This is a genomic window from Chryseobacterium rhizoplanae (assembly GCF_900182655.1).
Lineage (GTDB): Bacteria > Bacteroidota > Bacteroidia > Flavobacteriales > Weeksellaceae > Chryseobacterium > Chryseobacterium rhizoplanae.
On record NZ_FXTC01000007.1, the window covers coordinates 115,344 to 173,014 of the forward strand.

Below are 57,671 nucleotides of genomic sequence, written 5' to 3' on the forward strand. Positions count from 1 at the left end.
AACCCGCCTGAATTGAAAAATTTTTTATTCAATCCTTCAGGATTTTCTTCTATTGTATCAAATTTTATTCCATGCAACGGCGAAAAGAATGTTTTGTTTATAAAACAGAAACACGCTCTGATACTCAGAACGTGTTTTCTTATTGAGAAGTTAATATGTTACAAATTGTTTTATTCTTCAATGGCGATGTCAATGACTTCCTCCATTCTGCTGACGTAATGTACTTTCAGATCTTTTAAATAGTCTTTTTTGATCTCTTCAACATCTTTTCTGTTAGCTTCACAAAGGATAACATCTTTAATTCCTGCTCTTGTAGCAGCAAGAAGTTTTTCTTTGATTCCTCCTACAGGAAGTACTTTTCCTCTTAAAGTAATTTCTCCGGTCATTGCAAGATGAGGTTTTATCTTCTTGTTTTTAAAGGAAGAAACCATAGATGTAAGCATTGCAATACCTGCAGACGGCCCATCTTTAGGCGTTGCTCCTTCAGGAACGTGTACGTGGATATTTTTCTTGTCCAGTTCCTCCTGAGGAATTCCCAGTTCGTCATGCTTAGCTTTAATATATTCCAGGGCAATAGTTGCGGATTCTTTCATTACTGTACCAAGGTTTCCGGTCATTGTTAATGCCCCTTTACCATTGCTTAAAATACTTTCAATATAAAGAATATCTCCGCCTACGCTTGTCCAGGCAAGACCTGTTACAACTCCTGGAACTCCGGTAATTTCTGATAAGCTTTTCGGCCTTGGAACCCCAAGGATTTCATCTACTTTAGCAACAGAAATTTTTGGATCATATTCTTTTACCAAAGCAGTCTGAAGGGCCACCCATCTTCCAATGGCAGCAATTCTTTTCTCCAGACTTCTTACACCGCTTTCCGAAGTGTGGGCTTCTATAATATGCTTGAGCTCTGCATTTCCAAGTTTGAATGACTTTGCATCCAGACCATTTTCCTCCTGCTGTTTCTTGATTAAGTGTCTTTTCGCAATCTCAATCTTTTCCTCCAAAGTATAACCGGCAATCTGAATGATCTCCGTTCTGTCTAAAAGAGGAGTCTGTATCGTTGAAAGAGAATTCGCTGTAGCAATAAACATTACTTTTGACAGGTCATAACCCATCTCAAGGAAATTGTCATAGAAAGACTTATTTTGTTCAGGATCAAGAACCTCTAATAGTGCTGAGCTTGGATCCCCATGAAGTCCCTGTCCGATTTTATCAATCTCATCAAGGACAATTACCGGGTTTGAAGTACCGGATTTCTTGATCGACTGTAAAATTCTTCCCGCCATAGCACCGATATAGGTTTTTCTATGTCCGCGGATTTCACTTTCGTCATGAAGACCACCTAAAGATAATCTCACATATTTTCTTCCTAAAGCATCTGCAATAGATTTTCCTAAAGAGGTTTTACCAACTCCCGGAGGTCCTACCAGTAATAAAATAGGAGACTTCATGTTGTTTTTTAATTTTAAAACAGCCATGTGTTCCAAAATTCTTTTCTTGATGTCTTCCAGCCCAAAGTGAGCCTTGTCAAGCACTTTTTCTGCTTTTGCAATATCAAAAATATCTTTTGTATACGTTTCCCAGGGAAGGTCTGTAAAGAAATCCAGATAGTTTCTCTGTACATTATAGTCGGGAGAATTAGGATTCTGGCGTTGTAATCTGCCGATTTCCTTTTGAAAATGTTCCTCTACTTCTTTACTCCATTTTTTGGTTTTAGCCTTCGCAATCAGATCTTCCACATCACTTTCAGGTCCTCCGCCCAATTCTTCCTGGATGGTTCTGATCTGTTGATTCAGAAAATATTCTCTCTGCTGCTTGTCAAGATCCTTTGAAGTTTTCTGATGGATCTGGCTTCTCAGTTCCAGTTTTCTGAAATCTTCATGCATCATTTCATAGCATTGATTAGCTCTTATCATCAGGTTTTTCTCTTCAAGAAGCTTTTGTTTTGCTATTGAAGAAAAATTGGCATTGGTGCAGATGAAATTAAGAAGGTCATCATTATTATTGATGTTTTTGATTGCAAAATTGGCTGCATTAGGAATATTCGGGTCCAGTTCAATGATCTTTAAAGCAAGATCCTTGATATTCTCAAGCAAAGCTTCATATTCCTCCTGATTTTTAGGACGTGTATCTTTTAATTTTGATATTTCTGCCCTGAAATAAGGCTGATTTTCAACAATCTTTTTAATCTTGAATCGATGGAAGCCTTTCGTGATCGCCGTAATATTTCCTTCCGGAAGCTTAATGATCTTAATGATCTTTGCTAAGGTACCGGTTGTATAAATATCTTTTTCGGCAGGCTGTTCCATATCCGAATTTTTCTGGCTTACAATTCCAATGAAATCTCCGTTCTTCTGTGCTTCCTCAAGAAGCTGTATAGAGGTTTTTCTCCCTGCAGTAATAGGAATTACCACATTGGGGAACATCACCATATTTCTTACGGGAAGTATAGGGAATATTTTCTGTTCGGAATTTTTATCAGTCTCAGCGAAGTCGGAAAGATTGATTTCTTCAGTTACGATATCAAATCCGTCACTGATCATTTCTTCTAAACTAATATCTTCAAATTCTATCATAGTCAATCGAATGACAAATTGTCATTTTCGTTTTTTATCGTTAAAGGGATTTTTTATAATATGCTCTGAAAACGTGCGGCATATTATAATATTCTAAAAATGCACAATACTTATGCCATTTGTTTTTTACTTAAAAATACGGTCAAAATTTCCTTTTTTAGATAATCTTTGCATTAAAAATCAAAATAAAGCAGTTCTGTTTCTGTAATTTCTTAAAAATGTGTATTTTCGCAAACTGATAAAAAACTATAATTTATAAAATGGCAATTTTAGGACAGATTAGGAGTAAGCCTTGGCTTTTAATGGGAGTAATAGCCTTAGCGCTTTTGGCGTTCTTGGTGAACCCGGATAGTATCGATAAGGTTTTTGGTAAAAATCCTGACGTTTTAGGAAAAGTAAATGGTGAGAAAATCACCCGCGAAGAGTTCAATGATCAGCTTTTCGTGTTGCAGCAGCAGGCTGAGCAGCAAGGTCGCCCGAAAAGTGGTCTTGAAGAGCAGGCTTGGCAGTTACTTGTACAATCTAAACTTATCAAACAACAATTTGAGAAACTAGGCTTTGAAATGACTGATGATTATTTCTGGAACCAAATCCAGTACGATCAGATGTTTGCCCAGAATCAACAGTTCTTTGATGAGAAAGGTAATTTTAAAACTCAAGAGCTTAAAAAAGAAATTGAAACATTAAAAAACACCAATCCTGAAGGATATAATCAATGGTTGAAAACTAGAAAGACGATTGAGTACAGACTAATGGCAAGACAGGTGTTTACCAATATTTCAGCAGGTATCACTACCGGTAAGAAAGAAGCAGAAGAATTGATGAAGCAGAGAGATCAGCTTGCAGATATCGACTTTGTGAAAGTGGATTATGCAGCATATCTTCAGAAAACAAAAATCAATGTTACAACACAGGATCTGGCAGATTACATCCAGAAGCACCCTGTAATGTTCAAAGCTGAACCAAGCAGAAATATCGGTGTTGTATACTTCCCATCAAAACCTAGTGCAGCAGATGATGCAGCAACCCTGAAAGAAATTACAAAATTATATTCAGGAGGTACAGATGCAAGCGGAGGTACAGAAAACTTCCAGAATACGAAAAACGATTCTATGTTTGTAATGGCAAATTCTGATGCGCCATTCAATCCTCAGTATACAAGTCCTGCCCAATTGCCTCCAACGATCAAAGATCAGATCACTACAGCAGCAATAGGTCAGACTTTTGGTCCTTATAAAGAACAAGACGTTTATGTAGTTTCTAAACTTATAGGTAAAAGAGCTTCAGATTCTACTTTATCTAGACATATCCTTATTGCATTCAAAGGAAGTCCTGCGGGTGAAGGAGTAACAAGAACCAAAGAGCAGGCTAAGAAATTAGCAGACTCTATCGGTGCTATTGTAAAAGCAACTCCTGCTAAATTTACAGAATTCCTTAAGCTTTCCAGCGATCCGAATTCTGCAGCACAGGGAGGTAGCTTAGGATGGACAACTCCGGAAACACCTTTCGTACCGGAATTCCTTGCGTATCTTGCAAGCAATCCTAAAGGAGCTACAGGTGTAGTAGAAACACAGTTCGGTTACCATATCATCAATATTGAAGATAAAAAATCAGGATCAATGGGGTATAAAGTTGCCAACCTTGTGAAAGCAATTAAACCTTCAGATGCTACTGAGGCTGAATCAGACAAAAAATCAAGAAAATTCATTCAGCAGGTTCAAGGGAAATCTTTCAACGATTTCGTGAATATTGCTAAAAAAGGAAATTACCAGTTCTCTAATCCAAAAGCAGCAAAAAGGTTTGAAGGTCAGATTCAGGGCTTAGGTACTGAAAAAGATGCTGATATCCTTACTTGGGCTTTCGACAAGAAAAGAACTAAAGGAGATACTGAACTATTTACTGTAGATGGAACAGGTGATAAAATTGTAGTTTATCTGAACGGAAAACAGGATGCAGGTCTTGCTGATCCGGAATCTGTAAGAGATCAGATTGAAACTATCGTTAAAAATAAACTGGCTGCAAAACAAATTTCTGATAAAATTACAGCAGCAAAAGCTTCCAGCTTAGATCAGGTAGCTAAATTATTTGCAGCTCCAAAACAGTCTGCTCAGGTAAATCTATTGAACCCTTCAGTAGCGGGTGCTATGGAGCCTAAAGTTGCCGGTGCAGCATTCGGTGTTGCAAAAGGTAAGCTTTCTAACCCGGTTGAAGGTGGAACAGGAGTTTATGTTTTGATCAAAAAATCAGAAACGATCAACAAACAACCTGGAGATCTTAAGCAGTTCACGGAGTCTCTTACTCAGAGAAGTTCTGGAATGTTCGGACAGGCTTGGATGAAGAGTCTTCAGGACAATGCAGATATTGAAGATTTTAGAATCGAGATCTGGGGTAAGCTGGGAAATCAGCAACAATAAGAAATTTATTTCAATGATATAAAAGGCGGCAAATTTTTTTGTCGCCTTTTTTTGTATTTAACGCAGAACAATATTGGAAAAGATTTATTTAAAATGTGTTATATTTGCTTATTAGAAAAAAATTAGCAAGTGAAGTTCAGTAAAGAATTAAAAGCTGGTGTGATCACACTTCTGGCTATTGTAGGCTTTGTCGTGTTGTTTCAGTTTATGAAAGGGAAAAGCCTTTTTACTACCGACAATATATTTTACGCAAAATATGATAATGTAGAAGGTCTGGCGCAGTCTTCGGCTGTTTCTATCAACGGGTTGAAAGTAGGGCAGGTGGATAAAATTATTCCTCTGACCTCAAAAGACGGTAAAATTAATTTTGTTGTAAAAATTACAGTAGATAACAAATTTGAATTTTCAAAAAATTCATCATTAGAAATCTTTGAACCAGGATTAATGTCCGGCAAAGAGATGAGAGTAAACCTTGCATACGGAGGTCCGACTGCAAAAGACGGTGATACCCTGAAAGGTGCTTTCAAACTGGGAACATTGGGAAGTCTTTCTTCTCAGGTAGGTCCCGTAAAAGATCAGCTGCAGGTGGTTCTACACAGAGTAGACTCTCTGATGGCTAATGCCAATCTGCTTGTGGATGCTCAAAACAGAGCTGAAATAAAAGCTTTATTATCCAATCTTAATAAAACAGTAGGTGCACTACAGACTACAGCAGGAAGTGTAAACAGCCTTGTAGGACACAATGACCCTAAGCTGCAGAAAGTATTGGATGATGCCAGTCTTACGATGCAGAGTGGAAAAGTGACGCTGGATAAATACGGAAATCTGGCTCAGAGCATTGATACTAAACAATTGAATGCAACGATCGCCAACTTGGATGCTACTGTAGGAAAACTGAATCAGGTGATTGGTGGAATAGACAAAGGAGAAGGAAGTTTAGGAAAACTGATGAAAGATGATCAGCTTTACAATAATCTGAACTCAGCATCTTCCAACTTGAATACATTAATTGAAGATATGAAAGCGAACCCGAAAAGATATATCAACTTCTCGGTTTTCGGTAAAAATAATAAAGACTAATACACCGTATGCAGTACATCGATAACATTATTTTCCTGATTTTATTAGTGGCCGGATTTGGTTTGTTTGCCAAAAGCCTTCTAAAAATCTATAGAAATATCAGGTTGGGTCATGAAATCAACAGAAACGACAGAAAAGGAGAACGTTGGGGAACGATGGCTCGTGTAGCAATGGGTCAGAGTAAAATGACGGCTCGTCCTGTTGCGGGAGTTTTGCACCTTTTTGTATATGTCGGTTTTGTGATTATTAATATCGAATTAATAGAAATCGTTGTTGATGGAATATTTGGGACACATCGTTTCTTATCAGGCATTTTAGGACATACATTTTATAATTTCTTTACTGCAACACTAGAAGTTTTAGCACTATTGGTGGTGATTGGGGTTGTTATTTTCTTTATCCGTAGAAATTTTTACGGAGTGAAAAGGTTAACCATGAAAGAACTTTTCGGTTGGCCGAAAAATGATGCAAACTGGATTTTGATCATTGAATTTGCCTTGATGATGGCTTTCTTTATGATGAATGCTTCAGATTTTATTTTACAAGCGAGAGGTGTTTTTCCTGAACATGGAAGCTTCCCGATTAGTGAAATGACATTCGTTCCGTTTTTGGAAATCTTCAATTTTGATAGCGGATTTTTGATGTTCACAGAAAAAGGAGCCTGGTGGTTCCATTTTGTGGGGATTCTTTTCTTCATGAACTATCTTTATTACTCAAAACACCTGCATATTATCCTTGCATTTCCAAGTACATGGTATGCAAATCTTGATAAAAAAGGAAAATTCAATAATCTTGACTCTGTAACCAAGGAGATCAAATTAATGATGGATCCTAACGCAGATCCTTATGCTGCACCAGCTGAAGGAACTGAAGCTGATGTACCGTCTAAATTCGGTGCTGAAGATATCTTTGACCTGAACCAGGTACAGCTGCTTAATGCCTATTCATGTACAGAATGCGGACGTTGTACTTCCGTTTGTCCTGCTAATATTACCGGTAAAAAACTTTCTCCGAGACTGATCCTGATGAAAACCAGAGACAGATTGGAGGAAGTAGGAAGAAATATTGATGCAAACGGAAAATTTGTTGATGACGGTAAAAAACTGCTGAACGATTATATTACAAAAGAAGAACTTTGGGCTTGTACAACATGTAATGCGTGTACAGAAGCTTGTCCGGTATTGCTTGATCCGCTTTCCATTATTTTTGAAATGAGAAGATTTCTGGTGATGGAACAGTCTGCTGCTCCACAGGAACTGAATCTGATGATGACCAATGTGGAAAATAATGCAGCTCCTTGGCAGTACAATCAGGCTGACCGTCTTAACTGGGCATCGGAAAACTAGATAATTAATCGATTTGGAAATTTGAAATTGATCCCATTCTAATCATTTCAAATTTCCAGATTCTCACATTTTCAAATTGAAAAAAGAAATGGATTTCAATATAAAAACAATGGCAGAATATGCTGCCGAAGGAAAAGCCCCGGAAGTTTTATTTTGGGTTGGATGTGCGGGAAGCTTTGATGACCGTGCTAAAAAAATTACAAAAGCATTTTGCAAGATATTAAATAAGATTGGGGTTGAATTTGCAGTTTTAGGACAGGAAGAGAGCTGTACCGGAGATCCTGCAAAAAGAGCAGGAAACGAATTCGTTTTCCAGATGATGGCCCTTACGAATATTGAAGTGCTGAACGCTTACGAAGTAAAGAAAATCGTAACGGCTTGTCCACACTGTTTCAATACCCTGAAAAATGAATATCCAAGCTTAGGCGGGCACTTTGACGTAGTGCACCATACACAGTTCCTTAAAACCTTGATGGAAGAAGGAAGACTGAAAATAGAAGGAGGAGCATTTAAAGGCAAAAAAATCACTTTCCATGATCCTTGTTACCTGGGGCGTGCCAATGATGAATATGAAGCTCCAAGAATGCTGCTTGAGAAACTGGATGCAGAGCTTGTAGAAATGAAACGTTGCAAGACCAATGGACTTTGCTGTGGAGCAGGAGGAGCACAGATGTTTAAAGAGCCTGAAAAAGGAAATAAAGACATCAATATCGAAAGAACAGAAGAGGCCTTATCTTTTGAGCCAAAAGTAATTGCTACAGGATGTCCGTTCTGTAATACCATGATGACAGATGGTGTAAAACACTTTAACAAAAATACCGAAGTTGCCGTAAAAGATATTGTTGAACTTCTTGCTGAAGCAGAAGATTTATAATTGTAATCTTATACAGGTTTATGAAGGTAGAATGGAGAATCTCCTTTTTGTTTATAATTTCGATACTTGCTGCTCTTACATTCTGGAATTACCAGAACAGAGTATATGACTGGGATATGCCGGGGTATTTAGGAAGTATGTACACTTCTGAGTTCCCGAATTCACCGGATAAAGTTCGAATCATCACTTATGATGAAATAAAAAAAGAAGCTCCCGCAGACCATTATACAGATATTATCGGAATAAAGCAGTGGGATATTCCAAGGCAATATTTCGTAAAAAATACACAATCTTTTACAGAACAATTACCCTATTTTCAAATCAAAGTAGGGTATATTCTTGTAATAACCATTTTTTATAAGCTGGGACTTAGCTCTCCAATGGCAGTCCTGTTTACCAGTCTTATTTCTTATTTTTTTTCCGGATTATTATTGTTTTATATTCTGAAACTCCTGTTTCCAAAGAAATACTGGTTGGCAATAGTATTAACGGTTGCCTGCATGCTTTTGCCACCCATGACGTATATGTCCAGAGTTTCCACACCGGATATGTTCATTTTTCAGTTTATCCTGATCTTTATCATTGGGCTGATCAAAAAATGGAGCAAATGGGGGATGTTTGTGCTTCTGTTTGCAATCACTTTTATACGTCCGGACTATATTACATTTACCCTGACTTATATTATGGCTGTTTTCTTCTTTTACTATTTCAGAGAAAAGAAGATTGATATTTCACTTATTGCACAGGGTACGGTACTTTTAGCGATGTATCTGGCGATCATTAAATTTTACCATTATCCAGGCTGGAAAGACGTTTTTTATGATACCTTTATCGACAGAAGACCTATTATTTCGACACATCCCATTGATGTAAGTTTAAAAGACTATCTGAGTATTATTTATATCAAGATTATCTACTTCAAAAAGGTAACGTTGTCTGTAAGTATCATGATCGCAATAGTATTTTGGCGTACCAAAGATGCATGGGTAAGGATGATTTCAGTACTTTTCCTTGTGAACGTGTACATCAAATTCTTTTTCTTTCCGCAGTCGGCAGCATTGAGGTTCTTCTTTCCGTTTATTTTTCCGCTTTTCATTATGATGCTTTATGTGCTGAGTAAAAAATACAATGATCTCAAACTCGAGAAAATTGCGTAATTTTGCTTTAAGATAATAAGGATCTGAAATTTACAATCTCAGAAATATTCTGATCAGGAATAAGAACTGAAAACGATTGCGCAGGTCCTTGAAAAATAAATACTTACATTATGAAAATCGAAGAATCTAATATTGTAGAAACCAACGACTACAGAGTCATTATATATCCGGCTTCAAGACCTTTTGAAACTAAAGAAGCAAAGACAATTACCGAAAAACTATTTGATTTCCTTGCTACATGGGCTGCTCATGGAAAACCGCTTTCTTCTTCATTTAAAATTGAAAAGAATCAGTTTATTGTGGTGTGTGTAGATGAAGAAAAAGAAATGGCTTCAGGATGCAGCATTGATGCTTTAGGGAAGGTAATGAGAGAAATTGATGAAGAATATCAACTGGGGCTTTTCGACAGAATGAAAGCTAGTTTTGTAGAAAATGGTGAAGTGAAAACTTTAAAGCTGATTGATTTTAAATCAAAATTGAGAAACGGAGAACTTTCAGATGATATCCAGGTTTTTGACTTCTCAAAAAACACTTACCTTGACTTTTTGAGCCACTTCCTTCTTCCTTTAGAGAAAAGCTGGGCGGCTTCTGTAAAATAAACGCTATTAAGCTTATACAGCTGAATAATCATAAAGTGAGAACCTGTTTCTCACTTTTTTGTTTTAATGTATCTTTGTATAGATTCGAGTAAGACTAATGCCTAAAGTACTTTTTTTAACGACATCCCACAGCTATAATGATGACCGTATTTTTTATCATCAGGCAAAGGCTCTTAGAGATAATGGGTATGAAGTAAAAATATGCAGTTTATATGCAGCGTACAAAGGAGTTATTGACGGAATTGAAATAGAATCCTACGCCATTCTGGAGGAAAGTATAGAAAAGAAAATGGAAACATTCCGTAAGGTTTGCAATAATTTTCAACCCCAGACTATTATTTGTTCCGAACCTCTTGCTGTAGTGGCTTCAAAGAAATTTGTAAAAAAGTATCATGCAAGCTGTATTTATGATGTTACAGAATGGTATCCTTCTATGTCAATGCTGGGCAGGTATCGGTTTCCGGCTAAAATCTTTCAGGCCGTTAAGTTTTCTCTTATTCAGTGGTATGCAGGGTTTTTAAGCACTCATCTTATTTTCGGAGAAACTACCAAAAAGTTTCCTTTAGCATATTTTTTCTGTTTTAAAAAGCAGATGATTCTTCCTTATTATCCGGATCCTGTTTATATCAGTGAAAATATCAAGAATCTTGAATCTAATGCCATTACTTTATGCTATACAGGCCAGATTTCTAAAGATAAAGGGATTGAAAACTTCTTTAAAGCTATAGATTTTGTCCGTCAAAAGGTTCCAGCCCTTCATATTAAGATTCTGATTATCGGATCAACAGTACAGGAAAGTGATGAACTCTATTTTTCAGCATTATTGAAGAAATATTCTTTTGATAATATTGAGATCAGAAAACCTGCTGCTTTTGAACGGTTTACAGAAGCGTTGGCAGATGCAGACCTATGTTTTGACCTTAGGGAAATCAATTTTGAAAACAATCACTCACTGCCAATAAAATTGTTTTACTTTATGGGAGCGGGAAAACCGGTGATCTATTCAAATTTAAAAGGAATCCGAAAACATATGGGAACGCTTTCATTTGGCAGTTTGATAGATCCACAGAATGCTGAGGCTATTTCAAAAATTATCCTCAATTATGTAAGAAACCCGGAACTGTATCATTTGCATGCTCTTAATGCACGGAATGAATTTGAAAGAAAATATAATTGGCGAACGATAAAAGATTCGTTTGTTGATTTTGTGGAAAAATCTATTGATAAATAATTGCCATGCAGCTTACTATTATTAAAACCTTTGTCTCACGTTTTCTTATTCTGATCCTGAGTTTCGGGCTGGTGATCTATTCTACGAATATGTGGGGAAGCGAAGGAAAGGGAACCATTTCTATTGTGGTTGCCAATGCTGCAGCAGTGAGTTTTTTCAGCAGTATCTTTTCAGGAAGCAGTGCTTCCTATTTTGCTTCAAGATTTAAAATAGAGAAAGTTTTATTATTTGCCTACTTGTGGTCTCTTCTGATGGGGCTTTTGATTCCTTTTCTATTCAGCCTGGCATCTATTCAGAGTGAGTATCTTTTGTATCTTATCGGAATCTCTGTTTTTTCTTCACTGTTGTCCACAAATATTAGTTTATTTATTGGAACACAGGATATTAGAAAGTTTAATATTTATACTGTTTTACAACAGCTGATACACATCATGTTTATCGGAATATTGGTATATTTCTTCGGAAATAAAGATGTTTCAGTATACTTTCTTGCACAGATCGGATGTCTGGCGCTTCTTTTTCTGACCAGCTTTTTTCAGATCATCAAAAAATGCAATATTTCCGAAATATCATTCTGTAAAGATGTTGCCAGAAATATGTTTGAATACGGCTGGAAAACCCAGCTAAGTGCATTTGTCCAGTTTCTGAACTATAGACTTTCATTTTATTTTCTTGAATATTTTGAAGGCATTGCCAGCGTAGGGATCTTTTCTATCGGAGTGACTTTTTCCGAAGCAATATGGACGATTACCCGCAGTATTGCTGTAATTTTATATTCAGATGTGGTGAATAGTAAAAGCAGTGAGGAATCTATAGAAAAAACAAAAGAAGCTTTAAAACTGACATTTATTTTGATGATAGGTTTTGTACTGGGAATTATTATTATCCCGTCACAGGTCTATGAAATGATTTTCGGAGAAGAATTCAGAAATACCAAAGAAATTATGCTTCTCTTATCCCCCGGAATTTTTGCCATTGCTGTGAGTGATATGGTAGGACATTATTTCTCTGGAATGAGGGAGCTGAGAATTCTCAATATAAAATCAATTGTAGGACTGGTTGTTACGATAGTGTTCTCTTTCATTGCAATACCAAGATGGGGAATTTTGGGTGCTTGTCTTGCCACCACATCATCATATTTGGTTTCTGCCTTTCTGCTGTTCCGGAAATTTTATAGTTCTACCACCTTCAGTTTGAAAGATTATATGGTATCAAAAGAAGAAATTCAGCATTTAAAAGAAAAATTTTTGAAGAAATAATTTACTCAGTTCAGGACGGAAAACAAAGTCATTTTCCTATTTTTACAAATCTATTAATTCATTGTATGTGCGGAATCAGCGGTTATTATTCATTTCATAAAAGTATTTCCTCTACAAATATTCTGGAAATGAATCAGGCGATCAAACATCGCGGCCCTGATGATGAAGGATTCTGGCTGTATGATCATGAGCAGGGGATTTCTTTCTCAGGAAATGATTCTACTCCGAAAATTAAAGAACAGTTTCCGGTTTTACAGGAAAGAAGTTCTGATATTGCCCTGGGTTTCCGTAGATTATCCGTTATTGATCTTTCTGAAAAAGGCCATCAGCCGATGCTTTCAGAAAATGAACAGATCATTATCACTTTTAATGGAGAGATTTATAATTTTAAAAAATTAAGAAAAGAGCTCGAGTCCTTAGGCAATTCTTTCCGAAGCAATTCTGATACTGAAGTTATCCTTAAGGGATATCAGGAGTGGGGAAATTCAACCTTTGCGAAGCTGGATGGGATGTTTGCCATCTGTATTGTTGATCTTACCAATAAAAAACTGATACTGGCAAGAGACAGGGTAGGGATGAAGCCGCTCTTTTACTATCAAAGTGAAGAGGGACTGGTTTGGGCTTCAGAAATAAAAGCACTGCTTAAAAATGAATTTGTAAAGCCTGAAATTAACTGGAATGGAGTTTACACCAATTTCCTTTTTCAAACAACATTGGCTCCCCAAACATGCTTTCAGGATATTGTATCCCTGGAACCTGCTTCTTTGATGAGCATTGATTTATCAGATCAAAAAATTACCAAAGAGAAATTCTGGACACTGCCTTCACCGTCTGTAAAAAATATTCCGGAAGAAGAAGCTGTAAGAAAAATAGATCAACTGCTTTCTGAAAGTATATCCGAACAATTATACGCTGATGTTCCTGTAGCTGTGATGATGAGCGGTGGAATAGATTCTACTTTAATTGCTTCAAAATCAAAACCTTTTAATCCAGATATCAATACGTACACCATTTCTTACCCGTTTTCTGAAGAAGAAGTGAAAAACGCATCTCTGGCTGCTCAACATTTTGGTGTTTCGCATGATATAAAAGAAGTGAGTGATGATGAAGCGCTGGAACAGCTTAAGGAAAATATCCAGCATTTTGAAGAACCTTACAGCAGTTTTGAAGTCTTGATCAATGCTGCGAAATATGCGCATGACAAAGATTTTAAAGTAGTATTAAGCGGAAATGGTGCCGATGAACTTTTTGCTGGTTATTCCCATACCTTGAAGTTGAATAGATGGCTGCTGATGAGGAATTTTAACTTTATAAAGCCTTTTATTTTTACAAAAGATCAATTTTCGCAACGGGTAAAAAACTATTTTTCTCAGGATGATATGTTTGATTTTTTCAGACAGAGCCAGATCAGTATGATGCCTTCGGAAGTAAAAAATCTTTTTCATACTTCTATTTTTAAAAATATTAATACTGATTTGTCCGGGTACCATACTTCTGAATCTAAAAGCTATTCCGGATATTTTGAATATGATATCAAATATTCCCTTTCTTCCCATCATGTATTCAGGGATGATCTGAGTGCGATGAAATATAGCGTGGAATTTCGTTATCCTTATCTGAGTAATAATCTGATCAATTATGTAGCGTCATTACCTGTAAATATCAGATTTAATGGAAGTAAGAACAAACCATTATTACGTAAAACAGCAGAAAAATATCTTCCTGAATCCGTTTTAAATATGCCTAAGAAAGGATTTTCATTTCCTGTTCATTATTTCATTAAAAATGAAAAAAGAGTAAGGGATTTTATTGTTGAAAATCTTGAAAGTTTAAAAAAGAGAAATTTTTTCAACGCTGCAGTAATTGATGAGTGGAGGAATCATCAGGAACATGAGTATGATTGGGTGAAAATCTGGCAGCTGGTGACTTTTGAACTGTGGTATCAGAAATATTTTGAAAAATAAAGAAGCAGCCTAAAGATTAATATTTTACCTTTGTATTTATGATGAAATATTTTTGGGGCATACTTGTTGCGGTTTTTGCACTTGTAAGTTGTAAAAGTGATGATGATTCTTTGCAGAGAATAGATCAGTTACTTAATATCTATGTGAAAAACAGCGCTGGGCAGGATCTTCTGAACAGTAAAAAGACCGGATCTTATACAGGATTTTCGGTAAATGATATTTTTGGAACTAAAGATATTTCTCCGGTAAGTGTTTCGTTAAGAATGACAACAGATTCATTATTTTATATGGAGTATCTGGCAGGCGCAAAAAGAAGAAGGCTGGATTCTATAAGTCCTGATAATCCGGGGACGGGAAATTCTTACTACTCTAAAATGCAAATTACCTATACAAAAAGTACTAATGTAGCTGACAATGTAATTGATACTTTGGAAATTCAGTATCGTAATACACCAACCGTATTCCAGGTTTCAAAAGTTTTGTATAATAGGGTTCCGGTATTTTCTAAAGATGCTGATGCACCAACTTCGATAAATACCGTCACTATCACAAAATAATTTTTAAATTTGTACAATTGTTAGCTTATTATAAGCTAAACATCTAATATTTAACATCTAAATAAAATGTTACAAGTCAATTTTTTGCGCGACAATAAGGAACGCGTTTTAGAAGGTCTTAAGAAAAGACAATTCAAAAATCTTGAGTTGGTAGACGAGGCTATCGCTGCCGACGACGAAAGAAAAAGAATCCAGTTTGAACTAGATTCCCAGCTATCCGAAATCAACAAAATATCGAAAGAAATCGGGCTTTTGATGAAAGAAGGGAAAAAAGATGAAGCGGAATCTGCAAAATCTAAAACAGCACAATACAAAGAGTCGAGCGCAGAATTGAAATCCCAGTTAGAAGTTAAAGAAAATGACTTACTGAATATTCTGTACCAGCTTCCGAACATTCCAAATGAATTGGTAAAAAGCGGAGCTTCTGCTGATGATAACGAAATGATTTTCCAGTCTCATCCGGTAGAAGGTCTTGGTGAAGGAGCTATTCCTCACTGGGAACTGGCTAAAAAATACAACCTTATTGATTTTGAATTAGGGGTTAAAATTGCAGGAGCAGGTTTCCCGGTTTATTTAGGAAAAGGAGCAAGATTGCAGAGAGCTTTGGTTCAGTATTTCTTAGATAAAAATGTAGAAAAAGGATATACAGAAGTAAATCCTCCTCACGTTGTGAATGAAGCATCTGGATTTGGAACCGGACAACTGCCTGATAAAGAAGGACAGATGTATTATATCAACGAAGATAAACTGTACCTTATTCCTACAGCAGAAGTTCCTGTAACGAACCTTTACCGCGATGTATTGCTTGATGAGAAAGATCTTCCCATCAAAAATACGGCATTCTCGCAGTGCTACAGAAGAGAAGCGGGAAGCTACGGAGCTCACGTAAGAGGATTGAACCGTCTGCACCAGTTTGAAAAAGTAGAGATTGTAAGAATTGAAAAACCTGAGAACTCTTACGCTGTTTTGGAAGAAATGGTAGAGCACATCAAGGAAATCCTTACAGATCTTGAACTTCCATTCAGAGTATTAAGACTTTGTGGTGGTGATACTGGTTTTGCATCTGCGATGACGTATGATTTTGAAGTATGGAGTGCAGCTCAGGAAATGTGGCTTGAAGTAAGCTCTGTTTCCAACTTTGAAACCTTCCAGGCAAACAGATTAAAATGCCGTTACAAAGGTGATGGTAAATCTCAGTTGGTTCACACCCTGAACGGATCTGCAATGGCACTGCCAAGAATTATGGCGGCATTGCTTGAGAACAACCAGACAGCAGAAGGAATCAAACTTCCTAAGAAGATTGCAGAATATGCAAGATTTGATGTAATCAACTAAACTAATCAATTAATTTAGTATACAATAAAAACCCACCGGATCCCGGTGGGTTTTGCTTTATTCTGTAACGATAATAATCTTTTTATCTTCGTTTTTGAGTTTTGAATCTTTATCATAAATGGATTTCAGGTCATATTCTATTCTTATTGAATGATCATCGATCTGCTTTACCCAGTCATGCTTCCCTGTCATTGATTTTATGGGATTTTCAAACTTTAAAGTAGTACCGATCTTTTTGAAAAACATCATCATCATTCCGGCCATCTTCTCAGTTTCTTCCTTTGAGCTTTTGGAGCGAATAGCCTCTTCAATACTTTTAAGGTTAAAGTTTTCGGTATCAATCGTCAGGGTTTTTCCGTCCCAATTATTGTAAATGTTCTGATCCAAAGGGATCTTTTCCGTTTTTGTAAAGCTTTTCAGAGCCTGATAATCTTCCGGAGCAAAATGTTCCATTTTAAAAGAAAACCCTGCCAGTTTATTGTCTTCTTTCGTTGATTTCATGAATATCTTTTTCATGATCCTGATTGAATCCGGATTTTCAGTTTTTAATTTTCCTTCCTTTTTGGCAAGATCGTACATACTTGTCCAGGTTGTTGGAAGCTTGTCCACTTCTCCAAATTCTTTCTGCTTTAGCGAGTCTGGGGTCATGGCCATCATTTCTACCATAAACTCTTTCGTATCAATATCGGTTACGGAAGTAGAAGCGGCATCTTTATGATAGACAATTTCAGAATTCACGCTGCAGGATTGCAGCATAAAAAGGCTTATCAGAAATAAGACAATGGTTTTCTTCATGGTGTATTTAAATACGAATTAATGGCAGTTAACAGCTCCGTTCGGATCTTTAGAGATTGTCATTGCTTCCGCTTTTGGAGAAACATAAGGAATTCCCAGTTCAAGACCTCTTAGAATAAATAATCCTCCTAAAATAATCATGATCACCGGAACCGCTTTCAAAACTTTCACTCTGAAAGCCTGATTCATGAGATTTCCAGCCAAAACAATGGCAAACATGAACGGAAGGGTTCCCAATCCAAATAAAGCCATATATAAAGCTCCCTGCCATATTCCTCCGCCTGCAAGGCTTGCTGTAAGAGCCATATAAACCATTCCACATGGTAAAAAGCCATTAAGAATTCCTGTGGTAAATCTTGATCGGTAATCCGCTTTCTGAAGAAGCTTTCCCAGATTCATTTTTACGCTATATAGAAATTTAGAGAGAAAAGGAATTTTTGAAGCAAAATCTTTTCCTCCAAAGGAAAATACAGCCATAATGATCAAAAGTACTCCTGCCGTAATGGTAAGGTATTTCTGGAAGCCTGCCATTTCAAATCCCTGTCCGATAATCCCAAGAAGTGCACCCAATAAGGAATAGGTGAAAATTCTTCCGAATTGATAAGTAAGGTTCTGAAGATAAAAGTTGGCAGCCTGCTTTTTGGTTAATCCCATCGACAAGGCAATAGGGCCGCACATTCCGATACAGTGAAAACCGGAAGCAAAGCCTAAAGCAATAGCCGATACAATAAGTCCTATTTCCATATCACGTCATAATCCATTCTGTAGTCTGTTTTATCTGTTGTCCAACTCAGCCTAAGTGTATAGTTACCCATTTTCAATACCTGTGAAGGGATTATGAAAGACTGGCTGGCATCAAGCTGTACAGATTTTTTGATATCTAAATTCTGGTCGTCGGTTCTGTTTAAAACAAATTTTACCGTAGTATTTGAATTGTTATATTCTTTTGGAAAAGTAATTTTAATTCCCTTGGGATCCTGGCTGTATACTGGTTTTTCCGGTAATTCATCTGCTTTTTTCTTAGCATCAATGACATCCTGATATTTCAACTCCTCTTCATAATAATTATCTGTTACCATTTCCGAGTTCTTCTGTCCGTTCGGGAAAAGGAACATCATGGATAATATAAAAACTATGAATGCTAATAATGCAATTACAACACCGTGTCCCCAACTAAAGTTCTTCATTTTTTTCTAATTAAAATTGCAGTTTGAATGGTCCTTCAAAATAAGTCTGATATGAATCGACCAGTTTTCCTTTCATATCGTAAACGCCAATGGTAATATTCTGTTTAGAAAGCTTCATTTCATCTTCCGGGAAGCTGATATTAATAGTCCCTTTAGAAATTTTATCCCGGTCTACCTGAATCTTACTGGATGCACTGTAAGTGATTTCACCATGTGCAGGATCAATTACTTTGATGGTAACTATTTTTTTATCGTTCGTTTTATTAAGGAAAGTATAATTATAGGTATTGGTAATTTTACCGTCTCTTACAAAGAATGTGCTTCCTGCCGGTTTGATGAATTTAGCCTCCATCTCACCACGGCTGTATAGAAGATATCCTAAGAATCCTACAAGAAGTAATAAGAATACGGCAAATCCTTTCATTCTTCCTGTAAACTTAAATTGAGTTTCTTTTTCAATTTCGTTTTCGGAAGCATATCGGATCAGTCCTTTTGGAAGACCTACCTTGTCCATTACTTCATCACAAGCATCAATACACGCTGTACAGTTGATACATTCCAATTGTTGTCCGTCTCTGATGTCAATTCCGGTAGGACATACCACTACACACTGGTGACAGTCGATACAATCTCCTTTGCCGGCAGCCTTACGGTCTTCGCCTTTTCTCCATTTTGACCTGTTTTCTCCTCTTTTGAAGTCGTAGAAAACGTTGATTGTGTCTTTATCAATTAATACCCCCTGAAGTCTTCCGTATGGGCACACCAATGTACAAACCTGCTCCCTGAACCATGCAAATACAAAGTAAAATGCAGCAGTAAGAAGAATCATTACGATAAAATTGGTTGGATGTGCAAATGGTCCTTCACCAATGATCTTGAATACTTCTTCATATCCTACAATATACATGAACATGAAGTGGGTGATTATTAATGAAATGATGATATAAACAGTCCATTTTAAACTTCTTTTCCAGATCTTTTCGCTGTTCCACTCCTGTCTGTCCAGCTTCATTTGCTTGTTTCTGTCACCTTCAATCAGATATTCTATTTTACGGAAAATCGATTCCATAAAAATTGTCTGAGGGCAAATCCACCCGCAGAAAATTCTTCCGAACGCAATCGTAAAAACAATAATAAAGATTAAGGAGGCAATAGCACCTAAAGTAAGGATGAAAAAGTCCTGTGGATAGAAAGGCTGTCCAAAGATGAAAAACTCCCTGTCTATTACATTAAACATCAGCAATGGGTTGCCATTGATTTTGATGAATGGTAATGTAAAATAAATAATTAATAGTAGATAGCTTACAATGTTTCTATAGTTGGTGTACTTTCCTTTAGGTTTTCTTGGGAAGACCCATCTTCTTTTTCCGGATTGCTCCATTGTCCCTATAGAATCTCTGTAAGTCTCAGGGTCCAGAACCTGTCCCTGTCCGCCGCGTACTTCTATTTCTTCTATGTCTGACATATGTTAATAGGTTTTAAAAAAGAAAAAACATAATTCGTTACTATTTTAATCTAATAACAAATTATGTTTTTTTCATATGTTTCTAATTTTTTAAATTATTCTTTTTCCCAATGTGCTTCAGTTCCTTGTGGAGCTGCTCCTCCCTGAGCCGGAGTCACTGGTGGTTGTTCCTGATTGATGTGATATACATACGCTGCAATCTTTTCAATCTCTGCACCTGAAACTTCTCCGTTTTTACCGAATGGTCTCATCGCAGGGTTAGTAGGAGAACCATTCCAGTCCATATGGAATACGTTTTTAAATAACGTTTTCTCAGGCTGGTTGATCCAGTAGTTATCAGTAAGGTTTGGTCCGATACCTCCACTACCGTCTTCTTTGTGACAAGATGCACAGTTTGTTTTGAATAATTCTTTACCTTCTGCAATATTATCAGCTGAATACTTTGCTGTTTCAATTGTTACAGGAGGCTGAGATTTCTGATATTCTTCAATACTGGCTAACTGCTCTTTATATTCTTTTTCATATTCGCTTAACGGGTGAGCGAAGTCTGTGAAAGAGTATGCAGCAATATACACAATACAAAAAGCGGTCCCAAAATAGAATAAACCTACCCACCATTTTGGTAATTGGTTATCCAACTCCATAATTCCATCGAAACCGTGATCGATAAGGATATCCTTTTCTTCAGTTTCAGATTGCTTTTTGAATGCAGCCAGATACATTCTTTTTAAGAAAGGAACTTTCTTTTCAGCCAGATAAGCTGCTTTTTCCTCCGGAGATAATTTTTTGAATTTGTTGTTCTCGATAAGGTCTCCAATGGCACCATGAATATAGGCAAGGATACCAGCGATCACAACAGTTCCCCAGAAATAAGGCGAAGCTAGGAACGCGTAGCTCTGTACAAATAAATAATAAAAAACTATTAAAAGTCCGATTATTATTAAGATGTTTATAACAACAGGTGTTCTTTGTTTCATAAAAAATAGTTTAATTTTTTAAATTAAAATCGTCATCTTCATCATCCCCAAGAGGAGCCTCTTCTTCTTCTTTGTAATATTTTTTAGGTCTGCTAAAAACATAAATTACCAAAGCAATGAAGAACAGCATAAAGAAAATCAGAGCCAGCGTCTGGTAGAAACCAGCGTTTTCTGTATTGGATAATATATCTTTAAAGTTCTGAGGAATCATAGTATGAACCTTTTAATGTTTTAGTTATTACTTGCTGTTTTGATTTCAGTTGTTTTGATATCAGTTCCTAATCTCTGAAGATAAGAAATAAGAGCTACAATTTCTTTTTTCTCCAATTCTCCCTGAGGTCTCTTAGCATAAGCCTGTTTAAGGTCATTTGCTTCAGAGAAGATATCTTTTACAATTTTTGCTGATTGGTTGTTGGCCCATTTATCTGCAGAATCGATTTCAGCCTTAGAATAAGGTACATCGAACACATTTTTCATCAGCTTCATTTTGTCAACCATCTTAGTTCTGTCTAAGTCAGTAGCAATTAACCAAGGGTAACGAGGCATGATAGAACCTGCAGAAGTTGATCTTGGGTTATACATGTGCTTGTAGTGCCAAGAACTTGGGTTTTTACCACCTTCTCTATGTAAATCCGGTCCTGTTCTCTTAGAACCCCATAGGAATGGTCTGTCGTATACGAATTCTCCAGCTTTGGAGTATTGTCCGTTTTTACCGTTGAACCTTGTGATCTCATCTCTGAACGGTCTGATCATCTGAGAGTGACAAGCATTACACCCTTCACGGATATAAATATCTCTACCTTCAAGCTCAAGTGGTGAATATGGTTTTACCGCTGAAATCGTAGGTACACTTTTCTTAAGAGATAGGGTAGGGATGATTTCAATTGAACTACCAATAGATATTGTAATGAAAGATAAAATACCTAATAATACAGGAGTTCTTTCTAACCAAAGGTGAGTACCTTCTCCTTCTTTTCTATTTTTACTGATGTTTGCTAATGCAGGAGCTTCAGCAGGAACTTCTTTCTGGAATGATCCTTTTCTTACCGTAGCAATTACGTTTACGATCATTAAGATCGCTCCTGAGATATAGAATAAACCTCCTACGAATCTCATTTTGAAGTAAGGAATAATAGCCGTTACAGTATCCAACCAGTTTTTCCATAATAATGTTCCGTCCGGATTGAACTGCTTCCACATTAATCCCTGTGTAAATCCTGAAATATACATTGGTACTGCATAGAAGATAATTCCTAAAGTGCCTAACCAGAAGTGCCAGTTAGCTAATTTTACAGACCAAATTTTTGTTCTCCACATGATGGGTACCAGATAATAGATAACCCCGAATGCCATGAAACCATTCCATCCAAGAGCTCCTAAGTGTACGTGACCGATAACCCAGTCTGTAAAGTGACCAATTTTGTTGATGTTTTTAGTTGCCAAAAGCGGCCCTTCAAACGTTGCCATACCATAACAGGTAACAGCTACTACGAAGAACTTAAGGATAGGATTTTCTCTTACTTTATCCCAAGCTCCTCTTAACGTAAGAAGACCATTTAACATACCTCCCCAAGATGGGGCAATAAGCATGATAGAGAACCCTGTTCCTACCGCCTGAGCCCAAGCCGGAAGAGCTGTATACTGAAGGTGGTGAGGACCAGCCCAGATATATACGAAAATTAATGACCAGAAGTGAATAATAGACAGTTTATAAGAGAATACCGGTCTGTCTGCAGCCTTCGGAAGGAAGTAATACATTAAACCAAGAACCGGAGTCGTCAATACGAATGCAACCGCATTGTGCCCATACCACCACTGTACAATAGCATCTTTTACCCCTGCGTATGCTGAATAAGATTTCCAGCCTGTGAAAGATAAAGGTACTTCAAGGTTATTGAAGATGTGAAGCATTGCTACCGCAATCCAAGTACCGATGTAGAACCAAATCGCTACATAAAGGTGTCTCACTCTTCTCTTTGAAATAGTCAGGAACATATTGATACCAAAAATGATCCATGAGAATGCGATCAATATGTCGATCGGCCACTCGTGTTCAGCATATTCCTTAGAGGTATTGATTCCCATAAAGAATGTAATGAACGTAGCAACGATCATAAACTGCCAAGTCCAGAAATGTAACCAAGACAATGTGTCACTGTACATTCTTGTTTTTAATAATCTCTGTAATGAGTAATAAATACCGGTATAAACGATATTACATACAAATGCCCAGATTACGGTATTGGTGTGCAGCATTCTGATTCTACCAAAACCAAATGCACCATGAGTGTTTATTAACCCTTCAATATTACCTGATGCCAAACTTTTAATGGTTGTGTCATCTGTCCCGAAAAAGAATTCAGGCAATTCAGGGTAGAAAAGCATTAATGCCGCCGTAAGCCCGAACGTAAACCCTATAAGACCGAAAACTAAGGTCGCATAAAGGAACGCACGGACAATACTATTGTCATAACTAAACTTCTGTGTTTCCATATCAACTATTCACTATTTTTCTCAATTTTTATTATTTTCTCCTATTTCTTTCTCGTCTTTATCTTTGTTGCCAGGTTCATCATTTTCTTTGACTTTTTCATCATCAAAAAGGATTCTGACAGCCGGAGATTCATCATCTTCAAACTGTCCTTTTCGGGCATACACTATAAATACGACCAAGAAAATCGCAGCCAAAGAAACACTGCAGAGGATCATTAAATATAGAATATCCATTGGACAACAAAATTAACCTATTTTCGGGGTTCAAATTTAGTGAAAAATAATGACTTTCATCACGAAAAGACGATTTCAGCTAATTTAAAATCAGTCTAAATAAGGGCTTTTAAGCCTGTTTTTTGAAATATTTGCGGCCTAAAATCCAGGTTGAAAGTGTAGTAAAGGTAACCACTGTAATTGAACTGATTGGCATGATGATTGCAGCGAAGAGCGGATGCATATGTCCTGTAACAGCGTAACTTAAACCAACGATATTGTATAGAAAACTGATTATAAATGTCATTTTCACAATGGTGATAGAACCCTTGCAAACGTTCAGGTAATTGTCCAGTGTAACTACTTTATCGCCATTCATAATCACATCGGAAGATGGCGTAAAACTGTTGGTGTCGTCAGCAATGGCAATCCCTACATTACTTTGTTTTAAAGCTCCCGCATCATTAAGGCCATCTCCCAGCATCGCAACTTTCATATGCTGATCCTGAAGGGTTTTAATGTAATTCAGCTTGTCTTCCGGACTTTGATTAAAGGCCATTCCTTTATAATTGGGAATAAGTTCTTTAAGCTGATTTTCTTCTGAAGAATTATCTCCACTCAGAATAAATATTTTGTAGTTGGTTAATTTTGTGAAAAGTTCTTTCAGCTTCGGACGGTATTCATTCTTAAAGATGAATTTGCCTAAATATTCACCATTTTTGCTGATGTAAACTGCTGTTTCCAGGTTTTTAGGTTCCTGGTTGTTGTAACGGGCGGAACCAATTTTATAAAGACTTCCTCTTACACTGGCTTCATATCCTTTTCCTGAGATTTCAACGAATTTCTCTACAGGGAAATACTCATCATTGACCTCGATAAATTCATATAATGATTTTGAAAGCGGGTGGTTGGAGTTCTTTAATAAAGTCTTAATATTCAGAGAATCAAATTCATTGATTTCAGATCCTTCGTAGTTGATATTGGATTTTTTTCTGTGCGTGATCGTTCCGGTCTTGTCAAAAACAATTGTATCAAGCTTCGCGATTTTTTCAATCGTTAAAGTATCTTTTACATAGAACTTATTTCGACCTAAAATCCTCATAATGTGCCCGAAAGTGAATGGTGCAGAGAGTGCGAGAGCACACGGGCATGCAATGATCAGAATAGCTGAAATAACCTGGAACATTTTATTTAAATCAATAAAATACCAATAAGTTCCTGCTACCAAAGCAATCCCTAAAATGATGAATGTGAAATATTTACTGACGTTATTTGTTAACGTGTCAAGTCCTGTTTCGTGTTTTTTAAATGCTTCTTTATTCCAAAGCTGCGTTAAATAACTTTGATCTACGTTTTTAATGACTTCAAGCTCTAAAGAAGATCCAATCTGTTTTCCTCCCGCGAAAATTTTATCTCCGGGTTGTTTGCTGATGCTTTCACTTTCTCCGGTAATAAAACTGTTGTCAATGTTTCCTTCTCCGTTGATCAGAATAGCATCCACCGGGATGATTTCCTGATTTCTTACCAGAATTCTATCACCCACTTTTATTTCAGACAGTAAAATATTATCCTGTTTTCCTTCGAAATCAACTTTTGTTACGGCAATCGGATAGAAAGATTTATAATCTCTGTCATAAGAAAGAGCACTATATGTTCTTTTTTGGAAAATTTTTCCAAGAAGCATGAAGAATAACAGTCCACATAGAGTGTCGAAATATCCTGGACCATAATCTGTTACCACTTCGTAGATGCTTCTTCCGTATAGGACAAAAATTCCTAAGACAATCGGAACATCAATGTTGACGATTTTATTTTTTAAGCCGTACCATGCAGATTTATAATAATCTGAAGCGGAGTAAAATACGACAGGTGTTGCCAAAAGGAATATCAGGGTTCTGAATAAGCCTCTGTAATGTTCCATCCAATAATCTTCACCCCCAATATATTCAGGAAAAGCAAGGAACATTCCGTTACCAAAAGCAAAGGCAGCAATGGCAAATTTTACTAATAAAGATTTGTCAAGATGGTCTTCATTTTTATCAGCGGTTTCAAGACTGATGACGGGTTTGTACCCCAGGTTGGTTAAAAATTTAGCAAGTTCGCTTAATTTCAGATCGTTATGATTGAATGAGATCTGTAAGGTCTTTCTAGTGAAATTAACCTGAGAATATTTAATATGCTTATTTAACGTGTGAAGGCTTTCTAACAGCCAGATACAAGAAGAACAGTGAATGACAGGGATTTTGAATGTTACGAGACTGGTGCTTCCTTCAGAAAAATCAGTCACTTTTTCAAAAATTTCCGGTGTATCTAAGTAGTCAAATTGAGTAGAATTTTCGTCATTCGGACGAATTCCCGCTCCTTTATTAAGCTCATAGAAATTGCTTAAATTATTTAAATTTAGAATTTCGTAAACAGATTTGCATCCATTACAACAGAAAGTCTTTTCATCAAATAAAATTCTCTCTTTTTCTATCCCTTGACCACAATGAAAACAGTTCTCGCTCACCCCATAAAATATTGAACTACAAAATTATAACAAATTTTTTTGTTTATCGCGTTAAAAAGTTCTATTTTTGTGATAAATATCATATAAAATGCCGCAGGAACAACAGATAGCAATTGAAGAGAGGTTCGCCAGAGTTTTTAATGATAAATCATTTAAAGAAAGACTTTCTAGCGCAGATTTTGAAAAATACATTAATGGCAAAAAGAAACTGAGTTTTCAGAAACATGAAACCATTTTCGAGGATGGTGAAACTCCAAAAGGAGTGTTCGTTCTGGAAAAAGGGGCTGCCAAACTTTCGAAATCAGGAGCCTTCGGGAAAGACCAAATTTTAAGATTTATCAAAGAAGGGGATATCATCGGCTATCGTTCTTTGCTTTGCGGGGAAAATTTCCAGGCCAAAGCAGAAGCAATGACAGATATTGAATGTGTTTTCTTACCCGCAGATATTTTTATGTATCTTCTGGAAGTAGATCCGCAGCTGTCTTTCGTAATGCTTCAAAAAATCTCATACGAACTAGGAGAATCTTCAAATACCATTACTTTCCTTGCCCAGAAAACGGTAAGAGAAAGACTGGCTGAAATACTACTGCTTCTGGAACAGAAGCTGGGAGTAGATCCTGAAGGCTTCATCAAGATCTCATTAACGAGAGAAGAAATTGCCAATATCATTGGTACCGCTACAGAAAGTGCCATCCGTCTGATCTCAGAATTCAAACAGGATAGTCTCATTGAAGTAGACGGAAGAAATATCAAGATCTTAAATCACGACAAACTCATGAAACTCGGTCACGTAGTTTTATAAATCATACAAAAACTTAAGTCGGCTCAAGGCCGACTTTTTAACTTTTAAAAATAGATAAATTATGTCTGTTCACTCTGAAATTAAAAAAGTTACGACTGAAACCTTGCGTAAAATGAAATTCGACAAGGAAAAAATAACAATGCTTACAGCCTATGATTTTACCACAGCAAAGATGGTAGATGCAGGTGGAGTAGATGCTATTTTGATTGGAGACTCTGCAGCGAATGTAATGGCCGGTTTTGAAACTACATTACCTATTACGCTGGATCAAATGATCTATCATGCTCAAAGTGTGGTAAGAGGAACCGACAGAGCTTTGGTGGTAGCAGATTTACCTTTCGGAACTTATCAGAGTAATCCTGAAAAAGCATTGGAATCTGCGGTAAGAATGATGAAGGAAGGTGGAGCACATGCCGTGAAAATTGAAGGCGGAAAGGAAATTTCCAAATCAATCAAAAAAATTATCAACGCTGGTATTCCGGTAATGGGACATTTGGGATTAACACCACAGTCTATTTATAAATTCGGAACGTATAAAGTAAGAGCTAAAGAAGAGGCAGAAGCTGAAAAACTGATTGCTGATGCACAGCTTTTGGAAGAATTAGGCTGTTTTTCTGTTGTATTGGAAAAAATACCTGCAGAATTGGCAAAAAAAGTGACTGAAAGTATTTCCATTCCTACTATTGGAATCGGGGCCGGAGCAGACTGTGACGGGCAGGTTTTGGTATATCATGATATGGTAGGAATGAACAAAGGTTTCAGCCCGAAATTCTTAAGAAGATATCTTGACCTTTACACAGAAATTACAGGAGCAGTTTCTCAATACGTAAAAGATGTGAAGAATGTAGAGTTTCCAAACGAAAACGAAAGCTATTAATCTATGCAGAATCAACAATCTATCCAGGGAATACTATCTATCGCAGCACTGATTTGTCTTGCTGTGGGATGGTTTAATTTATTTTCTCCGGAAATCAATCATTTGCTTTCAAGAAAAGTTTTTTATGTTCTGATAGGTGCGAGCTTCTTTATTCAGGCCCCACTGCTTACCAATAAGAATTTTGTCTATGCCATGTATGCTGCTGCTGCCATTTGTGTATTGGGAGCATTCATACCAGAAGACTCAAAACTTTCTGCAGTAAAAACAGTAGGCCTTCTGGCGGGAATTATCCTGTCTTTATCCAATAGAAGAAGATAGACAGAAGAAGCATGAAGGAGCAGATTATATATGAAGACAACCATCTTCTGGTGATTAATAAAAAGGTGGGTCAGCTTGTACAGGGTGACAAAACCGGAGATGAATCACTATTAGAATCCATCAAGAATTTTATAAAAATAAGAGATGCTAAGCCGGGAAATGTTTTTCTCGGCTTGGTTCATCGTATAGACCGTCCAACTTCGGGGCTGGTGATCTATGCAAAAACTTCCAAAGCACTTTCCCGTCTTACGCAGATGGTGAAAAACCGGGAGGTGAAAAAAACATATTGGGCAGTTGTGGGTAAAGAAATGATCCCGCAAAGCCAGAGACTGGTACATTATTTAAAGAAAAATGAAAAAAATAATAAAGCCATTGTCTTTCCTAAAGCTACTGAAGGTGCAAAAGAAGCAATCCTGACTTATCATGTGATCAAAACATTAGACAATTATTTGCTGTTGGAAATTGACCTTGAAACGGGAAGACACCATCAGATCAGAGCACAATTATCTAAAACAGGAATTCCGATCAAAGGAGACCTGAAATATGGAGCCCCACGTTCCAATCCGGATGGAGGAATCAATCTTCATGCAAGAAAGCTTGAATTTATTCATCCCGTTACCAAAGAAAATATTGAAATTACAGCTCCGGTGCCGCAAAATGATGCGATCTGGAGAGCTTGTGAAGAATAAGCATATCATAAAAAACTATACCATGAAATTCAAATCACTTTTATTAGCCACATTGCTGGCTATGGCATCTTGTTCAGACAATGATGAATTGCCGGTGGATAATTCACAACAGACGATTACTGAAAATACTAGTAAAATATCGTGGAATTATCCTGTTTTGTCACCTGTCTTTAATGGATTGGAACAAAATTATATGTTCGAATATGATGCTCAGGGAAGAGTTTATAAAAAAAATGGAGGAATTTTGAAGTCCTCAGGAGCTTCGGGAGCTCCGGACCGATTTACAAATCTGATTTATACTAAAATATCTTATACAGGAAATACAGCTGTTGTAGGAAGTTATAGCTCAGATCCATCATTTAATGTTCAATTGAATGAAAGGAAATTTGAATTTGATAATCAGGGTAGAGTTATTAAAGTAGTTATTCCACAGGTTAATAATTCATATATGGATAAGTATTTGACCTATACTTATGATGCTTCAGGAAAGTTAATTGAGATTTTAACCCAATATCCTAATGTTCCATACGATCCAACTGATCCACAAGATTATATTTTGACCTATGTAGAAAAGTTTATTTATAACACCTCAGGAAATTTAGAAAAGGCAATTAAAACGGAAAAGCATAATAATATTGATGCTTATGTTACGAATGAAATTACATTGGATAACTTTGATGCTGCACAAAATCCATTTAAGAATTTGGGTGTTTTTGAAGATTATTTCTACTTTTCATTATCAAAAAATAATCCTCAAAGAATGATTTCAAAAGAATATAAACCTTATAGCTCCGAATTTTTTCTGAGCCAATCAAATTGGACTAATCAATATAATTCTGATGGAAGCATGAAGCTGTTTTACTAAAGAACTATTTAAAATAAAAATGAAGACTGTCTCAAAACCGAGATGGTCTTTTTTCATTATAAGTAAAAATCAATTTTGCTTATTTCAAAATAATGTCTAACTTCGTTCCCAACTTTAGGGGTGTCTGTTACCAACAGACTGAGACTTTACCCTTTGAACCTGATCTGGATCATACCAGCGTAGGGAAAAGTAGATGACTTTTGCTGTACATTCTATTGTACAATAATGGCCATTCCTAAAGTATATTTAAAATTATTAGGAATGGAACTTGTAATCAACCACACCCGAAAAACATTTGATGTACTTCCTGCCAACCTGGAAGCATTACTGGCTATTGAACTGCCCGGAAAGAAAAAAGGCATCGCTGTAGCCCTCAACAATCGCATTATCCCCCTGTCAGTCTGGGCGGAAACCATTCTCAACAACAACGATTCAGTTTTAATCATCACTGCCACTCAGGGCGGTTAATTCTCATATTTAATACCAATACTTATGGCTCACTCCATTACATGTTCGCCATTTCCGAACTCAAAGAAAATCTATGTTGAAGGAACAATACATCCTATCAATGTAGCAATGCGTGAAATACAGCTTAGCCCCACCAAATTGACCAATGGCGGCTTTGAACATAATGCTCCGGTAACGATCTACGACACTTCGGGACCTTATACGGATGAAAATGCAGCTATTGACATTCAGAAAGGACTTCCAAGAATCAGGGAACAATGGATTCTGGACAGAAATGATGTGAATATCCTGGAAGGAATCACTTCAGAATACGGAAAAGCCCGTTTGGCAGACCCACGTCTCGATGAATTAAGGTTTTCTTACGATCATAAACCTAAAGTAGCACAGGAAGGAAAAGAATTGACCCAGCTTTACTATGCAAAACAGGGAATCATCACTCCCGAAATGGAATATGTGGCGATCAGAGAAAATCAAAGAATAGAACAGCTGGAATCAGTATCCAAAGAAATGGCTTTTCAGCATCCCGGACATAGCTTTGGAGCCAATACTCCTAAAAGTAAAATCACTCCGGAATTTGTAAGAGACGAAATAGCTGCCGGAAGAGCTATTATTCCCAATAATATCAACCATCCGGAAAGTGAACCAATGATTATCGGAAGAAATTTCCTGGTGAAAATCAATGCGAATATCGGAAATAGCGCTGTTTCATCCAGTATTGATGAAGAAGTGGAAAAAGCGGTATGGGCCTGTCGATGGGGAGCTGATACCATTATGGATCTTTCAACTGGGAAAAATATTCACGAAACAAGAGAGTGGATCATCAGAAACAGTCCGGTTCCTATTGGTACGGTACCGATCTATCAGGCATTGGAAAAAGTAAAAGGAGTTCCGGAAGACCTGACATGGGAAATTTTCAGAGATACCCTTATTGAACAGGCAGAACAGGGAGTTTCTTACTTCACGATCCATGCGGGAGTTTTGTTGAGATACATTCATTTAACAGCAAAAAGAGTGACCGGAATTGTTTCCAGAGGAGGATCTATTATGGCGAAATGGTGTTTATTCCATCATAAAGAAAGCTTCCTATACACTCATTTTGAGGAGATTTGTGAGATCATGAAGAAGTATGATGTTGCTTTCTCTCTGGGTGATGGTCTTCGTCCGGGATCTATTGCAGATGCCAATGATGCAGCGCAGTTTGCCGAACTGGAAACTTTAGGTGAACTGACAAAAATTGCATGGAAACATAATGTACAGGTAATGATTGAAGGCCCGGGGCACGTTCCGATGCATATGATCAAAGAAAATATGGAAAAACAATTGGAAGAATGCCATGAAGCTCCGTTTTATACCTTAGGCCCTCTGACTACTGATATTGCGCCGGGTTATGATCATATCACTTCAGGAATCGGGGCGGCGATGATCGGATGGTTTGGCTGTGCAATGCTTTGCTATGTAACCCCGAAAGAACATTTAGGGCTTCCGAATAAAGACGATGTAAAAGTTGGAGTAATAACCTATAAACTGGCAGCTCATGCGGCAGATCTGGCAAAAGGTCATCCGGGAGCACAGTACAGAGACAATGCCTTAAGTAAAGCCAGATTTGAATTCAGATGGGAAGATCAGTTCAACCTTTCTTTAGATCCTGAAACAGCAAGATCTTATCATGATGAAACACTGCCGGCAGAAGGTGCAAAAATTGCCCATTTCTGTTCTATGTGTGGACCGAAATTCTGCTCGATGAAAATTACTCAGGAAATTCGTGAATCTGCAGAACAGGGAATGCTGGATAAATCACAGGAATTCATTGAGAAAGGCAAAGAAATTTATATATGATCCTCGTTATCACTCCTGAGTTGATTCTTCCGAATGAAACTGATAGTATCAATCAGATGTTTCAGGAAGGGCTTGATTTGCTTCACATCCGGAAGCCGTGGATCAGCCAAAATGAAATGACTGAATTCATCACTAAGATTGACGGAATCTTCCATTCACGGTTGGTGCTACATACGCATTACGATCTCGGGAAAAAATATAATATTTCAAGATTTCACTTCAGGGAAATTGATCGGAAGGAAGGAACATATAAATCTTTTGCGGAAGAGAATACCATCTCAACTTCAGTACATGATATCATAACCTATAATACTTTGGACAAAGAATGGGAATATGTTTTCATAAGCCCGTTCTTTCCAAGTATCTCCAAAAAAGGATATGGATTGGATTCTGCCATTAAAGAAGAAATACAACATCGGAATAATCCAGACGTAAAACTGATTGCTCTTGGGGGAATTGATCAGGATAATATTCATAAAGTTTTTGAATCAGATGTTGATGGAGCAGCTTTATTAGGTGCCATTTGGCAAAGTGAAGAACCTTTAAAAGTATTCAAAAAATGCAGGAACGCCCTTATGTCATAAGTATAGCAGGCTTTGATCCAAGTGGTGGAGCAGGCTTATTATCAGATTGTAAAACCTTTGAACAGTCGAAAGTGATGGGGCTGGGAGTATGTACAGCGTTAACATTGCAAACAGCGTCCAAATGTCTTAGTCTTGAATGGCGTCCATTGGATGAAGTGATAAAAGAGATTAAGGTGTTGATGGAAAATTACCCGGTTTCAGCAGTGAAAATCGGAATTGTGAAAGATGCAGAATTTCTGGATGAGATTATAGAAACGATAAAGATTGACAATCCTGAAGTAAAAATAGTTTGGGACCCCGTTCTGAAAAGCACTTCCGAATTCACTTTTTTTGATCTTGAAACCCTTTCTCAATTAAAAACGGTTGTTCATAAACTCAGTTTGATAACTCCCAATTACAATGAGTACAGTGTTTTAAAGGAAAATAATCTTTTACCGGATTCCAATAAATGCTCATTGCTGATCAAAGGAGGGCATAGAGAAGATCTGTTGGGAACGGATATTTTAGTTGAAAACGAAAACGAAATTGTTTTACAACCCAACAGCCATAATGAAGAATACTTTCCTAAACATGGTTCGGGTTGTGTCTTATCATCAGCCATTACAGCAGAATTGGCCAAAGGTGAAAGTATGGAGGTAGCTTGCCGAAATGGGAAATTATATATCGAAAAATTTTTAAAAAGCAATTCCTCTTTGCTGGGAACACATTCATAAAAAATATGGAAAAATTACAATACATATCACAAGGAAACACAATACAGGAACAGGAATTTCATATCCGAAAAGCCCTTGATAATGGAATCAAATGGGTACAGGTAAGATGGAAAAATGCTCCTGAAAATGAATTAATCAGTCTTTGTGAAACGTCAAAACAACTTTGCTCAGAATATCAGTCGGTTTGTATCATTAATGATCATGTACAAATAGCCAAAGAAATTGACGCCGATGGTGTGCATTTAGGGTTAAATGACAGCGCTGTAGGAGAGGCCAGACAGATTTTGGGAGAAAATAAAATCATTGGTGGAACAGCGAATACGCTTTCAGATGTAATTCAACGAATCAATGAATCTTGTGATTATATCGGTTTGGGACCATTGAGATTTACCACAACCAAAGAGAAGCTGAGCCCTGTTCTTGGGTTTGAAGGATATCGGAAAATCATAGATGGGTTAAGCGAGCAATCAATTGATATTCCTAAAATATTTGCAATAGGAAGCGTTACCCTTGAAGATATCTTACCGTTACAGGAGATCGGAATCTATGGTGTTTCCGTTTCAGGGCTTATTACAAAACAGCCCACCATTATTAAAGAACTAAAAAAAGTAATGATATGAGCAATCAGAAATTAGAAATAGCAGGAAGAATTTTTGAATCAAGACTGTTTTTAGGAACAGGAAAGTTCGGAAGTCTCACAGATATGGTACAATCTGTCATCGCATCAGAAACCGATATGGTAACCATGGCACTAAAAAGAATTGATGCCCAATCCAATGAAGAGAATCTGCTCGACTCATTAAAAGAAACCAATGTTCATCTTCTGCCTAATACTTCCGGAGCCAGAACAGCAAAGGAAGCCGTACTGGCAGCACAATTGGCCAGAGAAGCACTGGAAACAAACTGGGTAAAACTGGAAATCCATCCGGATCCGAAATATCTATTACCAGACCCTATTGAAACTTTATATGCCACCGAAGAACTTGCCAAACTGGGATTTGTGGTGATGCCTTACATTCATGCCGATCCTGTTTTATGCAAACGTCTTGAAGATGCCGGAACCGCTGTTGTAATGCCTTTGGGAGCACCCATCGGAACGAATAAAGGATTAAGAACACAGGATTTTCTTGAAATAATTATCAGCCAGAGTAATGTTCCTGTAGTAGTAGATGCGGGAATCGGGGCGCCATCAGATGCAGCAAAAGCCATGGAAATGGGAGCAGACGCCGTTTTGGTGAATACCGCTATTGCTGTTGCCAGAAATCCGTTGAATATGGCTGTAGCTTTCAAAGAAGGTGTGATTGCCGGAAGAAGAGCTTTTGAATCCGGATTGGGAGCAATTGCTAATCATGCTGAGGCTTCAAGCCCGCTTACTTCGTTTTTGTTTGAATAAATCAAAATTATGAAAAGCTTTAAAGATGTTTTTGAACGCTACCAATGGGAGGAGGTAAAGAATAAGCTTGAAAAAGTAACTCTGTCTGATGTAAGAAACAGTCTTCAGAAAAAGACTAAAAACCTTGATGACTTTCTGAATCTGCTTTCACCAGCCGCTTCCTATGAACTGGAATTCATGGCGAGAATGACGCAGATGCTTACTCAAAAACGATTCGGAAAAACCATTCAGCTCTATGCTCCGCTGTATCTGAGCAATGAATGTCAGAATATCTGCACCTATTGCGGATTCAGTCTGGATAATCAACTGAAAAGGAAGACACTTTCCGATATGGAACTGATGATTGAAGCATCAGTATTGAAATCTATGGGAGTGAATCATGTATTGCTGGTAAGTGGCGAAGCTAATAAAATAGTTGGAGTTCCTTACTTTCAGAATGCTGTCCGTAAGTTAAAACCTCATTTTTCCAATATTTCCATTGAAGTTCAACCTTTAATGGAAGATGAATATAGATTGCTGCATGAAGAAGGAGTGCATTCCGTGTTGGTATACCAGGAAACCTATCATCAGGATGTTTACAGAGAATACCATCCGAAAGGTAAAAAATCAAATTTCCATTTTCGCCTGGAAACTCCGGACAGAATAGGAAGAGCAGGCATCCATAAAATCGGGTTGGGGGTTTTGTTAGGTCTTGAAGATTGGAGAATCGACAGCTTTTTCAACGCATTACACATAGATTATCTTCAGAAACAGTACTGGAAAAGTAAGTTTTCTGTTTCCTTTCCAAGGCTCAGACCAGCAGAAGGAATCATTGAACCCAATTTTATCATGGAAGACAAAGACCTGCTTCAACTCATTTGTGCCTACAGAATCTGGAATGAAGACCTCGAAATTTCTATTTCTACCAGAGAAAATAAAGTCTTTAGAAATAATATAGTGGCTCTGGGGGCAACAGCCATGAGTGCGGGCTCCAAAACCAATCCGGGTGGCTATGCCGTAGATAAAGAATCTCTGGAACAGTTTGAAACCAGTGACGAACGAAGTATGGATGAGATCAGACTCATGATTAAAAAAGCAGGCTATGATCCTGTGATGAAAGACTGGGATTCTGTGTATAGTGGATTTTAAAATTTTAAAACCATTAAGAAATTTGAAGAGGTGAAGCTTAGCTTTCCTTATCAACTTAAAGAATCTTAATGGTTCAAATATAATTATGAAAAAAGATCAATTTTCACGGTATAGCCGGCAGATATTTATTGAAGAAATAGGATTGGAAGGACAAAAGAAACTCATGGCTTCAAAAGTCCTTGTCATTGGTGCAGGAGGCTTGGGAAGTCCTGTGATTCAATATCTGGCTGCTGCTGGAGTAGGAACTCTGGGAATTGCAGACTTTGATGAGGTAGAACTTCACAATCTGAACCGGCAGATTATTCACAGCGAAAATAGAGTTGGATTTTCAAAAGTAAAGAGCGCTCAGATATTTGTGGAGAACCTTAATCATCAGGTTACATTGAATGGGATTGAGGAAAAAATAAATGAAGTAAATGCTCAGGAAATAATTTCTCAGTACGATGTTATCGTGGACGGATCAGATAACTTTTCCACAAGATATCTGGTGAATGACACCTGTGTAAAATTAGAAAAGACTTTGGTCTACGGAAGTATTTTGGGATTCTCAGGACAAACTGCGGTATTTAATCATAACGGAAGTAAAAATTTGAGGGATTTATTTCCGGAACCGCCTCTCGATGAAGATGTACCGGATTGTGACAGCCTTGGTGTATTGGGAGCTCTTCCCGGAATAATAGGAAGTATGATGGCTCTTCAGACTTTGAAAATCATCACAGATCTTCCGGTAATTGTCAATCAGTTGACATTGGTAGATACGCTGGACTGGAGATTTCAGACGATAGATTTTTGATGTAAACACTAATATCACAAATTTTTTCACAAATAATACTATTTAATATCAATAGGAACGGGCTTTAGCCCGTTTAAATTTTTAATATTCATCCATTGGCTTTAGCCAAAACCTAAAAAAAATAGGCGGTAAAATTTTACTGCCTATTTTTATTTTGTTGTATAAAAAAGAAGAATTATTGTGCCTGTTGCATTACGCCTCCGTTATCCTCTTTTTTCGTCTGATTTAGGATATTCGGGTCCTCTTTCGCCAGTTTATTTCTTGTTGGAATTTTATAGTTGATGGAAAATCCGAAATTTCTCGTGTCATACTTGCTGCTGATCATTACCGGAGTTCCCGACGGTGGATTAGAACGTACCTGCATCATCTGTCCGTTGAAAATATCATTCGCAAAAACAGAAAGCGTCAGACGGTTATTCATAAACTTCTTCGTCAATGTGATATCAAGAGAGTTGTTGAATGGTTTCTCTGCTGTGAAGTAGAAATATCCTGCTTTTGGTGTCAGATAGCTGTAATTGGCTGTCATTTTGATATCTTTAGGCAAAAGAATCTGAGTCATGATATTGAAAATCCAGAACCCTTTATTGTTCAGATTATCGATTTCATGTTTCTGATAACCAGCATATAAGTACATGAAGTTGATTTTGTCAGGATTGAAATCAAATTTCATGATTTCGCTCAAAGGCTTGCTGAAAATCATAAAAGGAACCGGTAGACCCACGTTGAAGTTGTGAATTTTCATATTCGAAATATTCACCTGCTCGTTGTAGAGTTTTCTTCCGTCTTTTCTGATGATCTGCGCCACCTGATTGCTTGCCGAGCTTACGCTATATCCAATAAATGCATAATCAAAAGCCGAAATTTTTAATTCATAATTATCAAAAATAGTAGGTTGTAGATTCGGGTTACCATTAACTTCCGTACTTGGTCCGGAGAACGTTACGTTATTCGGGTTAAGGGCAGAAATACTCGGTAAACTGATTTTTCTGTTATAATTCGCAGCAATATAAACCTGGTTCATCATGTTATACTGCACACTTGCGTTCGGGAAAAATTTAAATTTATTAAAAGGAATCAGGTTAGCTTCTACCAGCTTTGCATCCTTATCAAAATATCTTGTTACCCCGGAAATATCATAATTTTCAGCACGGGAACCCAATGTGAAATCAAATTTTTTCAATTTAGCCTGAAATTCCAGATAGGTTGAAGCCGTCTGTCTCTGATATTCAAGATTCGTCAAGCCAAAACTTTCCGTATCATAATCCTGCTTCTCGTATAATCCTCCAAAGCTTACTTTTCCTCCATCAAGAAGCTTGATAGGCTGGGCATAATCTACTTTAAAGTTGGCAATATTCATCACAGATTTATTGTTCAGAATATCTTTTAAGCCACTCATGGCGCTATTGATAGGAGTGTTTGCAGGTATTACAAATGTACCGTTCTGGAAATAATTGTCCTGAGCAAACTTACTGTCAGACCTTGTATAGCCAAATTGAAAATCCAGCTTCTGAGATTTGTCAGCAAAACGTTTCTGATACGTTACCACAGCTTCCTGTCTCAAACTATTGGTATGGGCAACATCCGAAGAAGTGTAAAAAGCCTCTCTTAAATCCTTTGGATTATTCTCAAATGGTAAATCTCCATGACCGTTACTTAAAGTGTAGTTGTCATTATTGTTGTGGTAAATATCATAGTTTAATAACAATCTGTCCTGTCCTAAATCAAAAGTTAATCCTGACTTTGCAAAATATCCGCGTCCGTATCTGTCTGTATGACTCGTTAAAAGTTCATCCTGCTGACCGTTTAACATACTTTCACGGTAGTTTTGTCCTACATTCAGCTGCCATCCAAAATATTTATTTCTGGCATTTAAATTAACAGAGTTGGTCGTTCTGCTTCTATACTTGTCGTAATTTGTAAAAGAATAATTCCCTGAATAAGTCGCAGTTAAATATTTATTGGCATTTTTGTTCGTGATGATATTCATGATCGCACCTCCGGAAGTAGCCGGAAATTCAGCACCGGGCTGGGTGATCACTTCAATTCTTTCTACAGAATTGGCAGGCATTCCTTCCAGGAAGGAGTTCAATTCATTGGATGTGATATTGAGAGGTCTTCCGTTAAGATACACTTCCAACATTTTTCCCTGATACATCATTCCGGCGATGTCGGTAGATACAAGTCCAGGAAGCTTTTTTATTCCTTCCAATACGTTTCCGTTGTTCAGCTGAGGTTGCTCGGAAAAGTCAAAAATGGTACGGTCTGCCTTTTGTTCAACTGCTTTTTTAGTTTTGGTGATAACTACACCTTCAATCTGCTTTTCCTGAGGTTTATTGTTTTTTTCCTGTGAAAAGACAAAAACAGAGCTTAATAAGGATAACGCGAAAATTGTTTTTTTCATAATGTTTTTACTGATATCTGGTTAGACGCTGAAAAAGATAATTTGTTACGTTAAAATGTTGAAAATCGAAAATTTAGGTTAAATATTTTTTTATTTCCGAAATAATTATATCTTTGCCAGGTAATTATCAAGAATCTCTAGATGGGATAGCAACCTGCACAAACAAGCAAGGTGCTGCAATCGATAAGCCGGATCTTCCGGAAAAAATGTTTATCATTCTATCATTATCCCCATCTTGAATTTTTGTTTTAAAGTTAAAGCCAAATGTTTAAAGACAAGGGAAATCACATTCCATCAGTAATTTTTTATTCTTCGGATCATGAAGTGAATCTTCATTATTCCCATATGTTTTCATGCCATTTCTACATGCGCATGTGTTGTTGTTTCTAGCCATTTCTATTTCTAAAAAATAATACAAACATTTTCGAAGACCGATGGTAACCTTACAATTAAGGCTACAGGATTTGTATTGCTCAAAAATAATTTTAACAACAAAAAGAACACAACAATACTATGCACAATTTCAAAAAAAGAATCTTTGTTCCTTCTATCGCGCTCATTTCTACATTTTATTACGCACAGACGGACACTTTACAATCTAAGAAAATAGAAGATGTAGTCATCCTTGGATCAAGAGGCTCCGGAAGATCATTGACGGAAACCCCAGTTCCGGTAGATATTATTAACATATCAAAAATTTTAAAACAGAGCCCGACTAATAATATCAGCCAGGCTTTAAATTATATTGTACCCTCATTTTCATCCACTTCTCACACCGTTAATGATGGAACTGATTTTGTAGATCCAGCTCTTTTAAGAGGGTTAGGTCCTGATCAGGTTTTAGTTTTGTTAAACGGAAAAAGAAGATACCAGTCTTCATTGATTAATGTTACGCTTACGCCGGGAAGAGGTTCTGTGGGAACTGATCTTAATGCCATTCCAGCTTTTGCCTTAGAGAAAATTGAAGTTTTAAGAGATGGAGCTTCTGCCCAATATGGTTCCGATGCTATTGCCGGAGTCGTTAACCTGGGATTGAAAAAAAGGCTTGGACTTTCCGGACAGGTTTTTTTAGGTGGATATGCTTCACCTGTTGCCAATAATTTCTCCGGAGGAGTGGATGGACAGGCCATTTCGGTGGATCTTAATTATGGAGCTAAAATAGGGAAAAACGGATTTTTTAATGTTACCGGTTCTGCCCAATATCGTGATCCTTATTCCAGAGCAGGAGTAAGGGAAGGAGATATCTTCAATGCTTATAATGCAATTAATTACAGAGCACTACAGGATGGAGTTAATATTGATGGGTTATATAAAAATATTACCAATACTCCCAATACCCAGCAGATTATTAATACAGTGAAACAATATGCAACAAAGGTTGGGTATTTTGCACCTGATTTTCAATCCCAGATTTCCGGAGCGAACAGCATTTCCGAGCTTCAAGATTTATTGGGGAGAGATTTTACCTCCCAGGAGCTTAATTACAGAGGATTGGAGAGAAAAGACTTCAGTCTGAGAGCCGGACAGTCTAAACTACAGTCAGGGCAGCTCTTTTTCAACTCTGAAATTCCTGTTAATGATGAATGGAAGATTTATTCATTTGGAGGTTACAGCTATCGTCTTGGAAATGCAGGAGGCTTTTACCGTCTTCCGAATAATGAAAGAAACATCAATGCTTTTACTCCCAATGGATATCTTCCTCAGATTGAAGCAACCGTAAATGATTATTCTCTTGCTGCCGGAATTAAAGGAAAATGGAATGGCTGGAATGTGGATTTCAGTAATACGTTCGGGAAAAATACCTTTGGTTTCGGAGTGGTAAATACCTTTAATGCATCTCTTACAGACAGTTCTCCAAGAACATTTGATGCCGGAGGATCTGAATTTTCACAAAATACCGTCAATCTGGATTTCTCCAAAAAATATGATGTGCTGAAAGGTTTGAATCTAGCATTCGGAGGTGAATACCGACATGAAAATTATAAAGTAAATGCAGGAAAAGAAAATTCTTATGCTTCTTACGATATTTATGGACGTGTGGTAACCGCTAACACTCCTGAAAATGAAAAAGTAACTGATTTCTTTGGGAAAATAAGACCGGCAGGAGCTCAGGTTTTTCCAGGCTTCAGTCCGGAAAATGCTGTTTCAGGAAACAGAAACAGTGTTGCTGCTTATGCTGATGCAGAACTGGAGGTTACTGACGGATGGTTGTTGGAAGGAGCCTTACGATATGAGAATTATTCAGACTTCGGATCTACATTTAATTATAAGGTGGCAACGAATGTAAAACTGGCTCCCAATCTGAACTGGAGAGGAGCAGTTTCCACAGGATTCAGAGCGCCTTCACTGGCTCAGGTCTACTATAGTTCCACTTCTACGTTGATTCAACAGGGGAAAACAACACAGGTAGGTACTTTCAGGAATAATTCTGAGGCTGCACAGGCATTGGGTATTCCCAAATTAAAACAGGAGACTTCACAATCTTACAGCACAGGAATTACCTGGAAGATTCCGGCATTAAGTCTGACCTTCACAGCAGATGCTTATTTAATAAAGATTAAAGACAGGGTAGTGCTTACGGATCTTTTCTATCGTCCTGATGGTAGTTTTACTCCAGGTTCTGATCAGGCTGTTCTGCAGAGTGCTTTTGATCTGGCACGGGCAAGTGCTGCTAACTTTTTTGCCAATGCTGTAGACTCTCAGACGAAAGGTTTGGATATTACCATTTCTCAGAACTCAAAAATCTCATCGGGAATTTCTTTGGAGAATAATTTAGGAGTCAATTTTAATCAAACCAAAAGAATCGGGGATATTCATGCATCTCCTAAATTGGTAAGCCAGATCGATAATTATTTCTCAGAACCGAACAGAGTGTATTTTGAAGAAGCTGTTCCACGTGTAAAAGCTACCTTATCCAATACTTTAAGATTTTCCACCTTTACTTTTGTACTCCGTAACTCTTTCTTTGGTAATGTGACAGATGCAGATGTTGTGGATGCTAATTTTGATGGGGTAACAGGAAGCACAGAGCATTTCATTCTGAATAGCCGTCTGGTAACAGATTTATCTGTAGGATATGATTTTAATAAAAATATTTCTACAACCATCGGAAGTAATAATATCTTAAATATACTGCCTTCCAAAAGCCCAGGTATCAGCTCTTTAACGGCTGACAATCAGTTTGTCTATTCCAGACAGGTTTCCCAATATGGCATAGGAGGAAGGTTCTTATTTGCAAGAATTGAATTCAGATTCTAATCAATAAAGCTTAGAAATTTAATAAAAAAACAGAGACGTATTCTCTGTTTTTTTTATATCCTGTTACTCAATAAAAAATGAATTTTTTGTTGCCGCCATTGTTGTAATTTTATTTATTTCAATGAAGAAAATTCGATAAAATCATATTCTGCTGAAGATGTGAAAAGCTGTCTTAATACTGCCGCATGGCCATTTCCTGCAATCACAAGAATTCTGTCTTCGCTGTTGTGCGGTATGTTTTGAATATTGCGGAACATTCTTAGGTTTCTGCTGTACCAGTAAAGGGCAAGCATATCGGCACCATCATGTTCTCTTAGCTTAAAATCTCCGCTTAAATAAGCACCATATCCGTATTGATGACTTTCTTTTGAATTCATATAAATAAAAGTGTCTAAGAGCGATTTGAAATTCTTAGGTTCAGAACTCTTAAAGAAACGGTTAAACTGCTGGGAAATCACATCATCACTACTAAAATCATAATCTTTGCTGAGGTTATTAAAAAACGTAGAATCAGTTTTTCCGAAGTGGTTTTGAAGATCATTCCAAACAGATTCTGCATCAATGCTGAACAGTTCGTTGATTTTAAGTTCATTGGCGATCCTCATAGCAAGCTGATACCGTTCGTCTCTTTTGTCCCGTAGCTTGCCCTCGCTGTATTCTTTAAGCTTTTCATTAGCATTCCAGTTTGGCCACGCTTCAATGGCAATTTTAGTCGGCTTAAATTTTTTGATGTAATTTACCAGTTCAGTAACTTCTTTTGCTGTTTCGGGAGAAAGTACATCCACCTGATCTTTTTTTTCAATTTTATGAGCATCCATATTAGGATAGTCAAAATGGAAAGAACCTACTACGAGAACTTTAGTCTTTGGATTTTTAAAATAATCGGATGCCTTTTTCTGACCCAATACCGATGTAGAAATGCATACTAGAAAAATATAAATAAAGGTTTTCATAATATTATTTTTTTTGATTAAATTATTGAGCACGGTTTTTCTCTTCAAAATTCACCGCTCTGTTGTTTGATTTTACTTTCTGATTTCCAAAATTGTATGTGATGCTGAGTGTCATTCTTCTGGCATCCCAATAGTTGTTGAACGACTGTGTATTATCAGTAAAATACATATCAGCCTTAAATCCGGACTGTTTGAAAATATCACTCACCGAAAGGTTGACCTGAAGCGCCTTTTCCACAAAGCTCATCTTCACTCCCGCATCAATGCTGGCTCTGGTTTTTGCTGCAGTATATCCGTCACGTGAAGGCAGATTCTGCCAGTAGTTGACAAAAAGCATGAATGTTTTAGCCTTATTCAGCCGGAATGTATTGTTGAGAGAATAATAAAATGACTGTCCGTTTTTAGGAACCAGATTGAACCTCGTAATCTGAGTCTCATTATAACTGAACGAAGTGGAAATATTACTTTCCCAGATTTTGAAGAATGTATCTGTATAATTCAAATTGATCCCGTAAATATTCTGATTGTAGTAATTTTCAAAAGTGCTGGTAAGATCAATTCCGTTCAGGAAGGAGATCTGATCAAAATTATTTGTTGTTCTCTGGTAATAAAGATTGGCAGAAAATTTATTTTTAAAAATATAATTGAATTCAATATTGTGATTGAAAGAGGGCTGCAGGCTTGGATTTCCTGAATAGTAGGTATTCGGATTAGAATACCATCGGAATGGGTCTAAAGCCCGGAAATAAGGACGGTTTATTCTTCGGGAATAATTAATGCTGAACTGATTATCCTGATCGGCTTTATAAGAAACATAAGCTGTCGGGAAAAATTTTCCGTAATTATTCTCAGATTTTGATTGTGTAGTGGGGGAGAAACCGCTGGTTTGCGAATATTCATAACGGAGACCTGCTTTTACAGACCATTTTTCACCCAGATCTTTACTGGCGCTGATATATGCTGCATAGTTCTTTTCATTATAATCAAAAAGATTGCTTTTTGCAGGATCTATAATGTAATTTCCATTGATAACATTAAAATATCCGATGTCTGAATTATTAGAAAACTGACTGAATTTCGCACCGGTTTCTACCTGAATTTTTTTGAAGTTTAAAGTTAAATCTGCCTGTCCCGAATAGATTTTATAATCTACAGACGAAAGATTCTTGACAACCTGTGTTGAATTGCTGGCAATATTTTTTGTGGTAAAGTTAACTTCAGTATCGGGAAGATTTCCATAGTAATTGGCTCCGAAGCTTAGCTTATGTTCTCCAATTTTCTGATCAAAATACAGATTGAGCATTTGGGTTGTAAAAGGAGAACGATGCTTTGAATCTGTCTCTGTTTGTAAAGTAGGTGTACCATCTGTAAAGTAACTTTGTGTTGAATTGATATCCATATTGGTATGCCCCTTTGTGATATCATATACTAATCCGATATTGGAGTTTTTAGAAAGCGAATAATCAAAATTGGCGTTCAGACCGAGTCCGTCATTCATATCCCTTCTGTCATCCTTGCTGGCAGAAGAATTTTGACCGATAATATTATATTTTTCTACCGATCTTTTATCTCCGTCATAGCCTATTACTTTTACGGAGGCTTTTATTTTTTCATTCTGATAATTTATTCCTGCCACACTGCTGAAGCCGGCATATGTTTTTTGAGTATAATTGGTCGTCAGATAACCGCTCCATCCAAGATTTTGATTCTTTTTAAGAACGATATTAATAATCCCGCTGTTTCCCTGAGCTTCATATTTGGCAGGCGGAGTGGTGATCACTTCAATTTTAAGGATGTTTTCAGAACGAAGGTTTCTCAGATAATTGATCAGTTCAGATCCGGAAAGATTGAGCATCCGGTCATTCACCATCACAGAAACTCCATTTTTTCCTGCAATGGAAAGAAGACCTTTGTTTTCATCTATCTGTAATAAAGGTGTTCCTGCCAAAACCTCAGTTCCGGAGCTTCCCTGTGAAAGCATAGAATTCTGAACATTATAAACAAGACGATCCACTTTTCGCTCTATCAGAACTTTTTTACCATTCACCGTTACTGCTTCAATTTTGTTAACGTTAGCAGTATCTTTTGTCTGTGCGGTTACCAAAGAACAAATAAGGGTAGTTATAAATAAAAGCTGTTTTTTCATAAGATGTAAATAACAGATTAAATGATGTTTAGTTTAAATTTCTCTGGCAAAAGTATAAGAAGGCCATTTGAAAGGAAATAGCATTTAGATGAAGGCGATGATTTTGGATGTCAAAATAGTTTCGTCGGAAAAAAACAGGTTTTTGTCGAAAAGGGTTGATGAATTGTCCCTGCAGAGATTTATATTTGATTATGAATAAAAAGCAAATTATCTGGCTTCAGATTTTTTATTGGAGTTTCAATTTTATAGGAAACAACATTACGCCATATTTCTTTTTTCCTGAGCGAAGAGGATTTCAGACTTATGTGCTGAACTTTACTTATTTTGTTACAGAAATCTCTACTTTTTATCTTTTGTATCTGGTTATTATTCCGAAAGTATTAAATCTGCAGAAACTTTATTCTGCTGTTTTAGTTTTTTTTATTTCTATTTTAAGCTTTGGTGTAATTCGGTATGGAATAGAAGAAGTGCTGCTTCCTATTACCCTTGGATTCAGAAACTATAATAAAGATACCGGACTTTTGTATTATTTGACAGATAATATCTACAATGCATCATTGACCGTTTTCATTGCGGGAATCCTGTGGATCGTAGAGAAATATGGTGTTGCCGAAAATGATAAAAAGCAGCTTCTGATCGAAAAGAAACAAGCAGAACTTCAGGCACTGAAAACCCAGATTAATCCTCATTTTATTTTTAACTCATTAAATAATATCTACTCCCTCGTATATCAAAAATCAGATAAAGCATTACCTGCTATTGAAGAACTTGGGCAACTGCTGAGGTATAGCACAAAAGACCTCGAAAAAGACACTATTTCTCTGGATAAGGAGATCGGATATATTGACAGTCTTATTGCTTTGGAGAAACTTAGAATCAGGAATCCTGAGTTATTGATTATAGAAAAAAATATTCAGCATCCTCATCTCAGTATCTCACCGATGCTGTTGGTTCCATTTGTTGAGAATGCTTTTAAACATGGTGATTTCCGTAATAAAGGGTTTGAGATGAAAATTTCAGATCATGACAAGGTGCTGCATTTTTATCTTTTAAATTGTAAGACACAGAAAATGAAAGATACTGTTTCCGGAATAGGAATTCAGAATGTGAAAAAAAGATTGGAAATTTTATATCCTAAACATCAGCTGGAAATCCAAGATTCGGAAACGGAATTTATTGTAGATTTAACAATTGATTTAAGGGATGAATAAGATAAAATGCATTATCGTTGATGATGAGCCATTAGCAATCTCTCTTCTGGAGCATTATGTGGAGAAAATTCCTTTTCTTGAACTGGTTTTCTCTACAGAAAATCCAATTCTGGCTTTAGAATATCTGCAAAAAAATGATTGTGATCTCATCTTTCTGGATATTCAGATGCCGGAACTTACGGGAATCAATTTTATGAAGATTGTAGGAGCCAATCAAAAATATATTTTAACAACCGCTTATTCGGAATATGCATTGGAAGGCTATGAACATAATGTGGTAGATTACCTTCTGAAGCCTATTTCCTTTGACAGGTTTCAGAAAAGCGTATTAAAGGCTCAGGAACGTTTTTCTTTTCCACAGGAAGAAAATATGCATTTCTTTGTGAAATCTTCCGGACAAAGGCATCGTATCGGTTTTCATGAAATTCTTTACGTTGAAAGCATCAAAGACTATGTCAATATCCGAACAGAAAATAATGAATATATCGTCCTGGACACTCTTAAATCTATGGAAAATCAGCTTTCTGAAAAATTTGTAAGAATTCACAAATCTTTTATTGTCAACCTGGACAAAATCAAAAGCATCGGGGCAAAAAAAGTTATTCTCCCCGAGTTTGAAATTCCCATCGGAGAAAGTTATAGAGCAGGTCTTTTGGATAGATTAAAGTAAGATTGTGATTTGGCTGAAGCCAGATGTACTTTATGATTTAAAAGCGGACTAAAGTCCGCTCCAGTTGTTTAAAGCAGGACTTCTGGTATAATAAATAAAAAAAAGACGACTTCAACTGAAGCCGCCTTTATATTAATTAATCTAACAATTAATTTTATTTTTCCTGTTGTTTGATCAGATTCAGGGCAGAACCAGCCTTAAACCAGTCAATCTGCTGATCGTTGTACGTGTGGTTAGCCATGATGATGTCTTTAGTTCCATCAGTATGAATGAATTCTAAAGTCAGTTGTTTTCCCGGAGCGAATTGGTCAAGATCTAAGAAATTAACAACATCGTCTTCCAGGATCTTGTCGTAATCTGCTTCATTAGCGAAAGTGATTCCAAGCATCCCTTGTTTTTTAAGGTTGGTTTCATGGATTCTCGCGAATGATTTTACCAATACAGCTTTCACCCCAAGGTGTCTTGGCTCCATGGCAGCGTGCTCTCTTGATGAACCTTCACCATAGTTCTGGTCTCCTACAACAATCGTTGGAATGCCTGCTGCTTTGTAAGCTCTTTGTACAGCCGGAACTTCACCGTATTCACCGGTTAATTCATTTTTAACTTTATTGGTTTCCATGTTGTAAGCATTCACTGCTCCGATCAACATGTTGTTTGAAATATTATCCAGGTGTCCTCTGTATTTCAGCCATGGACCCGCCATAGAAATGTGGTCAGTGGTACACTTTCCGAAAGCTTTAATCAATACTCTGGCTCCCATAATATTTTTACCATCCCAAGCCGGGAATTCTTCCAGTAGCTGAAGTCTGTCTGAAGTAGGATTTACATTAACAACAACGCTGGAACCATCTTCTGATGGAGCCTGATATCCGTTGTCATCTACAGCAAATCCTTTTGAAGGAAGCTCAAAACCTTTAGGTTCGTCAAGTTTCACCTGCTCACCTGATTCGTTAGTTAATGTATCTGTAATTGGGTTAAAGTCTAATCTGCCTGAGATTGCAACGGCTGCTACCATTTCAGGAGAAGCTACAAATGCATGGGTATTTGGGTTACCATCCGCTCTTTTTGCAAAGTTTCTGTTGAAAGAGTGAATAATTGAGTTTTTCTCTCCTTTTTCAGCACCTTCTCTGTCCCATTGCCCGATACAAGGTCCACAAGCATTGGTAAAGATTCTCGCGTTTTCAAATTTTCTGAAAGAATCTAAGAATCCGTCTCTTTCTGCTGTGAATTTCACCTGCTCAGAACCTGGGTTGATTCCCAGGATAGCTTTGGGTTTTACTCCTTTTGAAACAGCATCCTCTACAATGGAAGCTGCTCTTGATAAATCTTCATAAGAAGAGTTGGTACAAGATCCGATAAGTGCCCATTCCACTTCTAGAGGCCATCCGTTAGCTTCTGCTTTAGCTCTGAATTCAGAAACAGGAGTCGCCAAATCCGGAGTGAAAGGTCCGTTTAAGTGTGGAGCCAGTTCAGAAAGGTTGATTTCAATTAATTGGTCGAAATATTGTTCCGGGTTTGCATATACTTCTGCATCACCTGTTAAATGCTCAGCAATTTTATCGGCAGCATCTACCACATCCTGTCTTCCGGTAGCAGCAAGATATCTTCTCATAGAATCGTCATATCCGAAAGTAGAAGTTGTTGCTCCGATTTCGGCACCCATGTTACAGATCGTTCCTTTACCTGTAGCTGAAAGAGATTCTGCTCCTTCACCGAAATATTCTACGATGCATCCTGTTCCTCCTTTTACGGTAAGGATTCCTGCTACTTTTAGGATAACGTCTTTTGCAGAAGTCCATCCGCTCATTTTACCGGTTAATTTTACCCCGATAAGTTTTGGCATTTTAAGCTCCCAGGCCATTCCTGCCATTACATCTACTGCATCAGCACCACCTACACCGATGGCTACCATTCCAAGCCCTCCTGCATTTACGGTGTGAGAGTCAGTACCAATCATCATTCCTCCAGGGAAGGCATAATTTTCTAACACTACCTGGTGGATGATACCTGCTCCCGGTTTCCAGAATCCAATTCCGTATTTATCACATACAGAGCTCAGGAAGTTGAATACTTCGGAGTTTTTGTTGATACCTTCCTGTAAATCTTTATCAGCACCTACTTTTGCCTGGATCAGGTGATCCGCGTGAGCAGTGGAAGGAACAGCAACTTTGGTTTTTCCTGCCTGCATGAACTGTAAAAGTGCCATCTGTGCAGTGGCATCCTGCATTGCTACTCGGTCTGGCGCAAAGTCTACATAAGAATTTCCTCTTTCATAAGCCTGTGTCGCATTTCCTTCCCAAAGGTGGGTGTAAAGGATTTTTTCTGAAAGGGTAAGAGGTTTTCCCACGATTTGTCTTGCCGCAGCAATTCTTTCAGGGTAACGCTCGTACACTTTTTTGATCATATCAATATCAAAAGTCATATCGTATTTTAATTTTGTTCTTTTTCCGTTTAATGCTTCTTTTTCTCATGTTTGAAAAAGAAAAATCAATTCTCTATACATCAAAAAACATTCCTATAATCCATTAGCAGGACGATTTTAGGTGTAATTTCAAGAGATTTTATAACTTTCAATTTAAGAAAAAATAGATTCTGTTTTCAAGATTTTGTCAGAAAAAAAATGTATTTATCTTAAAATAGAAACATTCTAAACAAAAAATTGGAAGATTTTAAATCCTAAAGGACTAAAATCTTCCAATTGTATAATTTTCAATAGTCTTTCGACGTCTCTTAGTGAGCGCTTGTACTTGTTAATTCTTTAATAGAAGGTACAAAAGTTGTAAGATCTATACCTTCAACTGCTGCTTTATACTCATCAATATTAGGAATTCTTCCGATGATCGCAGAAAGAACAACAACCGGAGTTGAAGCAAGCAGGGATTCTCCTTTTTTACGCTCAGAATCTTCAACGACTCTTCCCTGGAAAAGACGGGTAGAAGTTGCTAAAACGGTATCTCCTTTAGCTGCTTTTTCCTGGTTACCCATACAAAGGTTACATCCTGGACGTTCAAGATACATTACATTTTTGTATTCAACCCGAGCTTCTCCTTTTGGAGCGTTATCATCAAATTCAAAAGCTGAATATTTCTCTAATAATTCCCAGTCTCCTTCTGCTTTCAGTTCATCAATGATGTTATAAGTAGGTGCTGCTACTACAAGAGGAGCGCTAAATTCTACTTTCCCTTGTTGCTTTTCAATATTTCTAAGCATCTGAGAAACAATCTTAAGGTCACCTTTGTGAACCATACAAGATCCTACGAAACCAAGGTCTACTTTTTTCTCCCCTCCGTAATAAGAAAGGTCTCTGATGGTATCGTGAGTATATCTCTTAGAAACATCATCATTGTTCACATCCGGGTCAGCAATCATTGGTTCAACGATTGCGTCAAGATCTACCACTACTTCAGCATAATATTTAGCATTTGCATCCGGAGTCAAAGCAGGCTTCTCTCCTGATCTGATCTCTGCAATTCTCTTATCAGCTTTGTCAATTAATCCCTGAAGAACTTTATTATGGTTATCCATGCCCTTGTCAATCATGATCTGGATTCTGCCTTTTGCAATTTCCAGTGACTCAATCAAAGTATTGTCTTCAGAAATGTTGATAGAAGCTTTTGCTTTCATCTCAGCAGTCCAGTCTGTAAAGGTAAATGCCTGATCAGCAGGAAGTGTTCCGATGTGAACCTCGATGATTCTGCCCTGGAATACGTTTTCTCCTCCAAACTGCTTCAACATCTGAGCCTGAGTAGCATGAACTACATCACGGAAGTCCATGTGTTCTTTCATGTTTCCTTTGAAGGTTACTTTCACAGATTCAGGAATAGGCATAGATGCTTCACCTGTAGCTAATGCAAGCGCCACTGTTCCTGAGTCAGCTCCGAAAGCCACTCCTTTAGACATTCTTGTGTGAGAGTCACCACCAATAATGATAGCCCACTCATCTACAGTGATGTCGTTAAGAACTTTGTGGATAACGTCTGTCATTGCGTGGTATTCACCTTTCGGGTCACGGGCTGTAATAAGACCGAACTCGTTCATAAACTTCATTAGTTTAGGAATGTTAGCCTGAGCTTTTTTATCCCAAACAGAAGCGGTGTGACATCCTGACTGGTAAGCACCATCAACGATTGGAGAAATCACTGTTGCTGCCATAGATTCCAATTCCTGAGAAGTCATAAGACCTGTCGTATCCTGAGATCCAACGATATTTACCTGTACACGAACATCAGAACCGGCATGTAGTACTTTTCCTGGTGTAGTTCCAACAGCATTTCTGTTGAATATTTTTTCTACAGCCGTAAGTCCTTGTCCTTCGTGAGAAATTTCTTTTGACGGAGCAAAAACAGCAGGAGCTTCAATTCCTAAAAGCTGAGCTGCAAATGTCTGTAGTTTTTTACCAAATACGATCGCGTAAGATCCACCTGCTTTGATGAATTCCATCTTTTGCGGAGTGAAAGATTTCGTAAGGTCGATCAGTTCTTTATCGCCGTTATATAATTTCTTTTCTTTTGTATTAATCGTTAAAACAGTTCCGGTTGCTACTGAATAAGCTTCTTCAAGAACAACGTCACCATTTTCATTACGAACTGGATTTCCGTTTTCATCAACTTTCTTTACCCAGTTTTTAAGGTCAATACCAATACCTCCGGTAACGTCCACGGTTGTAAGGAAGATCGGAGAAATTCCGTTTGTTCCTCCTACAATTGGAGCAATGTTTACGAACGGTACATATGGGCTTGCCTGTTTTCCTGTCCAAAGAGCAACGTTATTTACTCCGGACATTCTAGATGATCCTACACCCATTGTTCCTTTTTCAGCGATAAGCATAACGCTTGCATCGGGATGTTGTGCCTGTAAAGCTTTGATTTCTTCCTGAGCTTCAGGAGTGATCATACATTTCCCATGAAGTTCACGGTCTGATCTTGAGTGGGCCTGGTTACCCGGAGAAAGTAAATCTGTAGAGATATCTCCTTCACCAGCAATATAAGTTACAACCTTAATTTCTTCAGCAACTTCAGGAAGCTTAGTGAAGAATTCAGCTTTTGCATAGCTTTCAAGGATTTCTTTTGCAATTTCGTTACCGCTGTTGAACGCTTCCTTCAGACGGTTTGTATCTGCTTCATAAAGGAAAACCTGTGTTTTAAGAACAGCTGCAGCTTCTTTGGCGATAGCGGGATCGTTACCTAAGGCAAGGTCCAGCAGTACCTCAATAGAAGGCCCGCCTTTCATATGAGATAATAATTCAAAGGCAAATGCCGGGGAAATTTCTTCTACTATGGATTCACCCAGAATAATTTCTTTTAAAAATTTTGCTTTCACTCCCGCCGCACTTGTCGTTCCGGGTAGCGTGTTGTAAATGAAAAATTTAAGAGAATCCGATCGGTCAGCATTACCTGAATCTTTAATCTGTGTAATGATTTCGCTTAGTAATTCAGCACCATCAATTGGCTTTGGATGAAGCCCCTGGGTTTTTCTTTCTTCAATCTCTTTGATGTAATCCTTATAAATATTCATAATAGAAGGTCTTTCAACATTAAAGGTAGGCCTGCTTCTTCTTTACCGGTCTGTACAAATACAGTTAATGACATTTTGAGTTTTCGCATTTTGATGCAACATTAACCGAATAAAGTCAGCATAATCTACACTTTTTTTTAAAAGTTTTTTAAATTATCAAACAATTCAAAATGTTCCCAAAATTACGAATTTTTAATATTTTATAGAAACGAATTTATTTAGATTCTTTATAAATATGAATTTTATAATATCTATTTTTGGCCATATTTTTGTAGACATATGGCGAATATGAAAAATATCCTTAAAGTTTTATGCATTTTTACTTCGGTTTTTGTTTTTTCACAGACTAAATCTGTGAAGAAAATAACGTTGAAGAAAGGTGCGAAAACTGCGGTTAAGAAAGGGCCTGCAGCCAATAAGCGTAATCCTGATTTAGTAGTAATCAATAAAGATCTTCCGGTTTTGATTCCTAAGAAAAAAGGAGATTATTTTGGGTATGTTAACCAGAACGGGAAATTTATTATTCAGCCTGAGTATCACATTGCTGTATTTTTTTACGAAGATTGCAACCTTCTGAATTCTCCTAATGAAAAAGTCAGAAAATTTGGAACAAAAGAATATGCTACAGTAGAAAAAGATATGATTTCTTACAGGATAGACCAGTCTGGAAAGAGAGTATACCAGTTCAAAGAAGCAGATTTTGGAAAATGTGTATTTGAAGAATATAAACAGCAACAATTTCAGGCGTATACCATGAATGGGTTTTACGGCATTATTGAAAAATCAAAATTTGTGAATGCAGCAGATTACAGGCAGTTTCAGATTTATCCTCAATATCAGTATCTGTACATTATGGAAGGAGATGATGTGGCCAATCCGATGATTGTTGCTTCCAATAATGATAAATTTGGAGTGATTGATGTTAACAATAAGATCATTATTCCTTTTGAATACGCCAACATTAAAAGAAACTTCAGCTGGAAGCTGGGTAAGATGTTTGAGGTAACCAAAGATGGATCGAATTACTATTATGTTGACTCAAACAATAAAACTTACTAAAGAATTATAAATGATGAATGATGAATGATGAATCCAATAACTCCTATTTTTCATTCTACTTTTTTCTATCTCGTTACTCAAAACCCCGCACCTCACACCGCGAATCTCAATTGATATATTTTTTGTAATTTTGCGGCTGAAATAAAGGGGTGCTTTAACAGGCTGAGATTATACCCAATGAACCTGGAACAGGTAATGCTGTTTAGGGATGCGTCTTCATAAAACGCTGAATTGTATAATATCTTATTGATCCCCTTTTATTCATTAAATGTCAAGATTTATAGAATGAAAGGATTATTTTTTTTAGGGCTTAGCGTAGGCTCAGTAGCCTTTATGCAGGCTCAGAATAAGGATTCTCTGAAAGTCAGAGAAATTGAGGCGGTCAACTTTACCAAAAGGCTGCCGGTTGCAAAGGAAATCATCAATGTACAGAAAGATTTAGACGGTAAAAATTTAGGACAGGATCTTCCTATTCTTTTAAAAAATCAAACCTCCATTATTTCTACTTCAGATGCAGGAAATGGGGTAGGATATACCGGTTTCAGAATCCGTGGAGTTTCAGGAAGCGGAATTAATGTAATGATGAATGGTGTTCCGTATAATGATTCTGAAAGTCAGGGAACCTTTTTTGTGAATGTTCCGGACCTTACAAGTTCTGCTTCGCAGATTGTTATTCAAAGAGGAGTGGGAACCTCCAATAATGGTGTTTCTGCTTTCGGAGCAAGTATCAATGTGATTTCTAAAGATCCTGAAGAAAAGTTTTATTTTAAAACAGATGACAGCTATGGCTCATTCAATACCTATAAATATTCGGCTGAGATAGGTTCCGGTAAGTTCTGGAAAAACCGTCTTTCTGTAATGGGAAGATATACTCATATTCATTCTGACGGTTATATCGACAGGGCTTCATCAAATTTACATTCTTATAATTTTACGGCCTTATTTGAAGAAGGAAACACGAAGCTGCGTTTAATGGCTTTCGGTGGAAAAGAGAAAACCTATCAGGCATGGAACGGGATTGACCGTAAAACATGGGAAACCGATCCTAAATTCAATGTTTCAGGTGCAATTTATGATGCCAGTTGGGAGAATATTGTAAGCTTCTATGATAACGAAACAGACAATTACAGACAGAACCATTATCAGTTGCTTTGGGAACAAAAGTTCAGTGACCGATGGAATCTTGAAACTACTTTTCATTATACCAAAGGAAAGGGATATTACGAAAACTACAAGCAGGGAGATCCTTTTTCCAGATACAATTTACCTGATCTGACTGAAGGTGGGCAGACTGTAAAATATTCAGACTTTATCAGAAAAAAATGGCTGAACAATGATTTTTATGGAGTTGTTTCAACACTTTACGGAAAGTTTGAAAACTTAGATCTGAACGTGGGAGTTGTAGCCAACCAATATTACGGAAGACACTATGGAAATGTTACCGGAGTATTCTTCCCTCAGATTGAGGAAAGCGAGTATTACAGAAGCCGCTCGATAAAGAATGAAGTATCCGGTTTTGCAAAAGCTTTGTTTAGAGTAGATAATTTTGAATTTTTTGGTGATTTACAGCTTAGAAAAATTAATTATAATACTAAAATCTTGATGGCAGGTGATGGTGAAGGTGCTGATTTAAGCAAAAACTGGTTGTTTTTTAATCCAAAAGCTGGTGTAAATTACAGAATTGAAGGAGGTAAAGTATTCCTGTCATACGCTCATGCCCACCGTGAACCGAACAGAGATGATCTGATGGCCAATAACGATGTGAAAGCTGAAAAACTTCATGATATTGAAGCGGGTTTTGAAAAGCAGTTTGGGATCGTATCCTTTACTGCGAATCTGTATTATATGTATTATGTCAACCAATTGGTTTTAAATGGAGAACTTAACAATGTAGGAGCATTCATCAGAACCAATTCCGGGAAGAGCTACAGAAGAGGAGTGGAACTTAGTGCTCTGGCAAAATTATCCAAACAATGGGAGGTTTCAGGAAATGTGACCTTAAGCCAGAGTAGAAATCAGGACTTTAATATTCAAAATGGGGATGTTCCTAAAAGCCTTGGAAATACACAGATTTCATTCTCTCCGAATGTGATTGCCAATTTAAGTCTGAAATTCAACCCTACCAAAAACTTTCAGTTTGCCTTAATGAATCAGTATGTCGGGAAACAATATCTCGACAATACGGAAGAGGCCAATCTGCAGCTTAAAGATTATTTCCTGACTGATTTCAATGCTCAGTATCAGTTTAAAATTGCCAATAATGAAATTGCATTAAAACTATTGGTCAATAACCTGTTCAACAAGAAATATGTCAACAACGGATCTGTGTACGAAGGGCAGCCCTATTATTTTTCACAGGCAGGAACCAATTTTATGTTTGGAGTGAGCTGGAAGATTCAGTAATGAGAAATTGGAGAGCAAATAAGAGAATTTGAAAATTTGCCCTTTTACTTGTTTCATTACAAATGTTAAGCTTAAAAAAAGAAGTTTAAATAGCTGTATTCCGGTTTTGATACAGAATAATCAAAAGACTGTTTCGGCAGTCTTTTTTTATATAGGTTAAATACCTTAAAAAGTCATGAAAAAGTTATAAATTTGCTGCCAAATGAATATTTCAGCATACATTTTAGAATACTTAAAACAATTTGGAACTGCCACGGTTCCAGGCTTTGGGGTGTTTTCACTGAAAAATTCTAAGGCAATTATCAATTCCGAAAACGGCAGCATCTTACCTCCAGCCAGTCAGATTGAATTTACAATAGACTACGAGGTACAGGCTGAAGATTTTACTGCTTTTATTGCAGGACAGAAGCAGATGTCCTTAGAGGCTTCAAGAAGTGATCTGAAAATCCAGACAGATTTTTGGAAGAAAAAACTTCAGGCCGAGCAGGTTCTTGAAATTCAAAACCTTGGAACAGTTTTCATTGAAGAAGGACATACCCATTTCAAAGGAAAAAGAATAGAATCTGGACGTCCGGATTTTTATGGACTGGAAGAGATCAGATTTTCAGATATCAACAACGGAGAAAAGGTAGATCCTTCAGTTAATCGTGAAAAGGATTTCAAATTCAAAAAGACTATTCTTTGGGTTTTCCTTTTGGTTATTCCGGTTTTGGGGATTTTATACCTGGCTTTTACCCAGCAGGAACTTCTTTTTGGTAAGAAATCTTTCAATAAGGTTTCTGTACAGACCTCTACCCACAGAATTGTAAAAGATACCATTAAAGTAATGGTACATACCCCGAAAGCAACCGTTTCAGATTCTTTGAAAAAAGATTCATTAGCAAAACCTGTCGGAAAAGCTGTAAAGCAAGCTCCGGCCGTTCCAAACAACACTAAGACTAGATGGCAAAAATAAAAAAAGCGTCAGAATCTCTGACCATTATGACCAATATCGTTCTTCCGAACGAAACCAATTCTTTAAGAAATCTTTTTGGGGGTGAGCTTTTAGCAAAAATGGACCGTTGTGCGTCTATTTCTGCAGCAAGACACTGCGAGAGAAGAGTTGTAACCGCTTCTGTAAACCACGTATCTTTCAACCACCCTATTCCGGAAGGCGGTGTAGTGGTATTGGAATCCAAAGTTTCCAGAGCATTTTCTACTTCTATGGAAGTCTATGTGGATGTATGGTTGGATGACCCAATCAATCAGAAGAAAGTTCACACCAATGCAGGTATTTATACTTTCGTTGCAGTGGATGAATTCAACCGCCCGATTCCTATCCCCGAAATGGTTCCGGAAACTGAAGAAGAAAAAGAAAGATTTGCAGCGGCATTCCGTAGAAAAGAACTTTCATTAATCCTTTCCGGAAGAATGAAACCTTTGGAATCTGTAGAACTTAAAAAACTCTTCCAGGAACCGCAGGAATCCAAGAAAGACAAAAAATAAAAACACAAAAAACACAAATGTCTTACACAAATTTTCACAAATGGGTTGTGTAAGGTTACATGAAAAAAAATATT

General features: G+C 37.1%; 46 protein-coding genes and 2 riboswitches. Of the genes, 31 read left to right on the plus strand and 15 right to left on the minus strand.

Translation table 11 applies throughout. From position 1 onward, the window contains the following. Positions 1–170: 170 nt before the first annotated feature. Positions 171–2,576 (minus strand): endopeptidase La, encoded by a 2,406-nt coding sequence (gene lon / locus FN817_RS16085; RefSeq protein WP_142718833.1) that lies wholly within the window; start codon positions 2,574–2,576, stop codon positions 171–173. 260 nt (positions 2,577–2,836) lie between these two features. Between lon and FN817_RS16090 the strand changes: the two genes are divergently transcribed. The 11 genes from FN817_RS16090 to serS all read left to right on the plus strand — a co-directional run bounded on the left by FN817_RS16090 (position 2,837) and on the right by serS (position 16,392). Then, on the plus strand, positions 2,837–4,990 hold the full coding sequence (locus FN817_RS16090; RefSeq protein WP_142718834.1) for a peptidylprolyl isomerase: 2,154 nt from the start codon (positions 2,837–2,839) through the stop codon (positions 4,988–4,990). 129 nt (positions 4,991–5,119) lie between these two features. After that, positions 5,120–6,070, plus strand: a complete 951-nt coding sequence (locus FN817_RS16095; RefSeq protein WP_142718835.1) for an MlaD family protein — start codon at positions 5,120–5,122, stop codon at positions 6,068–6,070. Positions 6,071–6,078: 8 nt separating this feature from the next. After that, positions 6,079–7,416 (plus strand): (Fe-S)-binding protein, encoded by a 1,338-nt coding sequence (locus tag FN817_RS16100; protein WP_142718836.1) that lies wholly within the window; start codon positions 6,079–6,081, stop codon positions 7,414–7,416. A gap of 88 nt (positions 7,417–7,504) precedes the next feature. Then, complete coding sequence (locus FN817_RS16105; RefSeq protein WP_047377320.1) at positions 7,505–8,290, plus strand: (Fe-S)-binding protein; 786 nt, start codon at positions 7,505–7,507, stop codon at positions 8,288–8,290. Between the two features lie 20 nt (positions 8,291–8,310). Then, positions 8,311–9,447: a hypothetical protein gene (locus FN817_RS16110; protein ID WP_142718837.1), complete on the plus strand. Its 1,137-nt coding sequence runs from the start codon at positions 8,311–8,313 to the stop codon at positions 9,445–9,447. A 110-nt stretch (positions 9,448–9,557) separates the two neighbouring features. Next, on the plus strand, positions 9,558–10,046 hold the full coding sequence (locus FN817_RS16115) for a hypothetical protein (RefSeq protein ID WP_142718838.1): 489 nt from the start codon (positions 9,558–9,560) through the stop codon (positions 10,044–10,046). A 97-nt stretch (positions 10,047–10,143) separates the two neighbouring features. Further along, on the plus strand, positions 10,144–11,277 hold the full coding sequence (locus tag FN817_RS16120) for a glycosyltransferase (protein WP_142718839.1): 1,134 nt from the start codon (positions 10,144–10,146) through the stop codon (positions 11,275–11,277). Positions 11,278–11,282: 5 nt separating this feature from the next. Beyond that, complete coding sequence (locus FN817_RS16125) at positions 11,283–12,536, plus strand: MATE family efflux transporter (RefSeq protein WP_142718840.1); 1,254 nt, start codon at positions 11,283–11,285, stop codon at positions 12,534–12,536. A gap of 65 nt (positions 12,537–12,601) precedes the next feature. Next, positions 12,602–14,500 carry an asparagine synthase (glutamine-hydrolyzing) gene (gene asnB, locus FN817_RS16130; RefSeq protein WP_142718841.1) on the plus strand — a complete coding sequence of 633 codons (1,899 nt, stop codon included), beginning with the start codon at positions 12,602–12,604 and terminating at the stop codon, positions 14,498–14,500. Between the two features lie 38 nt (positions 14,501–14,538). Further along, complete coding sequence (locus tag FN817_RS16135; protein ID WP_142718842.1) at positions 14,539–15,057, plus strand: hypothetical protein; 519 nt, start codon at positions 14,539–14,541, stop codon at positions 15,055–15,057. A 66-nt stretch (positions 15,058–15,123) separates the two neighbouring features. Next, positions 15,124–16,392: a serine--tRNA ligase gene (gene serS / locus FN817_RS16140; RefSeq protein ID WP_142718843.1), complete on the plus strand. Its 1,269-nt coding sequence runs from the start codon at positions 15,124–15,126 to the stop codon at positions 16,390–16,392. 57 nt (positions 16,393–16,449) lie between these two features. Here serS and FN817_RS16145 read toward each other — a convergent pair whose 3' ends face one another. The 9 genes from FN817_RS16145 to FN817_RS16185 all read right to left on the minus strand — a co-directional run bounded on the left by FN817_RS16145 (position 16,450) and on the right by FN817_RS16185 (position 26,031). Further along, positions 16,450–17,187 (minus strand): hypothetical protein, encoded by a 738-nt coding sequence (locus FN817_RS16145; RefSeq protein ID WP_142718844.1) that lies wholly within the window; start codon positions 17,185–17,187, stop codon positions 16,450–16,452. A gap of 18 nt (positions 17,188–17,205) precedes the next feature. Next, on the minus strand, positions 17,206–17,931 hold the full coding sequence (locus tag FN817_RS16150) for a sulfite exporter TauE/SafE family protein (protein WP_142718845.1): 726 nt from the start codon (positions 17,929–17,931) through the stop codon (positions 17,206–17,208). After that, positions 17,922–18,374, minus strand: coding sequence for a FixH family protein (locus tag FN817_RS16155; protein WP_142718846.1), 453 nt, complete (start codon positions 18,372–18,374; stop codon positions 17,922–17,924). The genes FN817_RS16150 and FN817_RS16155 overlap by 10 nt, the downstream gene beginning before the upstream one ends. Positions 18,375–18,384: 10 nt before the next feature. Then, entirely contained in the window at positions 18,385–19,839 is a 1,455-nt protein-coding gene (gene ccoG / locus FN817_RS16160) for a cytochrome c oxidase accessory protein CcoG (protein ID WP_047424685.1), read from the minus strand. A 95-nt stretch (positions 19,840–19,934) separates the two neighbouring features. Continuing rightward, the gene (locus FN817_RS16165; RefSeq protein ID WP_142718847.1) at positions 19,935–20,816 is read right to left on the minus strand and encodes a cbb3-type cytochrome c oxidase N-terminal domain-containing protein; all 882 of its coding nucleotides are present in this window, start codon (positions 20,814–20,816) and stop codon (positions 19,935–19,937) included. 10 nt (positions 20,817–20,826) lie between these two features. After that, positions 20,827–21,027, minus strand: a complete 201-nt coding sequence (locus FN817_RS16170) for a cbb3-type cytochrome oxidase subunit 3 (RefSeq protein ID WP_002983870.1) — start codon at positions 21,025–21,027, stop codon at positions 20,827–20,829. A 20-nt stretch (positions 21,028–21,047) separates the two neighbouring features. After that, complete coding sequence (gene ccoN, locus FN817_RS16175) at positions 21,048–23,309, minus strand: cytochrome-c oxidase, cbb3-type subunit I (RefSeq protein ID WP_047424689.1); 2,262 nt, start codon at positions 23,307–23,309, stop codon at positions 21,048–21,050. A 21-nt stretch (positions 23,310–23,330) separates the two neighbouring features. Further along, positions 23,331–23,543, minus strand: a complete 213-nt coding sequence (gene ccoS / locus FN817_RS16180) for a cbb3-type cytochrome oxidase assembly protein CcoS (RefSeq protein WP_047424690.1) — start codon at positions 23,541–23,543, stop codon at positions 23,331–23,333. A gap of 109 nt (positions 23,544–23,652) precedes the next feature. Further along, positions 23,653–26,031 carry a heavy metal translocating P-type ATPase gene (locus FN817_RS16185; protein ID WP_142718848.1) on the minus strand — a complete coding sequence of 793 codons (2,379 nt, stop codon included), beginning with the start codon at positions 26,029–26,031 and terminating at the stop codon, positions 23,653–23,655. Positions 26,032–26,119: 88 nt separating this feature from the next. On the opposite strand from FN817_RS16185, the gene FN817_RS16190 reads away from it, so the two are divergent. The 13 genes from FN817_RS16190 (at position 26,120) to FN817_RS16250 (ending at position 36,497) form a co-directional block, all read left to right on the plus strand. Beyond that, a complete protein-coding gene (locus tag FN817_RS16190) occupies positions 26,120–26,833 on the plus strand; it encodes a Crp/Fnr family transcriptional regulator (RefSeq protein WP_047424695.1) in 714 nt (237 codons plus the stop codon). A gap of 61 nt (positions 26,834–26,894) precedes the next feature. Beyond that, positions 26,895–27,710: a 3-methyl-2-oxobutanoate hydroxymethyltransferase gene (gene panB, locus FN817_RS16195; protein WP_047381678.1), complete on the plus strand. Its 816-nt coding sequence runs from the start codon at positions 26,895–26,897 to the stop codon at positions 27,708–27,710. Positions 27,711–27,713: 3 nt separating this feature from the next. Beyond that, on the plus strand, positions 27,714–28,028 hold the full coding sequence (locus FN817_RS16200) for a hypothetical protein (protein ID WP_126652688.1): 315 nt from the start codon (positions 27,714–27,716) through the stop codon (positions 28,026–28,028). Positions 28,029–28,039: 11 nt separating this feature from the next. After that, positions 28,040–28,717, plus strand: a complete 678-nt coding sequence (locus FN817_RS16205; RefSeq protein ID WP_142718849.1) for an RluA family pseudouridine synthase — start codon at positions 28,040–28,042, stop codon at positions 28,715–28,717. A 22-nt stretch (positions 28,718–28,739) separates the two neighbouring features. Further along, complete coding sequence (locus FN817_RS16210) at positions 28,740–29,582, plus strand: hypothetical protein (RefSeq protein WP_142718850.1); 843 nt, start codon at positions 28,740–28,742, stop codon at positions 29,580–29,582. Positions 29,583–29,688: 106 nt separating this feature from the next. Then, positions 29,689–29,785, plus strand: a riboswitch (TPP riboswitch). A 22-nt stretch (positions 29,786–29,807) separates the two neighbouring features. Continuing rightward, entirely contained in the window at positions 29,808–30,050 is a 243-nt protein-coding gene (gene thiS, locus FN817_RS16215; protein ID WP_228451583.1) for a sulfur carrier protein ThiS, read from the plus strand. 24 nt (positions 30,051–30,074) lie between these two features. Beyond that, positions 30,075–31,886 carry a phosphomethylpyrimidine synthase ThiC gene (gene thiC, locus FN817_RS16220; protein WP_142718851.1) on the plus strand — a complete coding sequence of 604 codons (1,812 nt, stop codon included), beginning with the start codon at positions 30,075–30,077 and terminating at the stop codon, positions 31,884–31,886. Beyond that, positions 31,883–32,470, plus strand: coding sequence for a thiamine phosphate synthase (locus FN817_RS16225; protein ID WP_142718852.1), 588 nt, complete (start codon positions 31,883–31,885; stop codon positions 32,468–32,470). The genes thiC and FN817_RS16225 overlap by 4 nt, the downstream gene beginning before the upstream one ends. Continuing rightward, complete coding sequence (locus FN817_RS16230) at positions 32,446–33,183, plus strand: hydroxymethylpyrimidine/phosphomethylpyrimidine kinase (RefSeq protein ID WP_142718853.1); 738 nt, start codon at positions 32,446–32,448, stop codon at positions 33,181–33,183. The genes FN817_RS16225 and FN817_RS16230 overlap by 25 nt, the downstream gene beginning before the upstream one ends. A gap of 5 nt (positions 33,184–33,188) precedes the next feature. After that, a complete protein-coding gene (locus tag FN817_RS16235) occupies positions 33,189–33,803 on the plus strand; it encodes a thiamine phosphate synthase (protein WP_142718854.1) in 615 nt (204 codons plus the stop codon). Next, a complete protein-coding gene (locus FN817_RS16240; protein WP_142718855.1) occupies positions 33,800–34,576 on the plus strand; it encodes a thiazole synthase in 777 nt (258 codons plus the stop codon). Before FN817_RS16235 ends, FN817_RS16240 begins: the two co-directional genes overlap by 4 nt. Positions 34,577–34,585: 9 nt before the next feature. Continuing rightward, positions 34,586–35,704 (plus strand): 2-iminoacetate synthase ThiH, encoded by a 1,119-nt coding sequence (gene thiH / locus FN817_RS16245; protein WP_142718856.1) that lies wholly within the window; start codon positions 34,586–34,588, stop codon positions 35,702–35,704. Positions 35,705–35,789: 85 nt separating this feature from the next. Then, positions 35,790–36,497 (plus strand): HesA/MoeB/ThiF family protein, encoded by a 708-nt coding sequence (locus FN817_RS16250; protein ID WP_167498886.1) that lies wholly within the window; start codon positions 35,790–35,792, stop codon positions 36,495–36,497. Between the two features lie 175 nt (positions 36,498–36,672). Here the strand turns inward: FN817_RS16250 and FN817_RS16255 are convergent, their stop codons facing one another. Further along, the gene (locus FN817_RS16255; protein WP_142718858.1) at positions 36,673–38,898 is read right to left on the minus strand and encodes an outer membrane beta-barrel protein; all 2,226 of its coding nucleotides are present in this window, start codon (positions 38,896–38,898) and stop codon (positions 36,673–36,675) included. A gap of 119 nt (positions 38,899–39,017) precedes the next feature. Beyond that, positions 39,018–39,115: riboswitch (SAM-I-IV-variant riboswitch) on the plus strand. Positions 39,116–39,411: 296 nt separating this feature from the next. Between FN817_RS16255 and FN817_RS16260 the strand changes: the two genes are divergently transcribed. Further along, positions 39,412–42,156, plus strand: coding sequence for a TonB-dependent receptor plug domain-containing protein (locus tag FN817_RS16260; protein ID WP_142718859.1), 2,745 nt, complete (start codon positions 39,412–39,414; stop codon positions 42,154–42,156). A 113-nt stretch (positions 42,157–42,269) separates the two neighbouring features. Here FN817_RS16260 and FN817_RS16265 read toward each other — a convergent pair whose 3' ends face one another. Then, the gene (locus FN817_RS16265) at positions 42,270–43,109 is read right to left on the minus strand and encodes a DUF5694 domain-containing protein (RefSeq protein ID WP_142718860.1); all 840 of its coding nucleotides are present in this window, start codon (positions 43,107–43,109) and stop codon (positions 42,270–42,272) included. A gap of 22 nt (positions 43,110–43,131) precedes the next feature. Further along, positions 43,132–45,255, minus strand: coding sequence for an outer membrane beta-barrel family protein (locus FN817_RS16270; RefSeq protein WP_142718861.1), 2,124 nt, complete (start codon positions 45,253–45,255; stop codon positions 43,132–43,134). A gap of 191 nt (positions 45,256–45,446) precedes the next feature. On the opposite strand from FN817_RS16270, the gene FN817_RS16275 reads away from it, so the two are divergent. Further along, positions 45,447–46,466, plus strand: a complete 1,020-nt coding sequence (locus FN817_RS16275) for a sensor histidine kinase (protein WP_142718862.1) — start codon at positions 45,447–45,449, stop codon at positions 46,464–46,466. Then, positions 46,459–47,136, plus strand: coding sequence for a LytR/AlgR family response regulator transcription factor (locus FN817_RS16280; protein WP_142718863.1), 678 nt, complete (start codon positions 46,459–46,461; stop codon positions 47,134–47,136). The genes FN817_RS16275 and FN817_RS16280 overlap by 8 nt, the downstream gene beginning before the upstream one ends. 154 nt (positions 47,137–47,290) lie before the next feature. Here the strand turns inward: FN817_RS16280 and FN817_RS16285 are convergent, their stop codons facing one another. Both FN817_RS16285 and FN817_RS16290 read right to left on the minus strand, forming a co-directional pair. Then, entirely contained in the window at positions 47,291–49,558 is a 2,268-nt protein-coding gene (locus FN817_RS16285; RefSeq protein ID WP_142718864.1) for an aconitate hydratase, read from the minus strand. A gap of 308 nt (positions 49,559–49,866) precedes the next feature. Next, positions 49,867–52,650, minus strand: coding sequence for a bifunctional aconitate hydratase 2/2-methylisocitrate dehydratase (locus FN817_RS16290; RefSeq protein ID WP_142718865.1), 2,784 nt, complete (start codon positions 52,648–52,650; stop codon positions 49,867–49,869). 288 nt (positions 52,651–52,938) lie between these two features. On the opposite strand from FN817_RS16290, the gene FN817_RS16295 reads away from it, so the two are divergent. The 4 genes from FN817_RS16295 (at position 52,939) to FN817_RS16310 (ending at position 57,597) form a co-directional block, all read left to right on the plus strand. Next, the gene (locus FN817_RS16295; RefSeq protein ID WP_228451584.1) at positions 52,939–53,709 is read left to right on the plus strand and encodes a WG repeat-containing protein; all 771 of its coding nucleotides are present in this window, start codon (positions 52,939–52,941) and stop codon (positions 53,707–53,709) included. A 285-nt stretch (positions 53,710–53,994) separates the two neighbouring features. Continuing rightward, positions 53,995–56,112 (plus strand): TonB-dependent receptor, encoded by a 2,118-nt coding sequence (locus FN817_RS16300; protein WP_142718867.1) that lies wholly within the window; start codon positions 53,995–53,997, stop codon positions 56,110–56,112. A 202-nt stretch (positions 56,113–56,314) separates the two neighbouring features. Next, positions 56,315–57,067: a hypothetical protein gene (locus tag FN817_RS16305; RefSeq protein WP_142718868.1), complete on the plus strand. Its 753-nt coding sequence runs from the start codon at positions 56,315–56,317 to the stop codon at positions 57,065–57,067. Further along, on the plus strand, positions 57,055–57,597 hold the full coding sequence (locus FN817_RS16310) for an acyl-CoA thioesterase (protein WP_142718869.1): 543 nt from the start codon (positions 57,055–57,057) through the stop codon (positions 57,595–57,597). The genes FN817_RS16305 and FN817_RS16310 overlap by 13 nt, the downstream gene beginning before the upstream one ends. The last annotated feature ends 74 nt before the right edge of the window (positions 57,598–57,671 follow it).

Bases quoted from the DNA above. Each gene is read 5' to 3' on its own strand.
- lon (WP_142718833.1), bottom strand. From the start codon at position 2,576: ATGATAGAATTTGAAGATATTAGTTTAGAAGAAATGATCAGTGACGGA.
- FN817_RS16090 (WP_142718834.1), top strand. From the start codon at position 2,837: ATGGCAATTTTAGGACAGATTAGGAGTAAGCCTTGGCTTTTAATGGGA.
- FN817_RS16100 (WP_142718836.1), top strand. From the start codon at position 6,079: ATGCAGTACATCGATAACATTATTTTCCTGATTTTATTAGTGGCCGGA.
- FN817_RS16105 (WP_047377320.1), top strand. From the start codon at position 7,505: ATGGATTTCAATATAAAAACAATGGCAGAATATGCTGCCGAAGGAAAA.
- FN817_RS16110 (WP_142718837.1), top strand. From the start codon at position 8,311: ATGAAGGTAGAATGGAGAATCTCCTTTTTGTTTATAATTTCGATACTT.
- FN817_RS16115 (WP_142718838.1), top strand. From the start codon at position 9,558: ATGAAAATCGAAGAATCTAATATTGTAGAAACCAACGACTACAGAGTC.
- FN817_RS16120 (WP_142718839.1), top strand. From the start codon at position 10,144: ATGCCTAAAGTACTTTTTTTAACGACATCCCACAGCTATAATGATGAC.
- FN817_RS16125 (WP_142718840.1), top strand. From the start codon at position 11,283: ATGCAGCTTACTATTATTAAAACCTTTGTCTCACGTTTTCTTATTCTG.
- asnB (WP_142718841.1), top strand. From the start codon at position 12,602: ATGTGCGGAATCAGCGGTTATTATTCATTTCATAAAAGTATTTCCTCT.
- FN817_RS16135 (WP_142718842.1), top strand. From the start codon at position 14,539: ATGATGAAATATTTTTGGGGCATACTTGTTGCGGTTTTTGCACTTGTA.
- serS (WP_142718843.1), top strand. From the start codon at position 15,124: ATGTTACAAGTCAATTTTTTGCGCGACAATAAGGAACGCGTTTTAGAA.
- FN817_RS16145 (WP_142718844.1), bottom strand. From the start codon at position 17,187: ATGAAGAAAACCATTGTCTTATTTCTGATAAGCCTTTTTATGCTGCAA.
- FN817_RS16150 (WP_142718845.1), bottom strand. From the start codon at position 17,931: ATGGAAATAGGACTTATTGTATCGGCTATTGCTTTAGGCTTTGCTTCC.
- FN817_RS16155 (WP_142718846.1), bottom strand. From the start codon at position 18,374: ATGAAGAACTTTAGTTGGGGACACGGTGTTGTAATTGCATTATTAGCA.
- ccoG (WP_047424685.1), bottom strand. From the start codon at position 19,839: ATGTCAGACATAGAAGAAATAGAAGTACGCGGCGGACAGGGACAGGTT.
- FN817_RS16165 (WP_142718847.1), bottom strand. From the start codon at position 20,816: ATGAAACAAAGAACACCTGTTGTTATAAACATCTTAATAATAATCGGA.
- FN817_RS16170 (WP_002983870.1), bottom strand. From the start codon at position 21,027: ATGATTCCTCAGAACTTTAAAGATATATTATCCAATACAGAAAACGCT.
- ccoN (WP_047424689.1), bottom strand. From the start codon at position 23,309: ATGGAAACACAGAAGTTTAGTTATGACAATAGTATTGTCCGTGCGTTC.
- ccoS (WP_047424690.1), bottom strand. From the start codon at position 23,543: ATGGATATTCTATATTTAATGATCCTCTGCAGTGTTTCTTTGGCTGCG.
- FN817_RS16190 (WP_047424695.1), top strand. From the start codon at position 26,120: ATGCCGCAGGAACAACAGATAGCAATTGAAGAGAGGTTCGCCAGAGTT.
- panB (WP_047381678.1), top strand. From the start codon at position 26,895: ATGTCTGTTCACTCTGAAATTAAAAAAGTTACGACTGAAACCTTGCGT.
- FN817_RS16200 (WP_126652688.1), top strand. From the start codon at position 27,714: ATGCAGAATCAACAATCTATCCAGGGAATACTATCTATCGCAGCACTG.
- FN817_RS16205 (WP_142718849.1), top strand. From the start codon at position 28,040: ATGAAGGAGCAGATTATATATGAAGACAACCATCTTCTGGTGATTAAT.
- FN817_RS16210 (WP_142718850.1), top strand. From the start codon at position 28,740: ATGAAATTCAAATCACTTTTATTAGCCACATTGCTGGCTATGGCATCT.
- thiS (WP_228451583.1), top strand. From the start codon at position 29,808: ATGGCCATTCCTAAAGTATATTTAAAATTATTAGGAATGGAACTTGTA.
- thiC (WP_142718851.1), top strand. From the start codon at position 30,075: ATGGCTCACTCCATTACATGTTCGCCATTTCCGAACTCAAAGAAAATC.
- FN817_RS16225 (WP_142718852.1), top strand. From the start codon at position 31,883: ATGATCCTCGTTATCACTCCTGAGTTGATTCTTCCGAATGAAACTGAT.
- FN817_RS16230 (WP_142718853.1), top strand. From the start codon at position 32,446: ATGCAGGAACGCCCTTATGTCATAAGTATAGCAGGCTTTGATCCAAGT.
- FN817_RS16235 (WP_142718854.1), top strand. From the start codon at position 33,189: ATGGAAAAATTACAATACATATCACAAGGAAACACAATACAGGAACAG.
- FN817_RS16240 (WP_142718855.1), top strand. From the start codon at position 33,800: ATGAGCAATCAGAAATTAGAAATAGCAGGAAGAATTTTTGAATCAAGA.
- thiH (WP_142718856.1), top strand. From the start codon at position 34,586: ATGAAAAGCTTTAAAGATGTTTTTGAACGCTACCAATGGGAGGAGGTA.
- FN817_RS16250 (WP_167498886.1), top strand. From the start codon at position 35,790: ATGAAAAAAGATCAATTTTCACGGTATAGCCGGCAGATATTTATTGAA.
- FN817_RS16255 (WP_142718858.1), bottom strand. From the start codon at position 38,898: ATGAAAAAAACAATTTTCGCGTTATCCTTATTAAGCTCTGTTTTTGTC.
- FN817_RS16260 (WP_142718859.1), top strand. From the start codon at position 39,412: ATGCACAATTTCAAAAAAAGAATCTTTGTTCCTTCTATCGCGCTCATT.
- FN817_RS16265 (WP_142718860.1), bottom strand. From the start codon at position 43,109: ATGAAAACCTTTATTTATATTTTTCTAGTATGCATTTCTACATCGGTA.
- FN817_RS16270 (WP_142718861.1), bottom strand. From the start codon at position 45,255: ATGAAAAAACAGCTTTTATTTATAACTACCCTTATTTGTTCTTTGGTA.
- FN817_RS16275 (WP_142718862.1), top strand. From the start codon at position 45,447: ATGAATAAAAAGCAAATTATCTGGCTTCAGATTTTTTATTGGAGTTTC.
- FN817_RS16280 (WP_142718863.1), top strand. From the start codon at position 46,459: ATGAATAAGATAAAATGCATTATCGTTGATGATGAGCCATTAGCAATC.
- FN817_RS16285 (WP_142718864.1), bottom strand. From the start codon at position 49,558: ATGACTTTTGATATTGATATGATCAAAAAAGTGTACGAGCGTTACCCT.
- FN817_RS16290 (WP_142718865.1), bottom strand. From the start codon at position 52,650: ATGAATATTTATAAGGATTACATCAAAGAGATTGAAGAAAGAAAAACC.
- FN817_RS16295 (WP_228451584.1), top strand. From the start codon at position 52,939: ATGAAAAATATCCTTAAAGTTTTATGCATTTTTACTTCGGTTTTTGTT.
- FN817_RS16300 (WP_142718867.1), top strand. From the start codon at position 53,995: ATGAAAGGATTATTTTTTTTAGGGCTTAGCGTAGGCTCAGTAGCCTTT.
- FN817_RS16305 (WP_142718868.1), top strand. From the start codon at position 56,315: ATGAATATTTCAGCATACATTTTAGAATACTTAAAACAATTTGGAACT.
- FN817_RS16310 (WP_142718869.1), top strand. From the start codon at position 57,055: ATGGCAAAAATAAAAAAAGCGTCAGAATCTCTGACCATTATGACCAAT.